This window comes from Pseudoxanthomonas wuyuanensis, from assembly GCF_900215535.1.
Lineage (GTDB): Bacteria > Pseudomonadota > Gammaproteobacteria > Xanthomonadales > Xanthomonadaceae > Pseudoxanthomonas_A > Pseudoxanthomonas_A wuyuanensis.
The window spans coordinates 171,015-227,420 of sequence record NZ_OCND01000008.1 but is presented as its reverse complement, the minus strand read 5'-3'; the positions used below and the strand labels follow the sequence as shown (position 1 = coordinate 227,420).

The 56,406-nt window shown below is 62.5% G+C and carries 55 protein-coding genes (2 of these 55 running past the window's edge); 21 read left to right on the top strand and 34 right to left on the bottom strand.

Annotated features, from left to right (window positions below):
* Positions 1–553 carry the 3' portion of an XAC0095 family protein gene (locus CRO39_RS16240; protein ID WP_176520218.1) on the top strand. 161 nt of this gene lie to the left of the window's left edge, so the window shows 553 of its 714 coding nt (coding positions 162–714); its start codon lies off the left edge, out of view; its stop codon occupies positions 551–553.
* 425 nt (positions 554–978) lie between these two features.
* Here CRO39_RS16240 and CRO39_RS16235 read toward each other — a convergent pair whose 3' ends face one another.
* Together CRO39_RS16235 and CRO39_RS16230 are read right to left on the bottom strand one after the other, a co-directional pair.
* Positions 979–2,055, bottom strand: a complete 1,077-nt coding sequence (locus tag CRO39_RS16235; protein ID WP_202926271.1) for a Fic family protein — start codon at positions 2,053–2,055, stop codon at positions 979–981.
* 424 nt (positions 2,056–2,479) lie between these two features.
* Positions 2,480–3,616: a Gfo/Idh/MocA family protein gene (locus CRO39_RS16230; protein WP_097122987.1), complete on the bottom strand. Its 1,137-nt coding sequence runs from the start codon at positions 3,614–3,616 to the stop codon at positions 2,480–2,482.
* Positions 3,617–3,913: 297 nt separating this feature from the next.
* Here CRO39_RS16230 and CRO39_RS16225 point away from each other — a divergent pair, with 297 nt between their 5' ends.
* On the top strand, positions 3,914–4,306 hold the full coding sequence (locus CRO39_RS16225) for a VOC family protein (RefSeq protein WP_097122986.1): 393 nt from the start codon (positions 3,914–3,916) through the stop codon (positions 4,304–4,306).
* A gap of 309 nt (positions 4,307–4,615) precedes the next feature.
* A complete protein-coding gene (locus CRO39_RS16220; protein WP_202926273.1) occupies positions 4,616–5,365 on the top strand; it encodes an SDR family NAD(P)-dependent oxidoreductase in 750 nt (249 codons plus the stop codon).
* Between the two features lie 78 nt (positions 5,366–5,443).
* Here the strand turns inward: CRO39_RS16220 and CRO39_RS16215 are convergent, their stop codons facing one another.
* On the bottom strand, positions 5,444–6,598 hold the full coding sequence (locus tag CRO39_RS16215) for an MFS transporter (protein WP_097122985.1): 1,155 nt from the start codon (positions 6,596–6,598) through the stop codon (positions 5,444–5,446).
* Positions 6,595–7,794, bottom strand: a complete 1,200-nt coding sequence (locus tag CRO39_RS16210) for a serine hydrolase domain-containing protein (RefSeq protein ID WP_097122984.1) — start codon at positions 7,792–7,794, stop codon at positions 6,595–6,597. The genes CRO39_RS16215 and CRO39_RS16210 overlap by 4 nt, the downstream gene beginning before the upstream one ends.
* 116 nt (positions 7,795–7,910) lie before the next feature.
* On the opposite strand from CRO39_RS16210, the gene CRO39_RS16205 reads away from it, so the two are divergent.
* Together CRO39_RS16205 and CRO39_RS16195 are read left to right on the top strand one after the other, a co-directional pair.
* Entirely contained in the window at positions 7,911–8,813 is a 903-nt protein-coding gene (locus CRO39_RS16205) for a LysR family transcriptional regulator (protein WP_097122983.1), read from the top strand.
* A 766-nt stretch (positions 8,814–9,579) separates the two neighbouring features.
* On the top strand, positions 9,580–10,494 hold the full coding sequence (locus CRO39_RS16195) for a plasmid stabilization protein ParE (protein WP_097122982.1): 915 nt from the start codon (positions 9,580–9,582) through the stop codon (positions 10,492–10,494).
* A 64-nt stretch (positions 10,495–10,558) separates the two neighbouring features.
* Here CRO39_RS16195 and CRO39_RS16190 read toward each other — a convergent pair whose 3' ends face one another.
* Entirely contained in the window at positions 10,559–11,047 is a 489-nt protein-coding gene (locus CRO39_RS16190) for a GFA family protein (protein ID WP_097122981.1), read from the bottom strand.
* 347 nt (positions 11,048–11,394) lie between these two features.
* Between CRO39_RS16190 and CRO39_RS16185 the strand changes: the two genes are divergently transcribed.
* Positions 11,395–11,583 (top strand): hypothetical protein, encoded by a 189-nt coding sequence (locus tag CRO39_RS16185; RefSeq protein WP_097122980.1) that lies wholly within the window; start codon positions 11,395–11,397, stop codon positions 11,581–11,583.
* Positions 11,584–11,751: 168 nt separating this feature from the next.
* Here CRO39_RS16185 and CRO39_RS16180 read toward each other — a convergent pair whose 3' ends face one another.
* The 9 genes from CRO39_RS16180 to CRO39_RS16140 all read right to left on the bottom strand — a co-directional run bounded on the left by CRO39_RS16180 (position 11,752) and on the right by CRO39_RS16140 (position 20,637).
* The gene (locus CRO39_RS16180) at positions 11,752–12,909 is read right to left on the bottom strand and encodes a Gfo/Idh/MocA family protein (protein WP_238394560.1); all 1,158 of its coding nucleotides are present in this window, start codon (positions 12,907–12,909) and stop codon (positions 11,752–11,754) included.
* On the bottom strand, positions 12,906–13,958 hold the full coding sequence (locus CRO39_RS16175; protein ID WP_097122979.1) for a sugar phosphate isomerase/epimerase family protein: 1,053 nt from the start codon (positions 13,956–13,958) through the stop codon (positions 12,906–12,908). Before CRO39_RS16175 ends, CRO39_RS16180 begins: the two co-directional genes overlap by 4 nt.
* A gap of 78 nt (positions 13,959–14,036) precedes the next feature.
* Positions 14,037–14,525: an NUDIX domain-containing protein gene (locus CRO39_RS16170; protein WP_238394561.1), complete on the bottom strand. Its 489-nt coding sequence runs from the start codon at positions 14,523–14,525 to the stop codon at positions 14,037–14,039.
* Positions 14,518–15,702: an MFS transporter gene (locus tag CRO39_RS16165; RefSeq protein ID WP_097122978.1), complete on the bottom strand. Its 1,185-nt coding sequence runs from the start codon at positions 15,700–15,702 to the stop codon at positions 14,518–14,520. Before CRO39_RS16165 ends, CRO39_RS16170 begins: the two co-directional genes overlap by 8 nt.
* A 59-nt stretch (positions 15,703–15,761) precedes the next feature.
* Positions 15,762–16,418 carry a 3-keto-disaccharide hydrolase gene (locus tag CRO39_RS16160; RefSeq protein WP_097122977.1) on the bottom strand — a complete coding sequence of 219 codons (657 nt, stop codon included), beginning with the start codon at positions 16,416–16,418 and terminating at the stop codon, positions 15,762–15,764.
* Between the two features lie 111 nt (positions 16,419–16,529).
* Positions 16,530–17,321 (bottom strand): 3-keto-disaccharide hydrolase, encoded by a 792-nt coding sequence (locus CRO39_RS16155; RefSeq protein ID WP_097123016.1) that lies wholly within the window; start codon positions 17,319–17,321, stop codon positions 16,530–16,532.
* Positions 17,322–17,329: 8 nt separating this feature from the next.
* Entirely contained in the window at positions 17,330–17,953 is a 624-nt protein-coding gene (locus CRO39_RS16150) for a gluconate 2-dehydrogenase subunit 3 family protein (protein WP_097122976.1), read from the bottom strand.
* Positions 17,953–19,755: a GMC family oxidoreductase gene (locus CRO39_RS16145; protein WP_097122975.1), complete on the bottom strand. Its 1,803-nt coding sequence runs from the start codon at positions 19,753–19,755 to the stop codon at positions 17,953–17,955. The genes CRO39_RS16150 and CRO39_RS16145 overlap by 1 nt, the downstream gene beginning before the upstream one ends.
* Before the next feature lie 3 nt (positions 19,756–19,758).
* A complete protein-coding gene (locus tag CRO39_RS16140) occupies positions 19,759–20,637 on the bottom strand; it encodes a sugar phosphate isomerase/epimerase family protein (protein ID WP_162125721.1) in 879 nt (292 codons plus the stop codon).
* Between the two features lie 225 nt (positions 20,638–20,862).
* On the opposite strand from CRO39_RS16140, the gene CRO39_RS16135 reads away from it, so the two are divergent.
* The 4 genes from CRO39_RS16135 to CRO39_RS16120 all read left to right on the top strand — a co-directional run bounded on the left by CRO39_RS16135 (position 20,863) and on the right by CRO39_RS16120 (position 25,182).
* A complete protein-coding gene (locus CRO39_RS16135; RefSeq protein WP_097122973.1) occupies positions 20,863–22,548 on the top strand; it encodes a GMC oxidoreductase in 1,686 nt (561 codons plus the stop codon).
* Positions 22,545–23,189: a gluconate 2-dehydrogenase subunit 3 family protein gene (locus tag CRO39_RS16130; RefSeq protein ID WP_238394563.1), complete on the top strand. Its 645-nt coding sequence runs from the start codon at positions 22,545–22,547 to the stop codon at positions 23,187–23,189. Before CRO39_RS16135 ends, CRO39_RS16130 begins: the two co-directional genes overlap by 4 nt.
* Before the next feature lie 130 nt (positions 23,190–23,319).
* Positions 23,320–24,246, top strand: a complete 927-nt coding sequence (locus CRO39_RS16125; protein ID WP_097122972.1) for a 3-keto-disaccharide hydrolase — start codon at positions 23,320–23,322, stop codon at positions 24,244–24,246.
* 162 nt (positions 24,247–24,408) lie between these two features.
* On the top strand, positions 24,409–25,182 hold the full coding sequence (locus tag CRO39_RS16120; RefSeq protein WP_097122971.1) for a sulfite exporter TauE/SafE family protein: 774 nt from the start codon (positions 24,409–24,411) through the stop codon (positions 25,180–25,182).
* Positions 25,183–25,394: 212 nt separating this feature from the next.
* Here the strand turns inward: CRO39_RS16120 and CRO39_RS16115 are convergent, their stop codons facing one another.
* From CRO39_RS16115 to CRO39_RS16090, 7 genes are all read right to left on the bottom strand, one after another.
* Entirely contained in the window at positions 25,395–26,234 is an 840-nt protein-coding gene (locus CRO39_RS16115) for a hypothetical protein (RefSeq protein ID WP_141400841.1), read from the bottom strand.
* Positions 26,235–26,239: 5 nt separating this feature from the next.
* A complete protein-coding gene (locus tag CRO39_RS16110; RefSeq protein ID WP_097122969.1) occupies positions 26,240–26,449 on the bottom strand; it encodes a helix-turn-helix transcriptional regulator in 210 nt (69 codons plus the stop codon).
* Between the two features lie 292 nt (positions 26,450–26,741).
* Positions 26,742–27,509: a hypothetical protein gene (locus CRO39_RS16105; RefSeq protein WP_097122968.1), complete on the bottom strand. Its 768-nt coding sequence runs from the start codon at positions 27,507–27,509 to the stop codon at positions 26,742–26,744.
* Between the two features lie 46 nt (positions 27,510–27,555).
* Positions 27,556–28,095 (bottom strand): hypothetical protein, encoded by a 540-nt coding sequence (locus tag CRO39_RS16100; protein ID WP_097122967.1) that lies wholly within the window; start codon positions 28,093–28,095, stop codon positions 27,556–27,558.
* Positions 28,096–28,411: 316 nt separating this feature from the next.
* Positions 28,412–28,861, bottom strand: coding sequence for a hypothetical protein (locus CRO39_RS16095; protein ID WP_097122966.1), 450 nt, complete (start codon positions 28,859–28,861; stop codon positions 28,412–28,414).
* Between the two features lie 822 nt (positions 28,862–29,683).
* On the bottom strand, positions 29,684–30,409 hold the full coding sequence (locus tag CRO39_RS20605) for a hypothetical protein (protein WP_141400840.1): 726 nt from the start codon (positions 30,407–30,409) through the stop codon (positions 29,684–29,686).
* Between the two features lie 39 nt (positions 30,410–30,448).
* The gene (locus CRO39_RS16090; protein WP_217991847.1) at positions 30,449–31,141 is read right to left on the bottom strand and encodes a TetR/AcrR family transcriptional regulator; all 693 of its coding nucleotides are present in this window, start codon (positions 31,139–31,141) and stop codon (positions 30,449–30,451) included.
* A gap of 412 nt (positions 31,142–31,553) precedes the next feature.
* On the opposite strand from CRO39_RS16090, the gene CRO39_RS16085 reads away from it, so the two are divergent.
* The gene (locus CRO39_RS16085; RefSeq protein ID WP_162125723.1) at positions 31,554–32,306 is read left to right on the top strand and encodes a MipA/OmpV family protein; all 753 of its coding nucleotides are present in this window, start codon (positions 31,554–31,556) and stop codon (positions 32,304–32,306) included.
* A 185-nt stretch (positions 32,307–32,491) separates the two neighbouring features.
* Here CRO39_RS16085 and CRO39_RS16080 read toward each other — a convergent pair whose 3' ends face one another.
* Entirely contained in the window at positions 32,492–33,079 is a 588-nt protein-coding gene (locus tag CRO39_RS16080) for a Crp/Fnr family transcriptional regulator (protein ID WP_274382254.1), read from the bottom strand.
* A gap of 407 nt (positions 33,080–33,486) precedes the next feature.
* Between CRO39_RS16080 and CRO39_RS16075 the strand changes: the two genes are divergently transcribed.
* The 4 genes from CRO39_RS16075 to CRO39_RS16055 all read left to right on the top strand — a co-directional run bounded on the left by CRO39_RS16075 (position 33,487) and on the right by CRO39_RS16055 (position 37,009).
* A complete protein-coding gene (locus CRO39_RS16075; RefSeq protein ID WP_097122963.1) occupies positions 33,487–34,545 on the top strand; it encodes a hypothetical protein in 1,059 nt (352 codons plus the stop codon).
* A 10-nt stretch (positions 34,546–34,555) separates the two neighbouring features.
* Positions 34,556–35,740: a hypothetical protein gene (locus tag CRO39_RS20600; RefSeq protein WP_141400839.1), complete on the top strand. Its 1,185-nt coding sequence runs from the start codon at positions 34,556–34,558 to the stop codon at positions 35,738–35,740.
* 127 nt (positions 35,741–35,867) lie between these two features.
* On the top strand, positions 35,868–36,377 hold the full coding sequence (locus tag CRO39_RS16060; protein ID WP_141400838.1) for a hypothetical protein: 510 nt from the start codon (positions 35,868–35,870) through the stop codon (positions 36,375–36,377).
* Complete coding sequence (locus CRO39_RS16055) at positions 36,374–37,009, top strand: hypothetical protein (RefSeq protein WP_097122959.1); 636 nt, start codon at positions 36,374–36,376, stop codon at positions 37,007–37,009. Before CRO39_RS16060 ends, CRO39_RS16055 begins: the two co-directional genes overlap by 4 nt.
* A gap of 938 nt (positions 37,010–37,947) precedes the next feature.
* Here CRO39_RS16055 and CRO39_RS16045 read toward each other — a convergent pair.
* On the bottom strand, positions 37,948–38,268 hold the full coding sequence (locus tag CRO39_RS16045; protein ID WP_097123013.1) for a type II toxin-antitoxin system RelE/ParE family toxin: 321 nt from the start codon (positions 38,266–38,268) through the stop codon (positions 37,948–37,950).
* Positions 38,256–38,513, bottom strand: a complete 258-nt coding sequence (locus tag CRO39_RS16040; RefSeq protein ID WP_097122957.1) for a type II toxin-antitoxin system Phd/YefM family antitoxin — start codon at positions 38,511–38,513, stop codon at positions 38,256–38,258. Before CRO39_RS16040 ends, CRO39_RS16045 begins: the two co-directional genes overlap by 13 nt.
* Positions 38,514–38,921: 408 nt before the next feature.
* Between CRO39_RS16040 and CRO39_RS16035 the strand changes: the two genes are divergently transcribed.
* The gene (locus tag CRO39_RS16035; RefSeq protein ID WP_141400837.1) at positions 38,922–39,416 is read left to right on the top strand and encodes a hypothetical protein; all 495 of its coding nucleotides are present in this window, start codon (positions 38,922–38,924) and stop codon (positions 39,414–39,416) included.
* A 22-nt stretch (positions 39,417–39,438) separates the two neighbouring features.
* Complete coding sequence (locus tag CRO39_RS16030; protein ID WP_141400836.1) at positions 39,439–40,017, top strand: hypothetical protein; 579 nt, start codon at positions 39,439–39,441, stop codon at positions 40,015–40,017.
* Positions 40,018–40,229: 212 nt separating this feature from the next.
* On the opposite strand, the gene CRO39_RS16025 is transcribed toward CRO39_RS16030, so the two are convergent.
* The 4 genes from CRO39_RS16025 to CRO39_RS16010 all read right to left on the bottom strand — a co-directional run bounded on the left by CRO39_RS16025 (position 40,230) and on the right by CRO39_RS16010 (position 44,717).
* Positions 40,230–40,496, bottom strand: coding sequence for a hypothetical protein (locus CRO39_RS16025; RefSeq protein ID WP_097122954.1), 267 nt, complete (start codon positions 40,494–40,496; stop codon positions 40,230–40,232).
* 387 nt (positions 40,497–40,883) lie between these two features.
* Positions 40,884–42,803, bottom strand: a complete 1,920-nt coding sequence (locus CRO39_RS16020; protein WP_097122953.1) for a M56 family metallopeptidase — start codon at positions 42,801–42,803, stop codon at positions 40,884–40,886.
* A gap of 1 nt (position 42,804) precedes the next feature.
* Positions 42,805–43,197, bottom strand: coding sequence for a BlaI/MecI/CopY family transcriptional regulator (locus CRO39_RS16015; RefSeq protein ID WP_097122952.1), 393 nt, complete (start codon positions 43,195–43,197; stop codon positions 42,805–42,807).
* Positions 43,198–43,547: 350 nt separating this feature from the next.
* Positions 43,548–44,717: a hypothetical protein gene (locus CRO39_RS16010; protein WP_141400835.1), complete on the bottom strand. Its 1,170-nt coding sequence runs from the start codon at positions 44,715–44,717 to the stop codon at positions 43,548–43,550.
* A gap of 410 nt (positions 44,718–45,127) precedes the next feature.
* On the opposite strand from CRO39_RS16010, the gene CRO39_RS16005 reads away from it, so the two are divergent.
* Complete coding sequence (locus CRO39_RS16005) at positions 45,128–46,111, top strand: HNH endonuclease (RefSeq protein WP_097122950.1); 984 nt, start codon at positions 45,128–45,130, stop codon at positions 46,109–46,111.
* Between the two features lie 77 nt (positions 46,112–46,188).
* Here the strand turns inward: CRO39_RS16005 and CRO39_RS16000 are convergent, their stop codons facing one another.
* Together CRO39_RS16000 and CRO39_RS15995 are read right to left on the bottom strand one after the other, a co-directional pair.
* Positions 46,189–46,473, bottom strand: coding sequence for a helix-turn-helix domain-containing protein (locus CRO39_RS16000; RefSeq protein ID WP_238394564.1), 285 nt, complete (start codon positions 46,471–46,473; stop codon positions 46,189–46,191).
* 158 nt (positions 46,474–46,631) lie between these two features.
* Entirely contained in the window at positions 46,632–46,979 is a 348-nt protein-coding gene (locus CRO39_RS15995) for a helix-turn-helix domain-containing protein (protein WP_097122948.1), read from the bottom strand.
* Between the two features lie 267 nt (positions 46,980–47,246).
* On the opposite strand from CRO39_RS15995, the gene CRO39_RS15990 reads away from it, so the two are divergent.
* Complete coding sequence (locus CRO39_RS15990) at positions 47,247–49,757, top strand: TonB-dependent receptor plug domain-containing protein (RefSeq protein ID WP_097122947.1); 2,511 nt, start codon at positions 47,247–47,249, stop codon at positions 49,755–49,757.
* Positions 49,758–49,767: 10 nt separating this feature from the next.
* The gene (locus CRO39_RS15985) at positions 49,768–51,945 is read left to right on the top strand and encodes an Atxe2 family lasso peptide isopeptidase (RefSeq protein ID WP_141400834.1); all 2,178 of its coding nucleotides are present in this window, start codon (positions 49,768–49,770) and stop codon (positions 51,943–51,945) included.
* Here the strand turns inward: CRO39_RS15985 and CRO39_RS15980 are convergent.
* The 4 genes from CRO39_RS15980 to CRO39_RS15970 all read right to left on the bottom strand — a co-directional run bounded on the left by CRO39_RS15980 (position 51,897) and on the right by CRO39_RS15970 (position 55,413).
* A complete protein-coding gene (locus CRO39_RS15980) occupies positions 51,897–53,663 on the bottom strand; it encodes an asparagine synthase-related protein (RefSeq protein ID WP_097122945.1) in 1,767 nt (588 codons plus the stop codon). The genes CRO39_RS15985 and CRO39_RS15980 overlap by 49 nt on opposite strands.
* Entirely contained in the window at positions 53,663–54,340 is a 678-nt protein-coding gene (locus tag CRO39_RS15975; RefSeq protein ID WP_097122944.1) for a lasso peptide biosynthesis B2 protein, read from the bottom strand. Before CRO39_RS15975 ends, CRO39_RS15980 begins: the two co-directional genes overlap by 1 nt.
* 53 nt (positions 54,341–54,393) lie before the next feature.
* Positions 54,394–54,540: a benenodin family lasso peptide gene (locus tag CRO39_RS20595; RefSeq protein ID WP_141400833.1), complete on the bottom strand. Its 147-nt coding sequence runs from the start codon at positions 54,538–54,540 to the stop codon at positions 54,394–54,396.
* Between the two features lie 246 nt (positions 54,541–54,786).
* A complete protein-coding gene (locus CRO39_RS15970) occupies positions 54,787–55,413 on the bottom strand; it encodes a GntR family transcriptional regulator (protein WP_097122943.1) in 627 nt (208 codons plus the stop codon).
* Between the two features lie 752 nt (positions 55,414–56,165).
* Here CRO39_RS15970 and CRO39_RS15965 point away from each other — a divergent pair.
* Positions 56,166–56,406, top strand: the 5' portion of a protein-coding gene (locus tag CRO39_RS15965; protein ID WP_097122942.1) for an RHS repeat domain-containing protein. Its footprint extends 2,354 nt past the window's final position; the window shows 241 of its 2,595 coding nt (coding positions 1–241); it begins with the start codon at positions 56,166–56,168; the stop codon falls past the right edge of the window.

The following is a 56,406-nucleotide window of genomic DNA, read 5'->3' as shown; positions in this document are numbered from 1 at the left end:
CATGGGTGAACTGGCGGTCTGCTTGCAGTTGCTGTCAGAGCAGGTCGAATTGTTGTTGGAAGAACTGTCGCAGCCCGCAACGCGAAAGGCGGAGGCGGCGAACGCCGATGCGGATGCGGATGCGGAAGCAGAGGAAGACGACGAAGAAGAGGACGAGGACGAAGAGGAGGAAGACGATGCGCCCGAGAAGATGCAGGAGATCTCTGTCGCCGTCGCCGAGCGTTATTCCTTTGGCGTCACCCTGGCTCAGATTGATTCGCTGGACCTTTTGACTCAGACCATCTCGGCGCATGGTGATGTGGTGGCGGGCAGCCACGAAGCCGAGTTCGCCGACCACACGCTGCCGCGGATAGGGCAGGCCATCTATGACGGCGTGGAAGCCGTACGCGCCATCCTGGACGAGGTGGAAGACCAACCGCTCGGGCCGTCACGGCGTCCGCTTGGCCGCGTGGGCGAAACGCGGGCTGTGTACGACGCAGGGTTTGCGGGCCCGGCCGCAAGGCCGGGTGCGCAGTCCGGCTTTGGGGATGGCTTGAACCGGACGCTGCAGTAAGGCGCATGTAGTGTGCCACCGTCGGCCCGGCTTGTCCGGGCCGACGCTCGACTAAAGCCAGCGTAGCCCGGGTAAGGCCACGGCCGCACCCGGGGCGCTCTACACGCAACCCTTCCGTTCCCCGGGTGCGGCCGTTGGCCTAACCCGGGCTACGGCTGCGATGAGGTGAGGTTATTGGCTACTCACGCACGGCTCTTGTAGCTCTGCATGTAACCCTTCCGTTCCCCGGGTGCGGCCGTTGGTCTTACCCGGGCTAACTGGCTACTACATCGCCCACGCTGCGATCGCCGCCCTGGCCTAGGACGGCAAGGACGTAGCCCGGGCCATCAAGCAGTACAAGATCGATGTGGAGAAGGTTAATCCGGTTGGGGTTTGATGCTTCTTGCGGGAGACTTCGCAAAGGGCGGCCTGGTGGCCGCCTTTTTCTATTGCGCTTCGGCCTGCGAGGCCAGCCAATTGCGGAACTGGGAGGGTCTGATCCGGTAGCGGGCGATGTTGCCTTCATGCAACTGGTTCAACTCATTCACCGTCAGTGCCAGGACGTCTTCGATGTCTTCCGGATCGACCAGCGCAGCCACTCGTTTTTGAATGCTCGCGACGTCGTTGCGATGGATGCCACCATTGATGATATCGGTGACCAGCACCTGCACCGTCTCACGATGCTTCAACCGCAGCGGGTCTGGTACTGGCAGTGAATCGCGCAGGATCGTGTAGCGCTGGCACGAGCGTTCGTACGCCCATACGAAGACATCGCGCAACAGCTCCACCCGATTGATTTCATAGACCCCAAGCATGCCCTCCACGTAGAGCGCCTCGGGCACATCGACAAACGAGAGCGGCGCCAGGTTCCGACGGATCAACGGAATGTTCGCGGCCAGGCGCGAGGTACGTTTATTGACGTCCTCGAAGGGCTGCAGATAGGGCAACTTCACCATGGCGAAAAAGGCCTGTTCGAACGGGTCGGTGATAGCGCTGGCCTTGGCGAGCAGCGTGTCGAAGTGCTCGGAGATCAGTTGAGGAATCGCCAGTGGCAGATAGACCGATCCCGAGATGGCCACTTCGTTCTGCCGCAGACGACCACCGGCGCCAGGGTCTGGCAGCAGGTTGTCCGACAACAACGCATGCAGGTTCTGCAGTGTGTAGCGGTTGAAGCCGACCTCCTGCGCCTGCTCCACCAGCATCTCGATGGCGGCCTTGTGGTTGAGGATCATCTGGGCTTCCAACTGGTCCTTGCCTGGCGCCGCCAGGCCGAACTGGATCAGGTTCTGGGTATCCAGCCGGCTGTAGGTGTTGCCTTCCAGTCGGCTTGAGGCCCAGGACAGATCGATCAACAGCCGATCAAGCACCTGCCGTGCATAGGTGCCGGCAGGCCGGCCCTCCGCGGGGGAGTGGCCCAACTGGTGCAGGTGCGCGCGCAGGGCCGGCGCGAGATAGGCTGTTTCGTTGGGCTGGTAATGCTCCAGGAACTGCCGCTGGTAGCCCACAGGCGTGCGCTGCGGCAAGGGTCGACGGTCGGCGCCTGCGGTCCCGGCGGCGCAACGGCGCGGTACCTGCGCGCGCGCGCGTTTCCTTCCGCCTTCAGGCGTCCTTGGCCGACCAAGGCGGCGACATGGCGTTGCAGATTGCGGCGTGGCACCGAGGGAAATGCGGCCTGCAGCGCCTCGATGCCCAGGCCGTCTGGTGCGGCGGCGATCGTGTGGAACAGCGTGTCCAAGTCCAGGGAACGCTTGCGCGCCATGAGCCGCTCCAAATTGCGCCAGTTGGTGGCGCGATTCAAGCATATTCTGGCGCGATAAGCCAGAATGTGGCGCGATTCGGAGCGAATTAGGGCGGAATTGGCGCGATCTGGATAATTTCCGTCGCGATAGCCGAGCGTTATTCCGTCACCCTTCCGTTTCCCAGGTGTGGCCGTTGGCCTTACCTGGGCTACTTGCTTAGACGCAGTTGTCGCCTACCGCCGGTTTCACTGGCGGCATAGATGGCATCGATGATCTTCAGGTCTTTCAGACCTTCTTCGCCGTCGACAGGGACCACGGGTGTGTTCCCGTCCAGCAGGATGCCGGCCATTTCGTCCATTTGAATGGTCTGGTGCATGGCGTGCGGCTGGGTGAGCTCGCCTTTGTGGGTACGGCCCTGGATGGGGCCATAACCTGTGGCGGGCCGCAGCTCGGCGAATCCCCGTTCGCCGGTCATGAAGAAACGGTCCAGATGGTTCATCTGATAAGTGGACAGGCAGGACGCCACCGCGCCGCTGGGAAAGCCGAGCTGGAACTGGATGGTTTCGTCCACGCCTTCCTTGAACTTGACCGGGTCGGTCTTGGTTTGCTGCGCGGTTACCCATACCGGGTCTTCGCCCACCATGTAGCGGGCGCCGTTGATGGCGTAGATGCCGATATCCATCAATGACCCGCCGCCCGCCAGCGCCTTGTCGAGCCGCCACTGGCTGGGATCGCCGATGCGGAAGCCGCTCAGGCCCTGGAAGAACAGGATGTTTCCGAAATCGCCTGCGTTGCGCATGCGGATCACTTCCAGCGTCTTGGGCTCGAAATGCAACCGATAGCCCACCAGCAACTTCACGCCGGCCTCGGCACAGGCGTCGAGCATCTCCTGTCCTTCCTTGGCGTTGACCGCCATCGGCTTTTCGCAGATGACATGCTTGCCCGCCTTGGCGACGCGGATGGCCTGATCGCGATGCTGTGCATTGGGAGTGATGATGTAAACCGCATCGATGTCCGCGTCGTCCTTGATGCGATCGAAATTATCGTAGTTGTACCGGCTCTTTTCCGGCACACCGTATTTCGTTCCCCATTCCTGGAGTTTGGAAGGTGTTCCACTGATGAGCCCGGTCACCTTGGCGCGCTTGCAGGACTGCATGGCTTCCGCCACCCGGGCGGCATAGCTGCCCAGTCCCATGAGTGCAACGCGCAGCGTCGTGCCCGGATGGCTGCCGGTGCTGGCACGGTCCGCTTGGGCGAATGTCCGATAGGGCGACAGCAGCGGCACGGCCGCGGCTGATGCCACCAGCTTCTGCAGGAAGTTTCGACGAAGATGATCCAATGTCATGGCGATTGATGAGGTTTGTGATCACACGGTCGAACAACTGTACAAGCAGATGGGCTTAAAAAAAAATGGCGCAGGTCCGTTTATCGGATCCGCGGGGTAGGCTGACGCCTATCGCACTTCGTTCCGGCATCAATGCAGCCTGGGGTGTGGTGATGGATGGGCATTCCTGATCCCGCGGCCCAATACCTGAATTCAAGCCTCCTCGCAAATCCTGCGCCTGGTCTTAACCGGCATCGTGCAAGGGTCGCGAACGTCGTTGTAAGCGCACTCGCATGATGATCCAGAGGAGATGGCGGCATGGCATCCATCAGATACATTGCAAACGATATCGACCAATCCGTGGACTTCTACCGCGACCGCCTGGGCTTTGAGGTCGAGAAGCACAACCCGGGAAAGTTTGCCGAAATGACGAGTGAGGATCTGCATCTTTTCCTCAACGCACCCGGGGCGGGCAGTGCGGGGAAAGCAGGAGGAAATCCTGAGCCGGGCGGATGGAACAGGTTCATGCTGGTGACGGACGATCTCGACGGAATGATCGACAAACTGCGTGAAGCGGGCGCAAGTTTCCGTGGTGAGGTGGCCGAGGGCGCCGGACGACAAATCCTGCTGCAAGACCCTTCGGGAAATGTCGTCGAGTTGTTCGAATACGCAAAACGTCCCAGTGGAACGGCAGCGGAGAAGCCAGCGTAGGCACCACTGCGTGCCAGATCGTGACGGTCTTGGATGTCAGGCTTCCAGGAAATTGCCAGTACCGCACGCCAGCAGCTTTCCCGCGCCATGCAGCGGATAGGTTGATGTCACGCCCTAGCGCCTTTGGCTGAACATCGCAAACTGTTGGGTTGATGAAGCCAACCCAGCCTGCGAGCTAACGTCTTTTCCCGCTTTTGTCGATTCCCTGCCCCCTGGTCCGTCGCAATGATGGGACTGGTCGCTGGCGCGGACCGCCGGTCCTGCCGTGCATGGACCCAGGTTCGCGCGCCCTACGACAGGAGAATGCACATGATGCTCCGGAACAAGACCGCCGCGATCTACGGCGCCGGCGGCTCGCTGGGCGGTGCCGTCGCCCGTGCCTTTGCACGCGAGGGCGCCAGGTTGATGTTGAGCGGCCGTCACCTCGATTCCGTGGAGAGCGTCGCCGCCGAAGTTCGCGCCGCGGGCGGCGATGCACAGGCCACCCAGGTGGACGCACTGGACCGGGACGCCGTCGATGCCTACGTCGACGGCACCGTCCGCCGCCACGGCGCGCTCGACATCTCGTTCAATGCCATCGGCCTGGAGGACACGCAGGATGTCGCATTGGTCGATATGGACCTCGAGGATTTCCTGCGCCCGGTCCGTATCGCGATGCAATCGCATTTCATCACCGCGACCGCCGCCGGCCGCCGCATGAAGACGCAAGGCAGCGGCGTAATCCTGTCGCTGACGGCGACGCCGGGCGGTATCGGCTACCCCAACGTCGGCGGCTTCGGACCCGCGTGCTGCGCCATTGAAAGCCTGTCCCGCAACCTTGCCAGCGAACTGGGTCCCTACGGGGTACGCGTCGTGAACATCCGCTCCGCCGGTTCGCCGGACTCGCGCGTGTTCCGCGAAGCCGTCGAACAAGGCGGCGAGCGCGCCACCGAGTTCATCGACAAGCTGCGGGACGACACCATGCTCAAGGCGCTGCCGGGCATGGACGACATCGCCAGCGCCGCCGTGTTCCTCGCTCCGGGATGGCCGCCCGGATCACCGGCGTCACCCTGGACGTGACCTGCGGTACCACCAGCGCGCTCAACTACAAGGTCACGCCGATCGCGTTCGTGAACCGGGGCGGGGCAGGCGGCGATTTCAGATAGAAGTGGCGCGCAGCCGGATCTTCAGGATTACAAAAGCCACGGCCAGCACAGTGAACAGCCAGCCGCTCCACAGCGCAGCGGGCATTCCGGCGGAGGTAATGAATGCGCCGCCTAGCGTGGAGCCGAACACCACGCCCAGGTTGGCCGCCGAAATGTACAGGCTGGTGGCGAACTCCGGGGCTTCCGGTGCCGCTGAGGTCAGCCAGACCTGGCTCACAATCAGGCCACTGGTGTGCGCCGCGCCCCAGAGCAGGCAGACCGGCAGCAGCACCGCAAGCGAGGCCGAACCGAAAACCAGCAGCACGCCATAAGCAGCCGCCAGCACCACCGGGTACAGCAGCACCGTGCGCGTGCGGTTGCGTCCCAGCCAGCGGCCCGCCAGCAGATTGCCCAGCACACCGCCCACGCCGAACACCACCAGCAGCACGCTGATCGCCTCGCCATTCAGGCCGGTCTCGCGCGCCAGGTACTCCGCCGCGTAGCTATACACGGAGAACATTGCGCCGAACACGCACACGGTCATGGCTACAGCAAGCCAGACCGCTGGTTTGCGCAGGATGGCGAGTTGGCTGCCGTACGAAGCCGTCTTGGTCTTCGGCGCTGCCGGCAACATCACCCACAATGCGATGGCCGCAGCCAGATTGACCGCCGCACAGAACAGGAACGAGGCCTCGTAAGACACCCGCGCCTGGACCCAGGTGGTCAGCGGCACGCCCAGCACCAGACCCATACTGGTCCCCACGAAGGCCATGGCCGTTGCATGGGCTGCCCGCTCGGGGCGATACAGCGACACGGCCGCTGCGAAGGCCACCGCAAAGAACACCGGATGCAGCAAGGCCGACGGCACGCGCAACGCCATCAACGTGGCGAAGTTGGGCGCCCAGGCCGACAGCAGGCTGCACAGGCTGAAGACCAGCAGCGATCCGGCGAGGACCTTGCGCCGGTCCAAGCGCGACAGCCACAGCACCATAAACGGCCCGCCCGCCGCGACGATCAAGGCGAACAGGCCCACCAGCCACCCGGCCTGCGCCACGCTGATGTCGTAGCGCGCAATGATGGCCGGCAGGATGCCGACCACGCCAAACTCCACGGCGTACAAACCGAATAGACCCAGCGCGATGAAGAAAAGGGTGCGACCGGCGCTCATGCGCCGCGCTTCATCGTGTCAGCACCATAAACCGCATCCCGCAGATCGGCGACAAAGCATCCGGACATGCCCTCATACAAGGTGTTGGTGAAGGCCACCACGCTGAAACCCCGGGCGGAATCGACGAACCACGAGTGACCGTACGCACCACCCCAGCGCCAAGTGCCTGGTGACTCAGGTGAGGCGGCGGCAACCGGGTCTTGCAGCACTGAAAAGCCCAGGCCAAAGCCGAATCCAGGTGCATTGGGCAACGTCATTCCACCGGTCTGGTCACGCCCCATTTCCTCCACCAAGGCGGGCGGCAGCAATGGACTGCCACCCTTGCGCAGCATTTCCAGCAAGCGCAGGAAATCCCCAGCACTGCCGACCATGCCCGCGCCACCGGATGGAAACGCGTTGGCGTCGAAGGCCCGCGCCGGTGCGTAACGTATGCCGACTGCGCCATCGAAGGCGGAAACCACATCCAATGCCCGCATGCGGCGCGGGGCGGGAGTGTCGTTGACGTAGGCCGCAGCCAGTCGGTCTACGTCACGCGCGACGAAGGCGGTGTCGTTCATGCCCAGCGGGCCGGTCACCAGCGCCTGCACGGCCTTGTCCAGCGATTGGTCGCAGACCCGCTCGATTACCGCACCCAGCACGTCGGTGGCCAGCGAATAGCCCCATGACGTTCCCGGCGCATACAACAACGGCACGTTGCCAAGGCGCCGCAGGTTCTCGACCAGCGTGATGCCGGATTGGTCCATGCCATCGGAGACACCGGCTAGCGCGTACGGGCCGCTGTCGTCGGCCTCGAAGAAGCGGTAGCCCAGGCCGGACGTGTGGCTCAGCAGTTGCCGCGGCGTGATGCGTGCCGCGGCGCCACCGGGCAAGCGCGGCTGGAAGTCGGGCAGCCAGCCTTCGATGCCTTCGTCCAGTTCAAGCCGCCCTTGCGCCACCAGCACCATTGCCGCCGCAGAGACAATCGGCTTGCTCACCGAGGCCAGCCGAAACAGCGCGTCCTCGGTCATTGCCCGTGCCGCTTCGCGATCGGCGCTGCCGGCGGCACGGCGATGAATCAGTTCGCCATCTTGCGCGACAAGCACCACCGCGCCGACCAAACGCTGGTCGGCGAGAGCCTGGTCAATGACCGCATCGACACGCGCGGGGAGTTGCACCGGCGAAACGCCAGTACGCAAGGGATAGAGCTGGGCTGACACGGCGGATTTCCTTTATTCCATGGACGGCCATAGACGATAGAAAGCCGTCGAATAAAGAAAAAGTGGGGTAGAGTTCCCTTGTCTGCGGAATAAACTGTCCGTAATAGAGGTATTGAATGGACAGCCTGAGCGGCTTCACCGTGTTCGTCCAAGTCGCCGAAACCCGCAGCTTCGTGGCGGCCGGCCGCCTATTGGGCGTATCGGCTTCGGCGGTGGGCAAAAGCGTGGCGCGGCTGGAAGAAAAGCTCAACGTGCGGCTGTTCCACCGCAGCACGCGCAGCATCACGCTCACCGCGGAAGGCACGCTGTTCCTGGAGCGCAGCCGGCGCATCCTGGCGGAGATAGAGGCGGCGGAGTTGGAACTGTCGCAAGCCACGGCCGCGCCACGCGGGCGGCTGCGGGTGAGCCTGCCGCTGGTCAGCGCTCTGGTACTGCCGGTGCTCGGCGAGTTCATGCGGCAATACCCCCAGATCGAACTGGATCTGGATTTCACCGACCGGATGGTCGATGTGATCGAGGAAGGCTTCGATGCCGTCGTGCGTACCGGTGAGCCGGCCGATTCGCGGCTATCGGCGCGACGGCTGGGGTCGTTCCAGATGTTGCTGGTGGCGTCACCCGAGTATCTGGAACGGCGCGGTATTCCGAAGCGTCCTGCGGACCTGACCGGACACTCTTGTCTGCACTACCGCTATCCAAACACGGGCAAACTGGAAGTGTGGCCGCTGCGCATGGGATCGCAGGAGCCCGAACTGCAACTACCTACTTCGATGATCTGCAACAACATCGAGACGCGGGTGTGCTTTGCGCTGCAGGGACTGGGCATTGCCTGCCTGCCGGACTTTGCCATCCGCCAAGCGCTTGCCGATGGCCACCTGCAAACCGTGCTGGACAAGCACGTTGAGCGTACCGGCACCTTCCGTGTGCTGTGGCCGGCAAGCCGGCATCCCGCCCCCAAGCTCCGGGTATTCGTCGATTTCCTGTGCGAGCGCGTGTTTCCTTCCGCTGATTCGACAGCGTGATTTCCTGGCCCTCAGCCGCACTTCACGGACATCCGCTTTCGACCTGTTCCGTTGAAAACCCGGTTGAATCGGTCCTCTGAAGCGGGACTGGTTTCCCGTCGAACAAGCGGGGTGCCACGTGATGATGGAATGTCAGGAAGCCGGCCAAGCGCCATTGTTCTACGCCTTCTGGAAACAGGGTCAGAGTGCGTTTTCCAGGGGGCCGTTTTCCAGTGGCCAGAGTGCACTTTCCTAGGTCAGGCCGTTAGCTTTAGCTGGTCTTCCCATCTTGGCCGGACCGGCGCGTCGGCCCAATTGATGCTCGATGGCGTCGCGGAATCGGTCATTTCCAAGCGCATGCTGCCGTTGCAGGGTAAGGCGAATGGCTGCGGTTTCGTCCCGGTCATACGCTCATGACGAGGTTGCGATAGGCCATACGACGGGCCTGTTCCGTTCCGTACCCCGGGTACGGCCGTTGGCCTTACCCGGGCTATTTGTTGGAAACCCGCATTGCCGGGCCGGCAACCTGCGGCCGCAGGCAAAGCTGCGCGACCGGAAGGCCAACTGTCACCCGATGACGGTCGAGCAACTGTGCGCCCGGCGACGGGCTCTACCTTCCGCCCGGGAGCGGGTGCGGACAGGGTGAATCGCGCTTGTCCGGTACGCCTGGCGTGTCGGGTTCGCCGACCCGGCATGGTGCCTGCCGCGTTACGATGCGGCACTTCCCACGTCGCATGTTGTCTATTCCCCCCATGAAGGCCCTCACCCCCGACGCCATTCCGGCGGCATGAGCAGCGCTGCGATCTGCGCCGGGCCCTGGACCGATGCCAGGATCGAACGCTTGCAGCCCTGGATCGCCGCGCTTTCCAGCGCGCTGCTGCATCTGCTGATGCTGCTGATCCTGCTGTACGCCTCCACGCCCATCGTGACCACGCCGCAAGGCGCTGCCAGCGGCAGTCGGGTCAGAGTGGATTTCATCGGCCAGCCGCGCCAGTCCGAACAAATCGTACAGACCCCGCAAGACCCGCCACCCTCGCAAGCGTCCGAGCCTGTCCAGCCGCCGGCGGGCTCGCGCGTGCAGTCCACGCTGGTCGAACATGCCGACGACCCGGTGCCGCCCCCAGCATCCACCCCATCGGACACCCGGACCGCACAGCGCAGCCCCAACCCCGTGCAGCGTCCGCGCGAGCCGCAGCCGCGACCGCAACCACCCACACCGGACAGCATGGAGCAAAGCCAGGCGCAGGTGCCTGCCACTCATCCGCCGCCATCGGCACGGCGCCGCCCCGAAACCTGGACCGGGCGGCCGCCGGGCCTCATTGCGGAAGACGCCGCTCCCGAGAACGCCGGGCTGGCCAACAGCCCCGCCATCAGCAACGGCCGCGGGCGCGACATGACGGACGCAGGGCCCAGCATGGAACTGGGCGGCTACTTGGTCTATTACGACGTGCTCAGCGAAGCCAGGCTGCGCGCCTGGGCCGAGCAGGGCATGAAGGAACTCTACATTCCGCTGCCAGGCACGCGGTACTACATGATCTGCCCGCTGGAAATCGCGCTGAAGCGCGAGTCCGGCAAGTGCCGCGCGCTGGAACCGGAATCGCCGCAAATGCAGGCCATCGGCGATGCCCGCAAAGCCGTCACCATGCTGCAGGTCTACAAACAAGGGGAACTGGTGTGGCGCGGCCCGGGACCGTACAGATGAGCCTCGGCGCTGCCCACCCAGCGCCGTTGGCGGGAGAACGCATGCTGCAGGATTGATGGCCCGCCTAGTCCATCCACAGGCCCTTTGCGCGGTGCCAATCCTCCAACGTGGTGTCCGGATACTCGTCGAAACACTGGTCGTCGGGGCCGATCTCGGGCTCAACCCAGGATGGCCTGGACGAGAGCATCATGTGGACCAGCGAAAGGGCCTTGGGTAGCTCGTTGTCGATGGCCGAGGCGAAGGGATGGAAGAGCTCGGGATATTCGGGGCTGAACACCCACAGTGCGCTGGCGCATGCGGGGCAGAAATGCCGCTCGCCCGTGCTGACGCGACACCCGCCGTGGCCGTCGTCAAGCGCTGCGTGATAGACGGCCGGCGTGCCCTTGACCTTCAACGTGCGCTTGTCGGCATGCAGGTTGATGGCGTATCCGCCGCCGCCGGCGGTCTTGCGGCAAATCGAGCAATAGCACCGCATGAACGGTACCGGGGCGTGGCTGTCGGCGGAAAAGCGCACCTTTCCGCAGCGGCACGAGCCGTTGAGCTTCAGAGCCATGGCCGGGTCCTGGGTGGAGGGATGCCTGCGCCGCGCCGCCACCATTGGCGTCGCCGGCCGGCAGCGCCGACCGTAGACAGACCGCAGTTAGCCCTGGCTCAAGGACGCGTGAGGTGCGTCTTAACCTGGCTGCCGCCCAGCCTGCACGCCTAGCGCCTGGGGAACCCCGGGGCGAATCACGACTGCGACCGATTGCTGCGCCTTGTCGCCTGCCGATCGTTGCGCTTGCCGAAGCCGGCAGCGGCTCCCTTGGCGATGCCATCCTTTCGCGACGCGGCCCGTCCTCACGCCGCTGGCACGGCCGCCGCCTACAATCGCCCCGTCCACAGACGACAGGAGGCACGCACATGTCATCGCTGGCGCTCTATCTCATGGGTATTGTGGTGTTGATAGGTGGTTTGGCCTATGGCGCGCATCTGGCCGGTGTTGCCGCGCAATGGATCGCGGTGGGTGCGGTCGTACTGCTGGGTATCGGCATCGTCACCGCTGTGTCCCGGACCCGGAGCAAGGACCCGCCGGTCGAACCGGATCCCTGACCCTGCCGCCCGGGCAAGGCCAAAGGCCGCGCCCGGGGAAACGCGGCGTTCCCCAGTGAAGCACCCCCGGATCAAGTCCGGGGTCACCCGGGCTTGGTCCAGCGGCCACGGCGCAATGTTCCTGCGCTCTTCGCCATCGCCGCGGCTGCCGCCGTTATGCGGCGATGCTTACGCGGCGACGGGCACCCAGGCCGCGCCTTGCCGCGCGCTGGCCACCGCGGCCTCGATGAAGGCCATGCCGGCGACGCCGTCGTCGATGCCGGGGAGATCGAGATCGTCCGGCAGCGGCTTGCCGGCGACTTCCGCGGCGATCGCGCGGAACGCTTCGCGGTACAGGTTGGCGAAGGCTTCCAGATAGCCTTCCGGATGCCCGGCCGGGATCCGCGTGACCCGCTGTGCCGTCTCGCCGACATAGCCATTGCCGCGGCGCAGGATTTCGCGCGGGCGGTCCAGGTATTTGACGATCAGCTCGTTGGGATGTTCCTGCTGCCACTCCAGCGAAGCTTCGCTGCCGTACACACGCAGGCTCAGGTTGTTCTCTTCGCCAATTGCCACTTGCGAGCTGTGCAGCACGCCGCGCGCGCCGCCTTCGAAGCGCAGCAGCAGGTTGCCGTCATCGTCCAGGCGGCGGCCGGGTACGAAGGTGGTGAGGTCGGCGCACAGTTCGGTGATGCGCAGGCCGGTGACGTAGCGCGCCAGGTTTTCCGCGTGCGTGCCGATGTCGCCCATGCACCCGGCCGCGCCGCTGCGCGCCGGGTCGGTGCGCCACGCCGCCTGCTTCTGGCCGTCGCTTTCGATGTCGCGCGCCAGCCAACCCTGCGAATACTCCACCACCACCTTGCGCAGCGTACCGAGCGCGCCACTGCGCACCAGTGCGCGCGCCTGTTTCACCATGGCATTGCCGGTGTAGTTGTGGGTCAGCGCGAACACCTTGCCGCTGCGCGCCACCGTCTCGCGCAACGCGCGCGCCTCGGCCAGCGTCAGCGTGACCGGCTTGTCGCAGACCACGTTGAAGCCGTGCTCCAGGAACAGCGTCGCAGCCGGGTAGTGCTGGTCGTTGGGGGTGACGATCACCACGAAGTCCAGCCGTTCGCTGGGCGGGCGCGCCGCCTCGGCCGCCGCCATCTCGCGATAGCTGCCGTACGCGCGTTCGGCGGCCACGAACAGGTCGGCCGCCGAGTCGCGCGAGCGCTGCGGGTCCGACGAGAAGGCGCCGGCGACCAGTTCGGCCTGCCCGTCCATCTGCGCGGCGATGCGGTGCACCGCGCCGATGAAGGCGCCACGGCCGCCGCCGACCATGCCGAAGCGCAGCTTGCGTCCGCTCACGCCATGCCTCCGCGCCCGCGGCCCTCGAACGCCGCATCGAATGCGACCGCGCTGGGCGGGAAATCCAGCTGGCGCACGAAGGCCGCGGCTTCGGTGGCGCCGTGCACGCGGTCCATGCGCGCGTCCTCCCATTCCACCGACAGCGGGCCGCGATAGCCGATGTCGTTCAACGCGACGATGATGTCCTGGAAGCGGACGTCGCCGCGCCCGACCGAACGGAAGTCCCAGTTGCGGCGTGCGTCGCCGAAGTCGGTATGGCCGCCGAACACGCCCACGCTGCCATCGCCGCGCCCCCACCAGACGTCCTTCATGTGGACGTGGTAGATGCGCTCGCCAAAGGTGCGCAGGAAGCGGATGTAGTCCACGCCCTGGTAGGCGAAATGCGAGGGATCGAAGTTGAAGCCGAAGCGCGGGTGGTGGTCGACCGCCTCCAGCGCGCGCTGCGCGCTGGCGATATCGAACGCGATCTCGGTGGGATGCACTTCCAGCGCGAAGTTCACATCGACCGCATCGAAGGCATCGAGAATTGGCCGCCAGCGCCGCGCGAAGTCGTCGTAGCCTTTCTGCAAATAGGCCTGCGAGGTCGGCGGGAACGCGTAGACCGCGTGCCAGATCGACGAGCCGGTGAAGCCGGTGACCGTCGCCGGGAAATCGATCGCCGCCGCGCCCGGCCGCGCATCGAAGAACGCGCGCGCGGCTTTGGCGGTGTCGATCATCCGCGCGGCGGCGCGCTGGCGCACGCCTTCCGGTTCGCCATCGCCCCAGATCTCCGGCGGCAGGATGGCGCGGTGGCGCTCGTCGATCAGGTCGCAGACCGCCTGCCCGACCAGATGGTTGGCGATCGTATGGCAACCCAGTCCTTGCGCCTGCAGCACGCTCCAGCGCTGATGCACATAGTCCGGCGAAGCCAGCGCGCGTTCGACATCGAAGTGATCGCCCCAGCAGGCCAGCTCCAGGCCGTCGTAGCCCATGGCAACGGCCTGCGCGGCGAGTTGGTCCAGCGAAAGGTCGGCCCATTGGCCGGTGAAGAGCGTGACAGGACGCGGCATGGCAAAGACTCCTGATATTCGTGCATCGATGCTTGAGTGGGCCGACCCGGGAAACGGGTCCGGCTTGGAGCGTGCTCGCTACGCATAGTAGGAGAGCAACGCTTTATCAATGGCTGAAACTTCTACTGGCAGTTCGGATTCTGGCCAGAATCCAATGGCGCCTATTTCGCTATTTCCTGAGAAATTACTGGGCGTGTCAATGTCGGTGCAGTACAGGGCGCCATAGACTGTCCTGGCCGTGGAGCCGCATTCAACTTCAATCTCCAAGGCTGCCCGCCAGCGCAGGTTTGCGACGTGCTGTCCAGACTCTTCTTTCAGCTCTCGCGTTGCGCATTGTCGTGCGGACTCTCCCGCGTCAATGAATCCGCCCGGCAACTCCCAGATGCCTCTTCTTGTGTTGCGCACCAGCAAGTAGCCAGAGCTGTGGCGCCCAATAACGAGCGAAAAAGCAACGGGCAGAACTTCGGCAGCCGTCTCGTCAATCTCCTTGATCGAGAGAAGGCGCGCTCCTCGTTCGTTTTCTATCGGAACCATGGCGGCAAGGTGCGCTGCAACCCGCTCATGCATCGACGCGTTCGATGCGGTAACCGCCGCGGGCGCGGTCGACCCAATGGACGATGCCGAAGATCAGCGCGATAGCGACCGGCAGCACCGCCCACAACGGCAATACGTTGGCTGCGCCATAGGTATTGTTGATCCAGCCCATGACCGGGCCGGCCACCGCGGTCGAGAACGCGCCGGCGGCGCCGACCACCGCCAACGCCAGTGCGCCGCCGCGCGGGAAGCGCTCGGAGGTCAGCCCCAGCATGGTCGGCCACCAGAATGCGGTGCCCACCGCCAGCAGGGCCGCGGCGGCGAACGCCAGCACCGGCGTATCGGCGCGCCCGAACAGCCACAGCCCCAGCGCCGCGATGGGCGCCGTCACCGCGATCAGCGTCACCGGCGAGAGCCGGTGCGCCAGGCCGCCGCCGAACTGCCGCAGCGCGTACATGATGCCGTTGATCCACACCAGCAGCAGCACGCCGGCCTGCAGCGTGCTGTGCATGACCTCGTTGAAGATGTTGCTGACCCATTGCCCCGGGCCCAGTTCGGTGGCCGCGGTCAGCCACATGCAGGCAAACACCACCAGGAACAGCGGGCGCTTGAGTTCGCCGTACATCGCGGCGGTGGAAACGCCGGCCGCCTTGCGTTCGCTGTCGGGAAAACGCTGGGCGAAAAACATCGCCGCGTAAACCGCCGACGGCACCAGCATCAGCAGCATCTTGGCCTGCCAGCCCAGGCCCAACTGGGTGAAGGCGAAGGCGAGCACGCCGCCGACCACGATGCCGCCCGGGAACCAGGCGTGCAGCTTGACCAGCCGCGCGGTCTTGTCTTGCCGGTACAGCGTGGCGATGAGCGGATTGATGCCGGCCTCGACAAAACCATTCGCGATGCCGATGACCACGGTGGCCGCGAACAGCATGGTGAAATCGGTGGCGAACACGGTCAGCAGCACGCCGGCGATATGCCCCACCGCCGCCAGTTTCAGCAGCCGGCCCATGCCCAGCAGATCGCACAGCGTGCCGCCGAACAGGATCGACAGGCCGAAGCCCCAGAACGCGGCACCGCTGATCCAGCCCAACTGGACCTTGTCCAGCCCGAAGGCGAGCTCCAGCTCACCCATGATGTCGCCGCGGATGGCGAAGGACATGGCGGTGGCCAACAGGGCGATGCAACTGGCGACGAACAGGCGCTGCGGGTTCATACGTTATCTCCGCGGAGGGGACCGATGCTTCGGGGCTGCATACGTCATGGAAGCACGCTTCAGGGCAGCGTGCGTACCTTGATGTTGCGGTAGTGCACTTCGCTGTCCGGGTCGTGCGCCTGCAGCGCAAAGGTGCCCGAGGACAGCACCCGGCCACTCATGTCGGCCGGCCGCTGCGGTTGCTGCGGCTGCGTGTAGTCGACGATAGGCTTGTCGTCGACGAAGGTGCGGATGCGGTCGCCTTCAACGTGGATGCGCAGCGTGAACCAGACGTCGTCGCCCACTGGCGCCTGATAGTTGTCCTCGACCGCATACAGGCCGGCGGTGCGCTTGGGATCGCTCTGGCTGTTGTTGACCTGCACTTCATAGCCCTTGGCCGGCCAACCCTCGTCCTGCCAGGCGGTGTGGAAATAGACGCCGGAATTGGCGCCGGGCTTGGTCATGACATCGAGCTGCAATTCGAAGTTGCGGAAATCATGGCCGGCCACCGGGCCGACATAGAACAGGTGCGAACGCGGGCCGCGCACCACGATCGCGCCGTCGCGCACATTGAAGGAACCCGGCGTCTCGCTGGCGCGCCAGCCGTCCAGCGTCTTGCCATCGAACAACGGTTGCCAATCGTGATGTGCCGGTTCTGCCGCCGACTGTTCTGCGGCGTACGCGCCCGTGCAACTGGCCAGGGCCAGCAGGCAGGCGCCAAGCGAACGGATGGTCATGCGATATCTCCTCCAACTAGGGCGTGTCATCGGTGGGTAGTTGTCCGCGCCGAACCGCCGGCATGGTTCGGCACGATGCCGCAGTTAGCGTTAACATCTTGATCATTGCGCTCATGGCGACGCCGGCGGCGCAATGGCACGGATCCAGATGTTGCGGAACGCCACCGCATCGCCGTGATCCTGCAGCCGCAACGGCAGTTGCGCGGCATGCGCATCGTATTTGGGCTGGCCCCGGTAGACGGTTGCGCCCTGCAAGGCTACGTGGTGCTGCACCAGCACGCCGTTGTGCAGCGCGGTCATGCGCGCCGGTGCCAGCACGCGGCCATCGTCCGCAAAACGCGGGGCAAGGAACAGCACGTCGTAGCTTTGCCATTCGCCGGGCGGCCGGCTGGCATTGACCAGCGGCGGGTACTGTTTGTACACCGCAGCCGCCTGGCCGTTGACGTAGGTGCTGTTGCGGTAGGAGTCCAGCACCTGCAATTCGTAGCGCTCCATCAGGAACACGCCGCTGTTGCTGGCGCCTTGCCCTTCGCCCGTTGGCTGCGCCAGCGTGCGGAACTCCAGGTGAAGTTGCACGTCGCCGAATGCCTGGCGCGTGCGGATGTCGCCGCTGCCCGGCGTCACTACCAGCGCACCGTCCACCACGTTCCAGCGGATGGGGCGGCCGTCTTCTGCATCGGCATGCTCCCAGGCATCGGTATCGGTCCCGGCGAACAGCACCGTGGCGTCGCTGGGCACGCCACCGGCCGGCGCATCGACTTTTGGCGGCACCGGCTGCCACACCTCGGTCGCCTCCGGCGGCGGCAGCACCGCGTCATCGCCGGCATGCGGCGTCGAACCTGCCACCGGCGCGGCCAGCACGCCTGCCGCAGCGGCGGCCGCCAGCAAATCGCGACGCGTCATCGGCGCCATCAGCCCACTCCCACCAGCTTGAGCACTTCCGGCGGCGGGCCGTCGAAACTGACCAGCGGCACGTTGCCGATATAGCCCAGGTATCGCCGGCCCTGCGGCGAGGTGCAGAACCCGCCGATGGTCAGGTCGCGATAGCGGGCGAAGAATTCCGCGGCCGGTTTGAACTCGGCGCGCGCCTTGGGCTGGTAGCAGATGTCATCGCAGATCGCACGGCGCTGGCTCTCGCTCAATCCGGCAAAGCTGCGCGAAAAACGCTGCCGGGCCTGCGCATCCAGCCAGTCGAATCCGTCCAGGATCAGCTTGCGATCGGCGACCTGTCGCGGGTATGGCGCGCTGACCCATTCGTTGATGAAGGCGACCACGCCCACCGCGACCGCGCCCGGTCCGTCATCGTCGGCCGGGACGATCAGATCGCACAGCGCGGTGGCGATGCGGCGCTGCCGCTCGTCCAGCGTCAGCGGCCAGACCGAGCCGGGTCCGTAGGCCTTGAGCAGATCCGGGTCGGTGCCGTAGCCCACGCCCGAAGGCAGCCGGGGCGGCGGTTCGGAACTGCAACCGGCCAGGTGCGCCAGCGGCAGCGCGGCCGCACTCAACATCCACTTCAATGAGGTGCGGCGGTCCATCAGAGCTCCTTGCGGCGCATGCGCGCCAGGATGTGGTCGGAGGCGCGCCAGGCCAGCGCCATGATCGTCAGCGTCGGGTTCTTGTCGGCATTGGACGCGAAGACCGCGCCATCGGTGATGTAGAGATTGTCCACGTCCCAGGTCCGGCACCAGCGGTCCGTGACCGAGGTCTTGGGGTCGGCGCCCATGATCGCGCCGCCCAGCTCGTGGATGATCGAGCCGCCGGGCTCGATGGCCTTGGCGCCGTCGCTCTGGACTTCGCCCTGCACACGCCCGCCCATGGCCTGGATGATGTCGGCGAAGGTGCGCTGCATGTGCGCGGCCTGGCGGGTTTCGTGTTCGGACCACTGCCAATGGAAGCGCAGCACCGGGATGCCCCACTTGTCCTTCACTTGCGGATCGATCTCGCAGTACGAATGCTCGTTGGGGATCATCTCGCCGCGGCCGGCGAAACCGACGAAGGAGCCGTAGTAGCGTCGCGCGTCTTCCTTGAACTTCCGGCCGTAGCTGCCGCCGGTGAGCCATTCCAACCCGGCAGCGGTGTACAGGCCGGGCATGCGCCGGCCGCCGCCGAACTCGATGTGGTAGCCGCGCGCGAAACCCAGCTTGCCGGCCAGTTGTTCCTGGTACAGCCACCACGGCGAGTACATGTGGCCGCCGTCGGCGCCGTCCTCGTTGTGCAGCGGCAGGTTCTCCAGCAGCGGCACCTGCCCATTCAGGCTGGCACCGACGGTGTCCATCACATAGCGGCCGACCTTGCCGCTGGAATTGGCCAGGCCGTCGGGGAACGAGGCGGATTTGGAGTTGAGCAGGATTCGAGCCGATTCGCAGGCGCTGGCGGCCAGTACCACCACGCGCGCCGAGGCAGCGAATTCCTTGCCGCTGGTCCTGTCGATGAAGCGCACGCCCTCGGCCTTGCCGTTCGCGCCCAACACCACCTCGCGCACCATCGCGTCGCAGACGATGTCCAGCCGGCCGGTCGCCAGTGCCGGCGGCAGATGCACCGTGGTCGACTGGTAGTTGGCCCCGGTCGAGCAGCCACGGCCGCAGGGCGTGGCCCACCAGCAGGCCGCGCGGCGCAGCATCGACTCGCGCAGGATCCGCTGTGCCTCGGGGTTGCCCGGATGCAACTTGGCCGGCAGCTTGTCGGCATCCAGGCGCCGCGTCAGCACCGCGCGATGGCCGGCAACCACCGGAACCCCCAGGCGCCCGGCGCGCTGCTGCACCAGCAGGTCGCTGACCTTGGGTTTGGGCGGCGGCAGCAATACGCCGGGGGACGAATCGGGGGTGTTCTCCAGGCCGTCGTTGTCGCCGTAGACGCCAATCAGCATCTCGACCTTGTCGTAGTACGGCGCCACGTCGGCGTAGTCGATCGGCCAGTCGAAACCCAGGCCGTCGCGGCTGTAGGGTTTGAAATCGTAGGGCCCGTTGCGCAGCGAGATGCGGCCCCAGTGATTGGTGCGGCCGCCCAGCATGCGCGCGCGCCACCAGTCGAAGCGGCCGGCGTTGTCCTGGCTTGCATTGACGTAGGGCTCGCCGGGCACCTGCCAGCCGCCGTCGACGGTGGCGTCGTAGAAACCGAACGCCTTGTCCGGTGTCGACGCACCGCGCAGCGGCGCCTGGTCCGGGGTCTGGAACATCGGGGTTTCGGTTTCCGGCGTGTAGTTGCGCCCGGCTTCGAGCATCAACACCCGGGCGCCTTCCATGCACAGCGTGTAGGCGGTCTGGCCCCCGGCTGCGCCGGAGCCCACCACGATCACGTCATACGATTGTTTGATGGTTGCTGCGGTCAGGAACGGCATGCGTCAGCGCGTCCCCGCTTGCAGGCGGCTCAGGTAGTCGAAACTCAGCTTCACGCTTTCCAGCGGCGCCCGTTCGAAATTCTCCTGCTCCACGAAGTAGTGGCGGATGCGTTGCGGATCCATGGCGGCGAACAGCGTCGGCCAGTCCACCCGGCCATTGCCGATCTCGGTGGTCTGCGGCTCGACGCGGTCGAGCACCGTTTTTGTGCCCTTGCGTACGTCCTTGATGTGCAGCAACGAGATCCGATCCGCATGCCGGGTGAGCATCCGCAACGGATCGACGCCAGCGGCCACGACCCAGGCGATGTCCAGCTCCATCGTCACCAGTCCGGCATCGGTCAGCCGCAACAGTTCGTCATAGGCCACCACGCCGTCGTAGGAGCGGAACTCCATGTTGTGGTTGTGGTAGCCGCAGGCGATGCCCGCCTTGCGGGTGAGCTCGCCGATGCGGTTGAGCTGTTCGGCGTTCCATTTCCAGTCGTCCAGGGTCATGCCGGCCGCGAGCGCATTGCCGTCCTTGAAGCGCGCATCGGCGGTCGACGGAAACGAAATCACCAGATAGCGCGCGCCGATGGCCTGCGCGTAATCGATGCGTTGCTGCAGGTCGGTCTGCGCATCGGCCATGCCGCAGTGCATGCTGGGCGCGGTCAGGCCGTTGTCCGCAAGCATGGCCCGCACCTGCGCGGTGGTCGCTTTTGGTATGCCCGCGAACTCGACCTCGCGATACCCGATCGCACTGATCGCCTTCAGGGTGGCTGGCAGGTCCCTGGCGACATCGTCGCGCAGCGTCCACAACTGCAGCCCGACCGGCTTGTTCAGCGGCCCAAGCTTGTCCAGGGGCTGGGGCAGCGTTTTTGCTGCAAGGGCATCGAGGGAAGTCATTGCGGCAAGCGCCAGTGAGCTGCGTTGGAGAAATGCACGTCGGGTCAACATCGCGTTTCCCTTGCCCCTTCAAAAAATATATCGGTTGATATCCATCTTGCAATGTTGCGTTGCGACAACTTCATCGCGCCGCACATTGTCTGATGCGCGTCTTGATTTGGCGTTTCGATATTACCCACTTTTCGCGGTAGAGTCGTGACCGGGTTGGCTTGAGGAAGCACAGGTATGGCGGCCGGCAACAATTCGTTTGACGCAATCGTGGTCGGCACCGGCATCAGCGGTGGATGGGCCGCCAAAGAGCTGACCGAGAAGGGCCTGAAAACCCTGGTGCTCGATCGCGGGCGGATGGTGAAGCATGGCGAGTACCCCACCGCATCCGAGCACCTCTGGGAGCTGCCGTACGCCGGCCGCCCCACCCAGGCCGATCTCCAGCAACAGGGCGTCGCGCAGCGCAGCGGCGCGCTCTCGCAGGCGACCAAGCACTGGTTCGTCAACGACGTCGAACATCCCTACATCGAGAAGCAACCTTTCGCCTGGATACGCGGCTACCACGTCGGCGGCCGTTCCATCATGTGGGGCAGGCAGTCCTACCGCTGGAGCCCGATGGACTTCGAGGCCAATGCGAAGGAAGGTATCGGCGTGGACTGGCCCATCCGTTACCAGGACCTGGCGCCGTGGTACGACCATGTGGAGAGTTTCATCGGCGTGAGCGGCCAGGCCGAAGGCTATGAGCAACTGCCGGACGGCAAGTTCCAGCCGCCCATGGCGATGAACTGCGTCGAGCTGCACCTGAAGCAGGCGCTTGCCGACAAGATGGGGCGCGCGATGACCATCGGCAGGACCGCCAATCTCACCGCGCCGCTTCCGCACAGCCCCCAGCGCGGCACCTGCCAGTACCGCAACCTGTGCGTGCGCGGTTGCCCGTTCGGAGCCTACTTCAGCAGCAACTCCAGCACGCTGCCTGCGGCCGAGAAAACCGGCAACATGACGCTGCGGCCCAATTCGATCGTCCATGAGCTCATCTTCGACGCGAACAAGGACCGGGCCAGCGGCGTGCGCGTGCTGGATGCGGAAACGGGCGAGCAGATGGAGTTCCACGCCAGGGTGATCTTCCTGTGCGCGTCCACGTTCGGCTCCACGCAGATCCTGATGAATTCGGTCTCCAGCCGGTTTCCGGACGGTTTCGGCAACGACAGCGGCGAGCTTGGCTGTAACGTCATGGATCATCACCTGGGCGTTGGCGCCTCGGCGCTGGTCGAAGGCTTCGAGGATCAGTACTACAGCGGCCAGCGGCCCAACGGCATCTACATTCCGCGCTTCGTCAACATCGGCAAGGACAAGCGCCCCTACCTGCGCGGTTTCGGTTACCAGGGCGGCGCCGGGCGCACCGGATGGACCCGGCTGCTCGGAGATTCCGCGCTGGGCGCGGACCTGAAAACCAAAGCCGCCGATCCCGGGCCGTGGCGGGTGGGGTTGACCGGTTTCGGCGAAACCCTTCCGTATCACGACAATCGCGTCATGCTGGATCCCACGCGCAAGGACAAGCATGGGCTTCCGGTGCTGGCGTTCGACGCGGTGATGCGCGAGAACGAACTGAAGATGCGCCAGGACATCGCGGTCGAGGCGGCAAAGATGCTGGAAGCGGCGGGATTCAAGGATGTCCATACCTACCATGGCGGCGACCACCTTGGCCTGGGCATCCATGAGATGGGCACCGCGCGCATGGGCCGGGATCCGGAAACCTCGGTGCTCAACGCCTGGAACCAGATGCACGCCTGCAAGAACGTGTATGTCACCGACGGGTCCTGCATGACCTCCTCGGCGTGCCAGAACCCGTCGCTCACCTACATGGCGTTGACCGCGCGTGCGGCCAATCACGCCGTCCAGGAACTGAAGCGGATGAACCTATGAAGACCGACCTCAACCGCCGCGAGGCGATACGCCGGGTTGCCCTGCTGATGGGCGGCGCGGTTTCGGCGCCGGCCATTCTGGGCGTGCTTGCTGGCTGCTCGGCAGAGCCCGGCGGGGATGCCGCAGGTGCGGCTGCCGAATGGAAACCGATCTTCCTCACCGCGGCGCAGGCCGCACTGGTGGCGGAAGTGGCCGAGATCATGATCCCGCGCACTGATACGCCGGGTGCCAGGGATGTGGGTGTTGCGGCCTTCATCGACAAGATGCTGAAGGACGCCTACCCGAAGGAGGATCAGGAGCGCTTCTTCGCCGGACTCGCCGACTTCGAAGCCCAGGCCCAGCGCGAACACGGGCGCGCCTTCCTTGAACTGGAGCCGGCGCAGCGTGCGGCGCTGGTGAAACAGGCGCATGACCCGGCCATCGAGGTGGAGCGGGCCTCGACCCTGCCCATCGCCAAGCGGAACCGTCCTTTCATCCTGACGATGAAAGAGCTCACCTTGCTCGGCTACTTCACTTCCGAACCCGGCGCCACGCAGGTATTGCAGTACCGCCCGGTTCCCGGCGCCTTTCACGCATGCGTGCCGCTGGCGCAGGCGGGCAAGGGCAGGACCTGGGCCACGCAGACCAGCTACCGGTTCTGATCCACCCACCTGAAGCCTCTCTCCCCGCCGGTAGAAGCAGGATTTCAAGCCGTCATCCCCGCGAAAGCGGGAATGACGATCTGAAGGATGCGCATCACACCGCCGCCTCGAACGACAACAGGACCGACGCATGACCCGGAATTGCACACGCATCGCACGCTCCAGCCGCCTTGTCTGCCTTCTCTCCGCACTGCTGGCGGGCGCTGCCGCAGCGGAAACGCCTGTCAAGGATTCGGCCGACAACGAGGAATGGATTGCGCTGTTCAACGGCCGCGATCTCGACGGCTGGACGCCGAAGATCGCCGGCCACGCGCTGGGCGACAACTTCGCCAACACATTCCGGGTAGAAGATGGGCTGCTCAAGGTGCGCTACGACCAGTACGAATCCTTCGGCAAAAAGTTCGGACACCTCTTCTACAAGGAGCCGTTTTCCTACTATCGCCTGGTGATCGAGTACCGCTTCGTCGGCGAGCAGGCACCGCAGGGTCCCGGGGTATGGGCCATGCGCAACAGCGGCGCAATGCTGCATTCGCCCCACCCGCGCACGATGGGGCGCGACCAGGACTTCCCGATTTCCATCGAGGCGCAGTTCCTGGGCGGCCTGGGCGACGGCAAGGCACGCTCGACCATGAACCTGTGCACGCCGGGAACGGAGGTGGTCTACCAGGGCTCGATTTACCCCGAGCATTGCCTCAGCTCCACCTCGAAGACCCTCGACGGCGACCAATGGGTGCGCGCCGAGATGCGGGTGCTGGGCAGCGGCCAGATCACCCATTTCGTCAATGGCGAGCAAGTGCTCGAGTACGCATTGCCGCAGTTCGGCGGCGGCGGCGTGTCGGATTTCGATCCCGCCGCCAAACCCGACGGGCAACTGATCGAAGGCGGCTACATCTCGCTGCAGAGCGAATCGCACCCGCTCGACATCCGCAAGGTGGAACTGCTCAACCTGGCCGGCTGCATGGACCGCAGCGCAAGCAACTACAAGCGCTACCACGTCAAATCCGTGCCAGAAAGCTGCGTGTATGCGGAAGGCGCGAAGCCGGGGAAACAGCGGTAGACCGGGTGCGCCCGGGCACGCGGCACCCCGTGTGAAGCGCCCCTGCAGCGCGACCTGCCCGGGGATTGATGGCACGCCCCGGGGTGCCGAAGGGGCGCCGGGCATCTGCGCCCGTTGGCTGCCGGGTGCGACAATCGTCCGCGCCCACGATCCGGATTGCCCGTGACCCTGATCATCATCTGCCTGGTTGCGTTTCTTGCGTCCGGCCTGACGTTCTTCAGCGGCTTCGGGCTGGGGACCTTGCTGCTGCCGGCATTCGCCTTGTTCTTCCCGGTCGAGCACGCGGTGGCGCTGACTGGCGTCGTGCACTTCCTCAATGGCTTGTTCAAGCTAGGGCTGGTAGGGCGAAAGGCCGACAAGGGAGTGCTGATCCGGTTCGGAGTGCCGGCATTCGCCGCTTCGTTCGCCGGCGCGCTGGTCCTGACCCAACTGGCCGATGTGCCGCCGATCGCGTCGTACCCGATTCTTGGCAAGCTGGCGGTGGTGACTCCGGTCAAGCTGGCCATCGGTGGATTGCTGCTGGTGTTCGCAGGCCTTGAGGTCTCCGCGCGCTTCGGCAAGGTCGCGCTTCCTCCCAGATATCTTCCCGTTGGGGGCGTGCTGAGCGGTTTCTTCGGCGGCCTGGCCGGCATGCAGGGCGCGCTGCGCTCCGCATTCCTGGTGCGCGCGGGCCTGACCAAGGAGGCCTTCATCGGAACCAGCGTTGCCATTGCCGCGCTCATCGACCTCTCGCGGATTGGCGTGTACTCGGCAGAGCTGAGAAGCCAGGCCCATGAACTGGACTACGGGCTGTTGGCCGGGGCCGTACTGTCCGCGTTCGCCGGCGCATTCCTGGGAAACCGCTATCTCACCAAGCTCACGATGCGACATGTGCAACGCATCGTGGCCGCCCTTTTGGGCGTGGTGGGCCTGGGCTTGATCCTCGGAGTCCTCTGACCGGCCGCATTGCCGCAGCCGTCGCGGGCTCAAGGCGGTTGCGGCGGGTTTTTTCAACGGAACAGGCCAGAAGCCGACGCTGGCGCCACCCTGCTTGTCCCCGCGTCGGGAACCTCTACGTCGCCGGCATCGCGTCTGACCCAATCCACATGCCGCAAGCTCTCAACGGCGAAGCCGGTCAGCACCTGGCGGGTGTTCCGCCCAACGCTTGCTCAGCGCGCCAGCAGTCGCCTGCGCCCCACCGCAACGAAACTCGCCACGAACATCAGCACGGTGAACAGGGTCAGCCAGTCGAGCGGTGCAGGCGCCGCCGCGAAGCCGAGCTGGGCCAGCATCGCCCAACCGCCGCCGAGCGCCAGGACCAGGTAGAAGGCAAGATTGCCGGCCTCGTGCGACAGGGTGCGGTCCAGCTCGTCATTCAGTCGCCACACCGCAATTCCCAGCGCGACAAGGACGGCGATCAGGACCAGTGCGCCCGCCAGGGCTGCCACCGGGGACAGCACGCCTCCGGGCCCGGCAAGGCCAAGCAGGATCAGCAACAGGCCGCAAGCGGCCATCCAGACGAAGCTGAAAATGATCAACCGGCCACGTTCGCGCAGGTCGTTGCCAGCCATCGGGTCGTCGATGAGATCGGCGCCCGTGTGAGCACTCGCCGTGACCAGGATGCCAAGGATGGCGAAGAAGAGAAGAACCGCTCCCGTCACGGCGGCAACCCACTCCGAAGCGCCCAGGGTGCCCGCGCCGGCCACGGTGCCAAGGCCCCACATGACCAGCAGGCAGACGACGACGGCCGCCCCGTCCCGGATCAAGAAATTGCGCAGGGTCCGCAGGCTGACGGGCCGCTTCCGGCTGCTGAAGCCCACACACGCCATCGAGAACAGCAAGCCCAGGCCTACCAGCGCGGCGACCTCCTTCGAGCGGAACATCGCACTCACGCTGTCGTCGGACACGAGCGAGAAGACGCCCCACACGGCGAGCACATAGAAGAGCGCTCCCGCGGCGCTCCAGACCGCAAAGTTGCGCCATTGGGATGTGGACCTGTCAGTTGCCATGGCCGTCATTCCTCCACCGGGTTCCAGTGATCGATGAACAGCTCGGGCACGGGGACGCCGAACAGGCGCGCCATGCGCAGAGCCAACGGCAGGCTGGGATCGTACTTGTCGGTTTCGACCGCGTTGATGGTCTGCCGCGAGACGCCGAGCCGCCGGGCAAGCTCGCCCTGGCTCCAGCCCTTGGCTTCTCGCAGCGTCTTCAAACGATTTTCCAAGTCGGTTCTCCTGCCTGTAAAGAGATCTTTACAGGCAAGTTTCGCGCGTGTCAAGAGTTCTTTACAGCGATTCTCTGGTCCCGTGCCGTCTAGGGAAGGGTCGGGGTAGGCGCGGGGAGACCGTGCCGAAGGGCCCAAGGCTGGTTGTTGGCTTCACCAACGCAACCCCTTTGGGACGGCTGGCCGCGTGGGCACCCCGGCAAGGACGAAGAGCCCGCCGTACCGTAGGGCATGGATTCAAACGGATATTTACTCTGGCCCCATTGTTGCGCCGAGAGGCCAAGCGGTGGCTTCAGCACGGGATGGCTGTCGTTGTAGATCCCGCCGCTTGCAGGACGAAGTTCACTATTCGCGTTGCGACGCGGGCCCGATTGAATACTACATCTGCCAGCAGAAGCGCCACGCCTGCCAGGTAGACAGCATAAGTGAGCCCGACGTACTGACCGAACACGATGGTATGCAGCCAGTCCTGATTGAACAGATACAGGCCACCCGTCAGGGCAACTGCCCCTACCAAGACGACGGCAGGCAGCAACAGCTGCAAAGCGGCCCGGCGACGGACGAGCGTGACAAGCCCGAGCATGACGAATGCGACTGCGTTTGAAGCGGAAAAGATACGGAATTCCCGCATGAGGCTGGTTCCAACGGACGCGTAGGTGGACTCGATGAGGACCGCAAGCCTTGCCCGCACCTGGGTCAACGAAGCCAGACGCTCGCTCTCCGATCTTTCGGCGTACCCCGCTAGCCGCCTACGGCATTCACAGTCCGCATCGAGCATGTCTGCGACGACGTTTGCGACCTTGCGCGGCAGTTCTTCGCGGATTGCCCGTTGTGTGCGCTCAATGTCCGTATTGGTGCGTTTGAGCGCGCGTTGGGCAAGGCCGGTGACGCGGGAACTGGAGAGGTTGTCGATCTTCTCGCCAATCCTGCGCTCCACCTCGATTCGCATGACTTCCCGGGCGGCGCGCTCAATGAGCAGTGGGTTCAAGAACGATAGCGAAAACGCCCCGCCGAAGAGAAGAATGCCCGGCGCACTCAGGAGAAGAACGATGCGTCGCATGGGGTGCTCCTTCGCCACTCAACCAGGCTGCAAAGATACTGCCCGCTCACTGGATAGTTTGCGCTGCGAGTGCAGCCCAGTCGCGCTCGGGCTGGAATCCGATGCCTTCGATGAAAGCGGCAAGGCCGGAATATAAGGACCAGGGCGGGGTGGTGCGTGTGGCGCTCCACTTCACTTGACCGCACTGAAAGCAAATGTCCATGGTGCTCTCCAGATTGCCGCCGGCATAGAACATGACGGTATGGTGCGACTCGAAGATACACGCAGGAAACGCATCTTGGGTTTTCGGATCAAGCTGTTCGACGGTAGAGAGGAACAAGGCCTTCTGTTGCGAGCTCAGTTCACGGGTGCCGTACACGATTTCTTCGGGAACCAACGATTTGCCGGAGGTGACGTCATACGCGTCAAACTGGGATGAGTGCTCCGTAACGACAATGCGATCGGCGCGTTGAATCGCGTCGCTCAGTTCCGCAATGTACTCGCGGCCGTCGCGGTCATCGGCTTGGACTTTTGTCGCCGTTCCCGCACGCGGCTGGCACCCCGCCGCGGCGATAGCCATGAGTAGGACTGCGGCAATCTTTTTCATAGTTATAACGCCTGAGATATACGATCTATCAGCAACGGGGCCTGATGCCCAAGTTAAGCCGACCCGCAGCAAAGCGGCGACCGAGTGCGAATATAGCCGAAGGCCTACACTTTGGTGCCGCCCTGATGTGGGGCGGCTTGGACGAACTGTTGCGCCACCTCTACATATCCGATGACGGGATCCAATGGGCCAATAGGCGCGTGATCTACACGATCAAGTAGACATTGATCGCCGTGAACAGAGCGACGAACACGAACTTGGAAGCAGGCTGGGTCATGAGAGCTTCGGTTTGAATGAACGGTTGGACATCGGCGACCTAAACCCGAACGTTCCTGTGGGTCTTAAAGTCTGCCGAAGCACTGGAATAGGATCTGATCTCAGGACGGTCAAGCTTTGCACAAAGAAGTTCAGCTGCCTTTGCCTTGTCTGGCCCGGACCAGGCCGAAACTGGCGAAACAATGAATCGCTTGTCACGCCCCCGCAACACCAAGGTGCCTTGAGAGCCCAACTCGACCTCTCTTACATCTTGCCATCTGATCTCGAACTGACCGAAAAGACTGTTCTGCGCGATGCGACCCTCCGTAAGCTCGTAGGGACCGGCCGCCGCGAGAAGGTATATGCCGACTAGAACGAAGAAGCCAAAGATTGAAATCGGTCCATACTGCTGCGCCAAAAACGCGCCAACCGAACAGCCGGCAAAAAAGATGCTGCAGACGGCGCCGAGGATGCGATAACTCAGCAGGCTAACTACATATCGACCCTTCACCCACTTCCTCCCGATGGTTTAACGCCTGAACCAAGCTGTGCCGCGAAGCGGGTCGTGCTTGAATGCTGTCAAGGGGCGTCACTCTCAGCTGCCTGGGAGTCGAGTGCGCGCCGACGGAAACCGGTGCGTCGTGCTTTTAGCCCCCACAGCGAGTTCTCGCCACTGTGCACTCGTCAAGCGACCAGTCGCTTCGACGCCAGCAATACTCATTGTGAGAAATCTTTCGAATATCCCAGGTCACTGGAAGACCACTGTCATCAAAACGATCTTCTCCCACGAGTGTGACTCTGACTCGATCCTCCGTAGCTGACAAGATGCGATACTCCCATTTTGTTTTGAAGCTTTTGCCGTCAGAGTTGGTGCTGTCATTCGGGTAGGTAATATAGAGTTTGGATCTGAGCGGCGCGAAACGAACATTCATGGGCAGTACTGAGCAACTCTCAACGCCAGGCACCTCCCAGGTGCCATTTAGCCAAGCGATATTTTGTCTCTGATTCTCAGGAAGGCTTGCGCACGCGACCAGCGTGGAGAAAGAGAAGAGAAAGAGCAGCCGAAAAATTGTCATGTTGGCCCTAAACGTTTGAGTTGAGCAGCACGCAACGGCAGGGCGCCTTGCCGTTGCGTGTTCGCTCGAGCAAAGGGTCCGGCAGCACTGCAATAATTGGCCTCAGCACAGCTGCGCCTCCAGTAGCCATGCCTGAGAGCCAGCAAGGCTACGGAAACGTGCTTTGGCAATGGCTTCGCCCCGAGGTGGTATGGCCTCGGTCAACCCGCGCATGGCCCCAGGGCCAGATGGCGCGAGACCTGCCCTCGATGGCGGCTTCATCGAGGGGCGCACATCTTGAATGGGCTGCTGCCTCGGAAATCGGAGGCCACGGTCGTATGCCAGGATTGCAGGCAGTCTTCATCAATCTTCATCTCTTCAAATGCCCGGTCGCCGCTGCCACCGCTCCGCCGGACCCGCTGACCCATGACATCCACCCATGACTGAACGCGTCGCGCTGCCGAGGGATCAATCTTTTCAACGCAGGGGACAACCTGGCGTTGCACTTGCTCCATCAGGGCATTGCACTCGGGGCCATCTGAAAAGGTGGCAGGCGCAACCGCCCTGGCAGGGTGGGCAATCACTTCTGATTGCTCCGCAGGCTGATTAAGCCTCAACTCCCACACCCGCGCGGAATTCCCTTTCGTTCCACTTGAGACAGCAGCAAACTGGGCCTCAAAAGTGATCCGGTGAACCTGGTTTCCGCCATCGGCTTTGCAGTCGGCCACATAGATCACTTGGGCATCGGAGTGGCTGGCAGGTATTCTGTAGCTGTCGTCTGGCCATTTGACGTTTTGAACCGCCACCAGTTCACAATTTCTGGCCCGTGCGGCGTTGCGTATCTCTTGCTCGCTTGGCGGGTGATCCATTGGCTCGGGCGCTGCATTGTCCTGAACTCCAGATGCGGATCTTGACGCTTCTGATGTCGGCGAACGCGAGTCGCAAGCGCCGAGCAAGAGAACCAGAACACCGAAAGCCAGGGTTGCAGCGAAGCGAGGTGACATGGTTGTCCTTTTAGGGGGGCAATTCCAACAGCCAGCAGACTACGGCTCCAGAAGCTGGTGCAGTAGTTTGCGATGCGTATCTTTCATCCGCTCCACCTCTTCGGTGGCAGCGTCTCCAAACACCAACTTTGCGACACCCGCGTACACGAACGGGGTCATGGCGAACTGGAAATGTTCGGTGAGCGGACTACGCTTCATCCGGCCCGCCGCCACCTGCTCATCGATGATGGCCTGCCGTTCCGCCCGGGCGCTAACGTTGCCCTCGTGCCATTTCGCAAGGACGTCGGGAATGCGATGCCCTTCCGAGATCATCAGCCGCAAGATGGCCAAGGCTTCGGGCGTGAAGGATGCGTAGGTCGCATCGACCAGATTGTCGATGAATCCTGGAACGTCTTCCGCGTCCTCTATCTGGCGCCAGTTTCCTTGCGTCTTTCCCAGCGAGGACAGCGACCTGAGCAAGGTCTCGAAGATCTCGTCCTTACTGGAGAAATGAACGTAGACATTGGCTTTTGAAATGCCTACGCGCTGCGCGATCCGGGAAATGCTTGTGGCGGCAAAGCCCTGCGCGCTGAACTCAACCAGCGCCGCCTCCAGGATCTGCTTGCGGCGAATCTCCGGGGAGAGTCGCGTTCTTCTCTTCTTGTCGTTCGCCGTTTCAGGCTTCTTTTTTTCTTTTTTCGTCGTCATGACGTTGCCTTTATCGTTCGGGCCGTTCCGGTCTTGCCAGGCCAAGCCCGACAAGTCTGCAACGCGGCAAGCGACCTCACCAATCAGTGTAGCGGGTGCCGTCCGGGGCGGTCGTAGCGAACCGCTGCAGCGGCCGGATCCGGCTTCTGTCGTGTTTCTGCCAAGGACGCCAAAGGCCCTGCAGGCCGCAGAGCGAAAGCCTGAACGCCCAATTACCGCTCCCATTCCATCTAATGACCAATCGGTCATTATGGCGGTAGGATTTTACTGTCCGGTCGGTCATTAAGACGGTTCCACCCAATCCGCACCGGTGATCGAGCGGGAGTGGTCGCCTTGCCGCTAGGACAACCCCCACCAGCTTGCTGGCCCGTCAGTGGCCGGCCCTACCGAGGATTCAAAGATGCGTCATGAGGGATCTCACCATTTGTCGCCAAGTACACCGTCGCCGAGCACAGTTTTGGGATGGGCCGGAGTCCTTTCCATCGGACTGGCCGCTGCCCTGCCAGTCCGGGCCCAGGAGGTGGAGGCCCCGGAGACAGCTTCGCGATGGGGTATTGGACTGGGCGCCGCGGTAATCGATCGGCCCTATCGCGACTACGACGATGAAACGAAGGGAATCCCGATTCTCTACTTCGAGAACCGCTGGACGGAGATCAATGGGGGACGGTTCGATTTCAAGATCAACAGAAGCGAAGTACTGAACTTCCGCGTCAGGGCACGCTACACCCTGGATGGCTACGACCCCGACGAATCCGAATACCTGCAAGGCATGGAGGAACGCGACGACAGCGTATGGGCTGGCGGCGCCGTCGTCTGGAACAGCCCGTTTGCCGAACTCTCTGCCGAGTACCTGGTGGACGCCATGGACAAGAGCGCGGGCTCGCGCGGACGCATCCTGGCCGAGCGCCGCTTTGGCATGGGCCGCTTCGGCCTGACGCCACGCATAGCGGCCGAATGGGTCGACGACAAGTACGTCGCCTACTACTACGGCGTCCGCCCGGGGGAAGCCACGCTGGCCCGCCCGGCCTATGAAGGCGACGCCACGGTCAATGTCGAGGCAGGTCTCCGGCTCGACTACAGCCCCGCACAACGGCATACGTTCTTTCTGGATGTTGCCGCGACGGAATTCGGGGATGAGATCAAGCAAAGCCCGCTGGTCGACCAGTCCCGGCAGACCAGAATCTCCGCCGGCTATCTGTTCCGCTTCTGACACCGTACCGGTGATGCGCGCGTAGCTGTCCCATCCAATGGGCCAGCACGCGTGCGATTGCCTTCAGAAACCGGCTCAGACTCTGACCCCGTTTTCCCGCGTTTTCCGCAAGCCGTTGGACGCTCCAGCGGCTTCTCGCCAGCTCCCGGCATCGACCGGCTCGGATTCCTGGAGTTCCTCCGTTTTTACCAACGCGCTGGGAGGTTCTTGACGAAAACCAGCCGCCGCTTGTCGTCGCGTTTGATGAACCCGCCTTTCATCAATTCACCGATGACGTGGTTGACCATCTCGCGGGTGGCGCCTATGCGGTCGGCGATTTCCTGCTGCGTCATGCTGGCGGGCACGACGCGACTTTCACCCTCGGTAATGGCTACCTGATTAAGCAGGGCAGTAGTGCGTTCATACACGTCGTTGAGCACCAGGCTCTTTATCATGCCCGTGGTATGGCGCAGGCGCGCGACAAGACTTTGAATAAGGCACTTGGCAAAATCGGGATAAGCGGCAATCAGCGTCCAAATATGCGCTGCCTCGATAACCAGGCACTCGGACGCTGCCATCGTCTTCACCGAGGCCGACCGGGTGCCGCCATCGAGGAACATTTCGCCAAACAGCTCGCGTGGCTGCAGGATGTTGTAGACCACCTCGCGCCCATTCGAGTCGCGGGTGAACACCTTGAGCTGCCCCGATACCAGGATGAAAAGCGCATCGGAACTGGCGCCCTCGGCAATCACCATCTCGTTCCGGGCAAATGCTTGGGTAGTGCCCCTGGGCATCAACTCCGCCAGGAGGTCACTGGGAATCAGGACTGGCCTTGTATCCTGCATTTACTCCTGCCACGGGGAGAAACTTCACGGAGCCGAAGACCCGAGGGTAGCCAACTTCGGCCCCGCGCCCGGCATCTGCCAGCAGACTGCCAGACTAGCCGCTGGATGTGAACTATTTACGTTGTGCGGTGAATGGCGAAGGTGTTTGATCAGAAACCGGGGAGCCGTACACGGCTGCGGGGCAAAAATGGGGCAGAACGGGGACCGGTTCACCTGCCGCTCGGCAGGTCGTCTTGAGGGGAGGGCGCCTGATTCCGAAGCTTCTTGTGGGTAGCCAGGACCGCTGAGTAACCGCAACGAGACGCCATCTGGCAGACCCAGCCGGCATGCGTGGCTGACGACCAAGGAACGCCGCAATGGGCAAGCATACTGTTTTCTTCGTGCACGGAATGGGGAAGCACGACAAGACCTGGCACGACGCAGGCCTAAATGTTCTCAAGAGTTCCTACTCCGAATACGCGGCCTTCGCCAATCGGTCCCTGATGAACGACATCGAGGCCGTGCCAATTGTATACGACGATAAGATTGAGACGTGGCGTACACGCATGGCGGAAGACTTTTCGGGCTTCCGAAATGCATTTATGGGCGAACTGGATCCTGCGGAGGCCAAGGGCGAATCGCTAACGAAACAACTGGACCAAGTCGAGTCCTGGATCGGAGCCAGCGACAAGCCCGGTTTCGCCTGGTCCCACGCCGCCGATGTGCTGATCTACCGCTGGATGTCTACGCTGCGAATGGCCATAGACGTCAGCGTGGCCACGCAGATTACCGGCTACTTGGCAAAGCATGGGACCACGAAATGGTCGATCGTGGCGCATTCCCTTGGCACGTCGGTGACGCACAACGTCATCCACATGCTCTACACCAGCGGGACAGCCAACCAGCCTCCTCTGAACCCGGTGGAGACACGCCCACAAGTACTGATGATGGTGGCGAATGTATCGCGCGTGCTGCAGCGCCCGGGTGCAAAAGTCTATGAAACCCGGGTCAAACCCGGCCGTAGTTCAACTGGAGCGCTGTGTGGCTATTACCTCAATGCGAGGCACAAGTACGACCCGTTTGTCTATCCGAAACCTTTCAGTCCGGATCTCTGGCCGGAACCGGGCACCTACGCTTTCAATGGCTATCAGCACCTTCAGCCAGCCCACCTGCATTTTGACAAGGACGAGCTGATGCGGGTCCACGACCTTGACCACTATCTAAGGAATCCGCGCGTGCATGTGCCCTTGTTTCGCGCCCTGTTTGGGGACGAACTGATTCCAGACGAGGAGTTCATGAAGGCCAAGACCGCGTTCGATTCCTCGATTGTTTCTAGCAACCTGGACGCGACGAGATCCAAACTGGAGGCGATGCTCCCGGCATCCTCAGCAAACTGGCAGGCCTTGTTGACCATCATCAAACGCATCGGGATGTGAGGGGCCGCCCATGACCAGAACGTTGGTATTCGTACTGCTGATTACGTGCTCGGGACTGGGCTTGGCGCAGGACTGCGCCCTTCCAAAACCAAAGGGAAATCTGGCCACGTACTCCCAACTGCTGAGCATCCAGCGATTAGACGGGTGCTTTGGTGGAGAGAATGACGATAGCGAGATCGCAGGAAGCATCCGGAAATCCAAAGACGCTGTAGGAAAACTGGAGGAAGAGGTCCTGACCGCAGAGGATTACGCGGCTCTGCGTAACCAGGCTGCACAAGCGCTGATGGAACTCGCGAAATCCCTGAAACGTGAAGAGGATTCTGCGACAGATGAGTGGAAGCAGCGTATCCGTCTGGTCGCTGCCAGGTTGGAAAGCGCGGCCTCCCAGACGGCCCTGCCCGACAACCAGATCTTCAATGCTGAAGAATGGAAGCCTGATAGCGGCCTGGCGGTCCTGGACGGAGAACTGCGCGTCGGCGAACCCGTGGACGAGGATTGCAAAGCAGGCTATACCGACGCCTGCAAGAGCGCGCAACGCAGTGCTGGCGCAATTCTCCGTCATTCCCTTCTGGCTAATGACATGCTCGGTGAAGTCGTCCGAGTTGCGAGAATAGTACCGAAGTACAGAGACCTGAAAGTTCTGGATGACAAGTGGACTTATTACTTCGAGCACGGGCATTCGCAGTACCCATGGGAATTGTTCGTCAACCAGGCCATTTTCAGCCGGTCCAATGATTGCTCCAAAAGCGATGACGATGCCGGGCGCTCCAGTATCGGAAGCAATGCGAACTGCTTCGCTTCGCCGCCCAACGGACAGATCATTCTGTTTCACCTGGATGCTGCGCCGGAGTATGCCGGGTCCCGCAATGATGAGGGTTCTGAGTTTAATGCCGTCGCCTTGGTCGAAGTCATTGGCTACAAGTGGCTGAAGTATGCGGGCGATGGAAGTTCCGGGCGTACCTATGGTGGGTCGCTCATCGCGACAGTGTCGCCGGAGAGCAGCGGCAAGCGTGTGGGATGGGGGGCCATGGTCCACCTTACCGAGAAGTTTTCTGTCGGAATAGCGCGTCGCGACCTGGGACGGGATGGCGATGAGACCACTTGGCTGGTCAGTGCAGACCTGGGCAAGTTGCTCGACATGACTTCGCTGCAGGAGCGGCTGGATTTTCGGAAGCTGGCAAGAACCAATCCATAGGAACTACATCCGACTGGCGTCACATCTACCAACAGGTGGAGGAACTATGTGCAGAGATTCATCCTTCCTTACCCGTAAGAACGAGAACGTTGGCATCGGCCGTCACCTCGCGCGACGACTCGCGTGGTTGACGCTTGCGATGTGCTGGAGTGCGACCGCGCAACAGTACACGCCGCCCGTCCCCTCTTCGATGGACGCAAGCGAGGCGATGGAGCAGCAGGTCGTCGTCGCCCTGTCCGAGGAGGCGATGTTCCGCGGTACCGGGGTAGACGCGGCCACTCGCGCGGAGATAGTGGACAACTTGCGCGGAGCGAACGCCCGCGCCCTGACGATTGCGCAGTTCGACCCAGGTTTGGTCGAGCACCAGGTCCCCGGCGGCAGCGTGGTGCTTCCTCTGGACATGTCTGCACTCGCGCAACACATCATGGAGGTCCCGGGCGGCGGCCTCGCGGACACCTGCGCGCTCCCCGGCGTCAGTGTGGCGGAACTCGCGGCGATTGGGCGCCTATTGCGGCAACGTTTGGTGCAGTCAAGCGGAGATGCAGTCGGATTCGAGGCCAATACACCCAAGGACTGCCCGCTCAAACAGCTGCGCTACTACAGCAAATCTGCGCTCCTGATCGCGCCTTCGCCATGAACGCGCACGCCTACCCGCTCCCGCTGGCACCGTGGCGGCTCCTGCTGGTTCTGGTTCTTGTGGCCGCACCCGCCCTTGCCTCGCCGCCCTCCGTGCCGGCACACGATTCGCCCTTTGCACAGATCGCGAACGAGATCGAGCGCGAGACGCCTGCTGGATCAATACCGCCGCAGCTCCTGCTACAGGATCGCGAGGACCACGCAGCGTACCTGCGCTGGCAGCGAGAGTTCTCCCGCCAGAGTTGGGAGTGGCATCTCCGTTCGACAAAACTGCTGATGTACGTAGTTCTGGTCATTGTCTTCTTTGGACTGTTCATCACCTATTTGCAGTTCACCCATGATCGCCGCATGACGAAACGGCTAAGAAAAGCTGTCGGCGGCGCAGGTGCCGAGTTGGATGAGCTCCCAGCGGACAATGATCCGCCCGATAAGGCGGCCGACTCCTCCACCTTAAAGCTGGGACCGGCGGGACTGGAAATCACCTCGCAGGTCATAGGCCTTCTGGTACTTGGCTTCTCACTCGCGTTCTTCTACTTCTACGTGAAGGACGTCTACCCTATGCAGGAACTGGAACTGAAGCAGCAGGCGAAAACCGTGCCCGCGCCGTCTGCGGATACGTCGGAGTATAGGTAGTTTGCCAGTCGTGCTCCGCTTGCAGCGATTTTTGTGCGGAAAGCTTGCCTTGGCCTGATTTTCAAGGTGCGGATTCCACACCAGGGCCTCGACTGGAGTGATATGCAGTTTTATGGAATGGCTTCTGAACTATCGAACATGTGGATTGGCAGGACATGCCATCGCGCCACCAGAAACCGACAAAACAAAGCTGAGGTTGAAAATGAACTGCCGGGTATGCGGAAAGCCGCTCAACACAAGCCAGTGGTCGGAAGCGGGGGGCATGAAATCGTGCCCGCGCTGTTCCAAAGCGCATGGAGACAAGCACGTGTTCTACACGTTCCCGGACAGTTTTGGCGAAACGCCGGCGCGGGCGAGTGCGGCCCATCCTGACGGCCCGCAGAGCTACTGCGTCTCCTGCCGTGCGGGTCATGATCCTGACTTCAACGGGGCCACATACTGCGGCGAAGCCGCTCCTTAGAAACCAATGTTCGGCGCGTAAGAACGTAGGCTCGTTGGAAGAGAAAAAGCGTTCTTTGACCCCGGTTCTCTCGCTTGCCTTACAGCGTGCCGCCCCTTTCTGTCTTCTCCCTGCCTTCATTGCAGATCGACTGGAGCGGCACCGCCGCCGACATGCCGCAGGTGGCCAACCTGACCGCAATCTGGGACCCGAACGGCCCCGCCGGATCCAGGTGGGACTGCTGCAGCCAGCACACTTGGTGCGCGATCACTGGCTCATGCCTGCCCAACGGATTCCGTGCCCGTCGCAGGTTCCACTATGAGGCGCGCCCTACTTCGGCCCAAGCGTTCCCGAGATTGTCCTCCACAGGTTTGTCCTGCAGGCGAAACTGATGATAATCAGCAAAGAGTTCAAAGTCGTGGCGCGGCATGAGTGCGGTCAACGCCTTGGTTGAAGCCGCGCCGCGAAGCGGATTCGGCTCGAATGAACGAATGAACTGCTAGACCTTTGCTCGCTTGGCGCGAGATGCGAGCCGTCCTTTGCGGAGAAGACGCTCCGAGCGCATAACGTGCAGGATGAAAACCTTGTGCCCGTCGTAGCGGTAGAAGACGCGGCAGGGCGGCTCAACGATCTGGCGGTACCGGGAGCGTCCAAGCTCCTGCGGACGACTGCCGCTATCAGGGTGATCAGCCAGTTGCTCGACATGGCCAAAGATGCGTTTGACGAGGTCCGAGGCTGCCACCGGACTTTCCAGTGCGATGTAATCGGCAATGGCATCCAGATCGCTCAGTGCCGGCTCCGACCAGATTATTTCAACCATCGGGCGAGACGCTTCTTGGCCTGGGCGTGCGTGGCAACCCGACCCTCAGCAAGCGCTTGCTCTCCCCGAGCAATGCCCTCAAGGACGGCCATGCGCTGTTGCATAAGCTGATAGGTCTCAACGTCCACCAGGTAGGCGCTGGGCAGACCATGCTGAGTGATGAGAATCGGCTCCTTGTCCCGCTCGATGTCCGAGAGGAGCTCGGTGGCCTGACGCTTGAGGGTAGTGACGAGTTCGGTGCGCATGAAGTGACACTACAGTATCACTTTTGGCTGCGCAAGTGGGGGGTGCAAAGGTCTAACGCCGAGTAAGCCAAGCCGCGAAGCGGCTTCGACTGCTTAAGGGCCACTGTCCAGCACCCAGACATGCTCCGAGACTGATACCGACGTTATTCGACCGCTTGATTCTTTCTGGTCTTATGCCGCAGGGATCCGGCCAACAAGCTTTGCTTTGAAGCCCGGCACCCGATCTTTGCCGGCCCTCCGAATCCGGCCTGTGATTGACTGCGATTAGCTGTCCCATCTCGCCTGGCAGGCGCAACGTAAATAATTCACACCCCTCTTTGGGCCCTGTTCTTATTGGGGCCTCAACCGGCCACAGTGGACAGTCCGGGGTGGGCCGCGCCAATATGGGTGCCAGCCGGGGAGGTGACCATGACGATTCCAAAGGACCGCTTGGATCTGGAGGCGTTCGGCGCTTTTGCGCAGGATTGGCCGGCATGGCGGGAGGAGGCGGAGGATGTGCCTTCGGACATGCCGGATGCCGAACTGCTGGTATCGCTGACACGGCATCGGCCGACCTGGGAACTGTTGTTGACCTCGGTGGCCTATCTTCTTGCCGACCCTCGGAAGGAAGCCGAGAGCGACGCGTCGATGGACGAAGCCGAGATGCGCGGACGGATCACCGAACTGGCGGATGCGTTGGGTTCCCCCGCTGGAGAGCGTTCCGTACCTGGGTTTGCGGCCATCGCATCGCGGGTGGCAACGCTGCCGTATGCCGAGCTGCTGGCAGGCGCCCCGCGCTTGTTCTCCCTGTTGGAAGGGACTTCGGTGGCCGCTGTGCGGGGATTGATGCGGCACATCTATTGCAAGCAGCGCTATCCGAAAGGCGGGGCGCAATACCGTCAATGCCTGCTAAGCGGTAACTGACCTCGCCATGTGGGGCCGGCGCATGTTCTTCAGCGAAAACGGAAACGTCAAGGCGTGGCCGACCTGCCTTCTGGCGGCGGTTGCGGCTGCGTTCGCATCAATGGAATCGCCGTTCGGGTTCATCAGCTACCAGCCCGACCAGATACTCCGTTTGATGGTGCCCGTATCGGGGGTATTCGTCGCCCTGGCGCTGCCAGCGGCGCAGCTTGCCCAGTCGGTCAAGGAGCGGCTGTTTGGCGAGGCGATAGACCTGCTCAGCAGTCAGCAAGGCGATGTCGAAGGCGTACGCAAGACGCTTCGGACGGTGACGGTCCAGTACAGGCAAGCGCTGGAGACGATGCGCTTGATGATCTACCTGAGTCTTGCATCGTTCCTGACTGGCTTGGCGGGGCTGTTCGAGGTCGCGTCCCGCATACCGGCGGTCGGCCCGCTGGACAGCGCCAGCTTCATCGCCTGCCTGTCCGTATCGTTGCTGGTCGCGGCGGTGCTGTGGTTGGTGCCCATCATCCAATCCAGTTCGGATCTGAGCATGGCGGACGAGACCATCGGACTTTTGCAGGACCCGCCAGTGCCGGAGCCGCCGCCCGCACCGGGCGGGTAGGTGGCTGGTGAATGGTTAAACAGGACAGGTCATTTCCATCAGGCAGGTCAGCACGACGCCGTTGCAGGCTCCCAAGCCGCCGCATCAGCGCTCAAGAAACCCGGGAGTGACTATGCCAAGGCATCAGAGAAGACGACCCGCAGATCATCAGAACGTCAGCAAACCGCCCTGACCGTGTTGTCTCCACGGGGGTGAACAAGCTCCGTATCCTTCTAGTCGCTGCTGTACCGATTGCGCCAGTCCATTGGCGATGCCGCATCGATCATTCGTTCGGCTTCGCGCCGCGCCGCTTCGTTGGCAACACGCAGTCGCTCGTTCCGGTCCCATTGTTGGTAAGCGCGTTTCCGCTGTTTGCTGTCGATAGTTTTCTGCTCACGACCGGTCCGCTGCGATTTCGTAGCGCGAGTGCCTTCGGCCTCGCTGGATACGTTGGCGGCGTTGTCATCCAGCAGGTTTACCTGGTCGCTTCTACTGTGCATTGCCATATTTCTACTGACCGGATGCGATGGAGTGGGTGGTTCGGGCGGTGCGGGCGGAATGGCGGGAAGAGGCGCAGGCGGAACCTGAGGCCGTGGAGGTATGGGCGGTGCGGGAGGCGTGGGAGGTGCCGGCGCGAATGCAGGAGTCCGCCCCTCCGCTTGAGCCGCCTGGGCGGTGGCGTGATTGGGCATTACGCCGAATAGTGCAACCGTGACCGTCAGCACCCGCACACTGGCGCGCAGAGGCGAAGTGTTTCGCTGCAACATGAGCGGCCTCCGTTGGAGAAAACGGGAGTGGGAAATAGCCAATGGGGAACAGGGAACGGTTGCCCACCCGCCCAGCAGCGCACCAACTTTCAGCGAAGAAGATCGATTACTTCGAAATCCCTATGGCAGGAATTGGAACCCAAACGTCGGGGAAACGTCTTTCTTCGTAACCCGTTGCGCCAACCCATTCGCGATGGCCGCCTCTATCAAGCGATCGGCTTCGCGTTGGGCCGCTTCACCGGCGAGGTGTTGCTTCTCGCCCAGAGCCTGCTGCTGGCGGCCGAGTTCCTGTTGCTTGTCCCCAAGGGCTTGTTGTTCACGCCCAAGCTGTTCCTGCTGGTCCCCCAACGCCGCCAAACGCCGCTCCACGGCAGACACCTCGGCCTTGGCGGCATCGGAGCCGGTGTTCACGCTGCGCATGACGGCGGCGGCCAACTGGACGGAGAGTTCGCCCTGCAATGCGCCGAGTTGACCTTGCTGCGTACCCAGTTCGCCCTGTTCCGCGCCCAATTCACCCTGCTTTGCGCCAAGCCGGCCTTGTTCTTCCCCCAGTTTCGCCACCGGCGCATAAGCCGCTTGCAGGCGGCGCAGGGTGGCCATGTCGCGCACCACGTAGGTGTTGCCATCCTTCCGCACCCATAATAACGCCTCGCCGTTGCGCTGCTGCGACTTCGCGGCGCGAAGATCATCGCTGTTGCCAACGGTGTGGGTGGTATCGCCGTCGATCAGCACGTGCGCGTAGTCGCCATCGCTATGCATCCAGCTACCTTTGCTGACCAGAGGCGGCGCGGGTGCGGATGGGGCGGCGGGTACCGCCGCCGCCGCGATAGAAGGAGCCGGTGGCGCCGCGGGAGGTGCATGTGCCGCCGGGGGGGCAGGAACGATGCCGGGAGCGGCCATCGCCTGCGAAGCGGTCATCACGATGGGAATTTCCATCGGCACCGGCACGGGTACCGGCACCGGAAACGCGGCAGGTGCGGAATCGGCAGCGGGCGCAACGGGTTGGGCCGCCTGGGCGGTGAGCCGGTAGGGCACCACTCCGAATATCGCCACGGCGATCGTCAGTGCCAATGCGCTGGTGCGCAGAGGCGAAGCGCTTCGCTGCAACATCAGCAGCCTCCGCTTGAGCATGAGGAAGGTGGGAGAGGCGCTGGCCAGCCCGCCGCTGGGGCGGGTTGCAACGCCCAGCCGCAGCAGCAGGCGTCCATAGTCGCCCGCGCAATGGGGATTGCCGGCAAGCACGGCGGCATCGCAGGCGGCTTCGCGGGCAAAGGCATATTCGCGCGCGGCCAGATGCGCCAGCGGATGGAAGAAGAACAGGTGCTGCGCCAGTGCCGGCAGCAGGCCCCACCACAAATCGCCGCGCTGCAGATGCGTCAGCTCGTGGGTGAGCGCCATGTCCAGTTCGTCGGCATCCAGCGACGGCAGCCGATGGGCCGGCAGCATCAGCACCGGCGACCACGGACCGATCAGCTGCGGGGACCCGATGGCGTGCGACAGGCGCAGCCTGGGTGCCGTACGCAGGCCGTGCGCCTCGGCGGCTAGATTCAATGCCTGTATCAGCGCCGCATCGCGGCATGGCACCGACTCCCGCAGCAGGCGCCGTGTTGCCAGGTAGCCCAGCAGGGTGCGCGTAATCATCAGGCCAAGGCCCAACAGCCATAGCACCGACAACGCCAACGGCCACGACCAGGCAGAGGCCAGCGGAACCAGCGCGGACGGCAGGGACGATGCTTGCGGGAAAGAAGGCGGCACCGCCGCGGCGTTCGTCGCAATCGTTGCCGCCAGCGGCTGCGATGGAACAAACAACGTTTGCGTTTCCGGCGCGGCCGAAAGCAGCGGCAACGCCAGCGGACTGGCCCACAGCACACCCACGACCAGCTGCAGCGCCACCAGCCACCACAGCCAGCAACGCGCCGTTGCCGGTAGACGCGGCAGCAAACGGCACAATGCCCAGACCACCGCCACAAGCAGGGTCGACTGCACGCTGGCGGCAAACAGGCGCGGCAGCAGGATTTCGCCGACGTATTCGAGCGCCATGTCAGCTCTCCTTGCGCTTGGATTGCAGCGTGGCGACCAACGCTTCCAATTCCGCCAGTTCGTCTTCGCTGACCTCGGTACGCTCGGACATCCAGGCCACAAAGGGCGACACCGAACCCTGCAAGGTCTTCTCGACAAAACTGCCGACCGCGCTGCGCATCACATCGTCGGCACGCGCAGCCGGGGCATAGCGGTAGACCCCATTCACCTGGCGGCGCCGCAGATAGGCCTTGGCGCGCAAGCGCTCCATCATGGTCAGCACCGTGGAGCGGGCCAGGCCGCGCGATTGGGCGAAAGCCGCGGCCACCTCACCCACCGACGCCTCGCCGTGCTCGGACACGTACTGGAGCAGCGCCAGCTCCTGATCGCCAATGGATTTTCGCGACTTGGCCATACCCACCTCATGACTACACCTGTAGGCAACATGCCTCATGGCTACAACTGTAGTCAACCCTGCCGGAAGTCATTCCGCCAGCCTGCCGACGAACGGTAGGGATCGGGCCGCCCGCCCGGCCATGGAACCCGCTGCGGTAATGCCGAAAGAGCGCCCGTACGCACCAATGGCTGGCATTCCGTAGGAGCGGCATCCCGCCGCGAGCCCCAAAGACGATGATCCCGCCGCACTGCAGGGCAGGGATTCAAACGGATATTTCCCCTGGCTCCTATGTTGCTGCGCCAGGTTCGCTTTTAACCGTTGGCCAACCTGAACCCGTTCTTCTTCTGAGTGTTCTTCTTGAGCAACGGTTATGAGAATGGCGGAGGTATCAGCACCCCGATACGCTGGTGGCCAATTTTCGGATCTCCGGAGAAACGGAGCGTCATTCCTTGGGGAGGTTGACGTCCATGAAGACCCTGCTCTGCTAATGCCATGATGCTTATGGCACGTGCGCGCTGTTGGACGACGGACGTTTTCAACCAAGGGCGGAAGCGGGTATTCAATGCCTGCATATCGTGGTGTGTCTCGCGCCAATAATCGCCTTGGTCGCGATAGTCCTGGGTGACACAAAATAAGCCGGTTTTCCCGGTGCCCATGTCTGTGTGATGTACCGCGTCAGTCAATGCGGCAAGCTTCGCGTCGGCGGTAAGTATCCAAGTGTCCAAGCGTTCGCCCTGGAGACCCTTGTAATCGCTCAATAGTGCGGAATTGAGCAAGAACAAGTCGAAGGCTCCATTGAGAGCAGCCTTGTCTAGCTGGGAAGCTGTCGTAGGCCACCTCTGCGAAAGCTTCTGGCGCTTAGTGAAGTTGAGGAGGATTCTGCTCCATGTCGGGTATAACGAGCCTTCCTCGACTGGCTCAGGTGCGAACGCGAACCTGGCAATAGTGATCTCCCTGATCGAAATAACGTCGATCAGACGTCGGTAAAGACGCAGGAAGTGGCGGAATCTTGCCAGTGGTGAGGCGCTGGGAAGATCACGAGCGACCACCAGCATCAGCAGCAGCGCGCAGTACGGTGGCGCCAGGACGCACTGGAGTTCGGCTTCAAGCTCGCGAAATCCTCGCGTCAGGATGCCAACTATCATTTGGCTCACGTCATGCTCCGGATGCGCATCGACCCAGTGCAACCCGAACCTACTGCTGAACGAATCCAAGGAGGCCACACCAGGTCCCGCGCTGTCGTTCCGCATTTCGTTGAGCCCGAAGAACGGACTTATGTGATATCTCAGTCCGTTCTCGGAACAGGAACGCAGGAAGCTCGTTAGTGGTTGCAAACGATCCCTGGCTCTAGTTGCCTTCTGAGAATCCTGGGAGTCTGCGGCATCAATCATGTCGATAACCACATTGCTGTCGGGCACCAACTGCGTTGATACATTCTTCTCCTGGTTAGCGCGCAGGCGCTCTAATGTGAGCTCTGGTACTACCCCTGGCGGTCTGGATGCCTTGATGCATGCGATCTTTCCGAATGTTGCTGGCATGAAGTTCCCTCTGCGCTCTTGCCCGGCATGTTGGCGGTTCTTGGTAAGAATGGTGGAGCCAGGCCGATCCATCTGGTTCGGGTGAATTACGCAAAGAGAAGGAGGTCTCTAGTCGTGAGATAGGAATTGAATCTAGCCTGCGGTGGAATTTGTACCTGAGCAGATTCGCATGCGCGGGGCTTCGGGTCAGTAGGTATATTCCTGACAGTGAATGACTTCCATCATAGTGGGGTTCCAATGGAAATCAGGGGGCTAGGCTCACTTTCCGGTTGCAGCTGGCAGCTTTCGAGGGTGGTGAGCGGTACGGAAGCCTGAACTCCAGGGTCAGATCCACCTCTTCGTCCGCGCTTTGAGCGTCAAACCTGAACTCGACCTAGCTACAATCCAATCATCCTCGGACCAGCTACGTCATGCGATATTGGTGGGTCAACCAGAAGCAGACGTACCGACACGAAGTGCCGGGCGGCTACATGTGGTCGCCGAAGCGCAAGGCCAATGGTCATAGCAATGCCTTCTACGACTTCATGCGTGAAGTCGCGCCAAGCGATGTGGTCTTTTCGTACGCAGACGGCCTCGTCAAGGCTATTGGGATCGCTGCTTCCCACGCCTATGAAGCGCCCAAGCCGCTGGCATTTGGCCTGTCAGGCGCGTACTGGGACAAGATCGGGTGGCGGGTGGATGTCCGGTTCGTAGAACTGCGGGGGCCGGTAAAGCCTGCTGACCACATGGCGCTATTGGCGCCAGAGCTTCCAAAGCGATATGCACCCCTGCAATCCAACGGTCATGGCTTGCAGAGCGTCTACCTTACCTCGGTATCTGACAGATTCGCTGTTACGCTGGTGGACATCATTGGGCGAGAAGCTCGAAATATCGTGCAAGCCAGCCGTGTCGCCGACGCGGTGCAGCCGTCCATCGCCGTGGGGTTGCTCGAATGGGAAGAGCACGAGCTACAGGTGGTAACACAAGATTCCACAGTTCCGGAGACAACCAGGAAGGCAATTGTGATGGCGCGTCGGGGGCAGGGATTGTTCAAACAGAACGTCCGGAAGCTGGAACATGCCTGTCGCGTTACCCGTGTGGACCGAATCGAACACCTGCGCGCGAGCCACTGTAAGCCATGGCGCGACTCGACCAACGACGAAAGGTTGGATGGCGAGAACGGATTGTTGCTCACCCCTAGCATCGATCATCTGTTCGACCGTGGATTCATAAGTTTCCAGAACGACGGCAGAGTACTGGTTTCCCCCGTTGCCCATGGTGAATCACTACGCCGTATGGGCATTGACCCGGATGTCGCAATCAATGTCGGCTCCTTCTCTGAGGGCCAGCGTAAATTTCTGGACTTCCATCGGGAAAGCGTATTTCTGGAAACGAAGTTCAAGCTGGAGCGCTAGCTTCAGAGTTCACTTACGTCCGTAGCTGCGGCTGCTTGATGGTCTATTCCCCGGAACTGGGCGCGCGAGGTGCAGCGTCAGCGTTTGTGTTTGCCCTGGCGCTTGAAGTCTTTGATCAGCTGCGCGAGTTCGTCGTCCTCTGCATAGAAGTAAGCCTCCGGCTGGCCGAGGACCTTGGCCAGCCGCTGCAGCGTCAGCAGGTCGGGTTGGTGTACGCCTGTTTCGTAGCGATTGACGCGTGTGCTGGCAACGAATTCATCCAACCCCGCCTGGATTCCCAACGTTCGTTGAGAGATGCCAAGAGCTTCCCGCGCCTCACGCAGTCGGCGGCTATAGACGGGAAGCGACTTTTTATCGACCACGCTTGCATGTATCCCGGACTTCCATATGGGGAAGCTTCCGGATGCGCGTGTCATTGCGATACTACGTTAAACGTAGTCTCTGATTGCCCGGTCAAGCGATTTGGCGTCGCACTACGCGTGGCTCATAAACGACAACGGAGCGCTCCGTTGGTTGGTATCTACGAGCCTCGCTTCCCCTTCCCCTTTCCCTTTCCCTTTCCCTTCTTCTTAATCTCGATAGGCCTCAGCCCGGGCTCGTCTCTGCGCCCGAAGTTGGAGATCAGTTGCGCTAGCTCGTCATTTTCGGCGTAGAAGTAGGCCAGCGGTTTCTGCAGGGCTCGTGCCAGCAATCTCTGCAGACCCAGCTTGGGTTGGTGGATGCCGTTTTCGTAACGGCTGAGACGGCCGCTGGCGCCGGATGGATCCAGGCCGACTGCGACCCCCAAGTCTTCCAACGAGATGCCAATGCTCTCCCGCGCCTCGCGTAGACGACGTCCATAGATAGCAACCTGTTCCTTGTCAGCCATATCGCATACCCGGAAATCCGACTATGCGGAAGCATCCGGGCGGGAACTTGACTCGGATACTACGTTAAACGTAGTATTTCGGTTAGCTACGTTTAACGTAGTTTTGATCCCTTTTTCCGTCGGTTCCGAACAGGGGCAATTGAGCCGGAAGTGACGCGGGGAAAAAGGGCAAACCGCTACATCTAACGCTAGCGGCGCGGCGTGTTGCTGGGGTGCGTCCAAGCAACTGCTGCTGCCGTCCCTCAGACGAAGAACGAAGGACGCGGAATGAAGAGAAGCAGTTCACGGAAAGCTCTTTCCATCGCCTTGCTTGCTGTCACCACCGGCACGACCGGTCTGGCCCCGGCCCAGGAGGCCACAGCCGTGGTCGCGCAATCCCAGGCAGGCACTGAGCCCATCGACACCAAAATCGAGGTGCCCGTGGCATCGCTGCTGCCGCTGTACGGCACCGCGGCGCAGGTGACGGAGGAGGTGGACGCCAACGTCGACCCGCCAGCGACCCACGCGGATTCAAGCAGTGCCGACAGGCCGCTGCCGGCGGCAGGACCGGAACCAGCAGCAACCAACCTGGAGTCGATCATCGTTACCGGCACACGCATCCGTGGCGGGACAACGCCATCGCCGGTCATCACGATTGGCAGCGAACGGATCCGGGAGGAAGGCTTCGCGGACCTGGGTGAGGTCATCCGGAACATTCCGCAAAACTTCAGTGGCGGGCAGAATCCCGGCGTGGTGACGGCAACCGGTTCCGGCAACACCTACAACCAGAACGCCACCGGCGGATCCAGCCTGAATCTGCGGGGCATCGGTGCGGATGCCACGCTGACGCTATTGAATGGCCGGCGTCTGCCCAACAGCGGCTTCGGCCAGGCGGTGGACATCAGCGCCATTCCGGTCGCCGCGGTGGAGCGCATTGATATCGTCGCCGACGGTGCGTCGGCCATCTACGGCTCCGACGCGGTTGCGGGCGTTGGCAATGTGGTGCTCAAACGCGACTTCGACGGGGTGACCCTCAGCACCCGCCATGGCGGAGCCACGGACGGCGGGCTGACAACCCGGGAGTACGCCGCGGTTGCCGGTACGGCCTGGGCAAGTGGCGGGCTGATAGCCACCTACAAGGACAGCACGGTCGACCCGATTCACGCCGGCCAACGCCGTTACACGGCGCACATGGACGAGCCGTTCGTTCTCTATCCAGGAAGTGACCTCGGCAGCGGCCTGCTCAGCGCGCATCAAGCATTGGGCGACCGCGCCGAATTTCAGCTGGATGCCTTCCGGACAGAACGGAGCCAGGCCTGGTACCAAAACTACGGAGCGTTCTACTACGAGAACTTCTCGGAAACCACCACCACGTCCGTGGCGCCAGGCATGGAGTTTTCACTTCCCGGCGGCTGGGTAGTGACGGTCGGGGCGGCATGGGGAAAAGACAGGAACGTCAACAGGACGCAGATGGTGGTGGCGGGGACCAATGCATCCACCCTTGCGCTTCACTCCTGCTATTGCAATGAAAGCGAATCGTTTGAGGCGGGAGCGGAAGGCCCATTGTTCACGCTACCGGGTGGCGAGGCGCGACTGGCAGTGGGCGCCGGAAACCGTAGGAGTGATTACGAAAACATCTCCTATCTGCGCGGCACCCGCGAAGGCGGCCGGCAAAGCAGCCGCCATGCGTATGGCGAATTGAATCTGCCGCTGGTCGGCCCGGACATGGGTGTTGCCGGCGTCCGCAGGCTGGTGCTGTCTGCCGCGTTGCGCGGAGAGGACTACGACAGCTTTGGCAGTGTCACCACTCCCAAGCTCGGAGTGATCTATAGCCCCGGTCCCGACCTCACCTTGAAGGCGTCCTGGGGCGAATCCTTCAAGGCGCCGATGCTGAGCCAACTGTATGCAAACCGGATTGCGGGCCTTTGGACGGCCAGCGCGGTAGGCGGGGCGGGGTATCCTTCTGACGCCACGGTACTGATGGCCTTCGGCGGCAACCCTGAGCTGGAGCCGGAGCGCGCGAACACCTTGACGACCTCATTGGCCTTCCATCCGGCTGCGCTGCCGGCGCTTGAAGCAGAGCTGACGTGGTTCCGCATCAACTATGACCAACGGGTGATACAGCCATTACCGGTGTACAGCCAGAGCCTGAGCAATCCCGCGCTGGCCGATTTTATCCTGTACTCCCCGGATGCAGAGGAACTGGCAGCGGTCCTGGCCACCTACTCCCATGCGTTCTACAACTACGCCGGCGCCGATTACGACCCGGACAAGGTGGTGGCCATTGCATACGGCCAATACGCCAATGCGATGCGGCAGCGCATCGAGGGTGTCGATTTGAGCGGTAGCTACCGGATGGACCTAGGTACGGGACGGCTGACGCTTCGCGGCTCGGCAAGCTGGCTGGACAGCTCGCAGAGAAACACCGCGAATCAACCGCCCTTCGACCTGTCGGGCACGCTGTTCTATCCCGCAAAGGTCAGCGCCCGGCTTGGTGCCGTCTGGGACAACGGCAGCCTCACGGCATCGATGTTCGCCAACCATATTGATGGCGTAGCCGACCGCACGACGGGTAAGCGGACGTCTTCATTCACAACGGTCGACGCGACAATCCGCTACGTGGTTGATGGACGCCATGGTCCGTGGTCGGGGCTGGAGATTTCGCTCATTGGCCAGAACCTGCTCAACAGGGAGCCTCCCCTGTATGCGCCTGTTGCGATGACCGATGTCCCTTACGACTCGACGAACTACTCGGCCATCGGCCGGTTTCTGAGCGTCGCAGTGTCCAAGCATTGGTGAGGCTTCCGACGTGACTGGTGATGCAGGTTTGGTCTGCATGGATGTGCGCGTGCCGGCGGCCTCCGGTAGTCGCACCGGGTATCCGGGCGTTGTAGCGGTTGCGCTGCTATGCGCGTCGCTGCTTTCCTTCGCCGCGGAGGCCCAGCCAGTGCGCATTTCCCCGAAGAGGTTGCTGGAAGTGGCCGACATAGTCGGGCCGGTCGTCTCGCCGGACGGACGGCACGTTGCTTTCCGGGTGGAGCAGGCATCGATCGAACACAACCGCTATGACACGTTCTGGTACATCCAGGACGTGGATGGGAGCGCGCCACCGCGGAGAATCGCAGATGGCGGAACTCCGCTTCGGGACTATTCGACGGGGCTTTCCATCCCTGCCATCCCGATATGGGCGCACGATGGTCACGCTATCTTCTACCGCGCGCTCTTCGATGGAAAAGCCGAGGTATGGCGTGCCGCTGCGGACGGATCCGGTGCCGCACCGATGACGTCAGACCCGGCGGACATCCGGGACTTCGAACTGGGCAGGGGTGGCGCCGTCCTGAGATACAGCGTGGGTGCTACCCGCGAGGAGATCATCGCTGCGGAGCAGGCCGAATACGACAGCGGAGTGCACATCGACGATACGGTCTTCGTCGGCGCCGGGCTGTTCCGTTCTAGCCAGCTGCAGGGAAGGGCAGCGACCCAGCGCTTCATGGGGCCGTGGTTCGAACCGGGACCATTGCTGGGCAAGAGGGGAAGCCGCTGGAAGGAACTGGACCTGGAAACGCTGGAGGTGCGGGATGTCGGTTCGTCGGAGGCGCCCGGGCAGGCGCCGTCAACGTTGGGGTTGCCGGAGCATCTGACGCCTTGGAAATGGGCGCAGAATCCCGACGACGAACGCATTGCGCTGCTGACGAGGGTAGGCGACGCGGCGGGGCGATTTTCCAAGCCGGATGTCGAACTCGCAATCGCGCCGAGCGCGCGGGCTGGCCAGGTGGTGACGTGCCAGGATCCGCTGTGCGCGGGCAGAAACATCACGGCGCTCCAGTGGCGTCCGGGGCACGACGAGGTGTTGTTTACCGTCACCGACAGGCGTGAAGGGAGAGCGCAGTCGATCTACCGGTGGGACGTCAAACGGGGCGTTGTCGATTTCGTCGTCCGGTCTCGTGGATTGCTGGGAGGGGACAGCACTCAACAGCGGTTCCAGGATGTCCCATGCGGCGTTTCGGCCGACGCGCTGGTGTGCGTCACTGCGGAGGCCGATCGCCCGCCGCGGCTCGAGGCCATCGATATCGAAACCGGCCGGAGAACGCCGCTGTTCGAGCCGAATGCCGTGCTGGCATCAGATATTGCGGCAACGGTGCCAGCAGAACTGTTCCGATGGCAGGATGAGCACGGGGAAGAGTTCTCCGGCTGGCTGTTCGCGGCGCCCGGCGCGGAGCGTGCCCCGCTGTTCGTGACGTACTACAGCTGCGAGGGATTCTTGCGCGGTGGTGTCGGGGACGAGTGGCCACTGATGACACTTGCCGGACATGGAATATCGGCGCTGTGTATCAATGCGAATCCTGGCTATCTGGATGTCGTCAGGTATTACGACCAGGGCCTTTCGGCGGTCAAGGGCGCGGTGGACGCGCTAGCCGCACATGGCCGGATAGATCCTTCCAGGGTTGGCATGGGTGGCTTGAGCTACGGAAGCGAGGTAACGATGTGGACGCTCATGCGCTCCGGCCTGCTGTCCGCGGCCTCGATTACGTCGCCATCGCTTACGCCGAACTGGTACCTGTTCAACAGCCTGAGAGAGGGATTTCGCACCGGCGTGAAGAGCAATTGGCAACTCGGCCCGCTTGATGAAACGCCTGAACGCTGGCGGATGATGTCTCCGGTTTTCAACCTGGACAGCATCCGGGCGCCCATCCTTTTCCAGATGCCGGAACAGGAATACCTGCTGGCAGTGGAGTACGCGCTTCCGCTTGTCCGGATGAAGCGGGCGGACATGTACGTGTTCCCTGACGAGCCGCACATCAAGTTCAAGCCAAAGCACAAGCTGGCTGCGTACGAGCGGAACGTCGACTGGTTCCGCTTCTGGCTGCAGGGATACGAGGGCCCGGATGCGGCGAAAGCACCGCTGTACGCGCGCTGGAACCTGATGAAGCGTGGCCACTACACGGCTGACGCGGGCAGCCGGCGGGGGGCTGATGGACCTCCCTGATGACGCACCCAGTTCTCGACCATGCAAAGATCGAACAGTCGCGTGTTCAGCGAACGCTCCGGGTGATGGGCGGATGCCGCTTCTCGTCTGAGTTCATCCAGATCGAGCAGGCCGCGCGATGCGAGCATGCCATCCATCAGGAAGCTCAGCATGGCGTCCCGGTGTCTGTCGTGGATGGCCGCGTAGTACCTGGTGTACGTGCCCTTGCTTCTGCGGTTCAATACTCCACTGGGCAGTGCATCCGAGAACGCGGATCGCGCAATGGACCTGTTCCTGCCCCCGGCGATCCACATCCAGGTGGGTACCCTTAGGCACGCCTCCATGACTGGCTGCGAGAGAAGCGGGTAACGCATTGGCCAGCGAGCGCTGCGCGCCACCCCATCACGGAACGACTGTGTTCCAGCCAGGTCGGATATCCGCTCCTGGTCTCCCGGCAGTGCATTCTCCGGCGTGTCGAACCACGGATGCGCATCGAAGGGAATGCTGCGTCTCGTCGGGTCAACGCCCTCGTGGACCGGTTTCCAATGCGGCTTGGGACCGCGAATGAGCTTCCTGAGCGCCAATCTGCCGGCTTGTGTCAGGGAGCATTGATGGAGGGTGGACAGATCCCGGATAGCGGTGATACCGGCGGACATTCCCCGTTCCTTGAATGCATCCGCTGCAGGTGTGGCGCCCCGTAGGTAGCAGAAGATGGAGTCGCCTCCAGCGCCGGAGAAGAGGCTAGCCACGTCGAGCGTGCCTGCAAGCGCGGCGACCGCGGAGTCGACGGGGTGATGGAGGATTCCCATTCCTGGCACAGTCGAATCCTGCGGCGGTGGGAATTCAAATCGGGCATTTTCCAGATCGATATCCGCGGACAGCAGTTCGAACTGGTGGTGATCCGCCACCTGCCTCGCGTACTGCCGCTCATCCGTTCCGGGTACCGGCGCCACCATGGTGCAGCAGATCGTCCTGGCATCGGCTTCGCGCAGGCAGGCTGCAACGATTGAGGAATCGAGCCCACCTGAGAGTTCAAGGAGGATAGACCGATCTATCTCGGCCCATGCTTTGACGGCCAGCGAAACGGCGCTGCGCACGATGGATGTCGCTTCGCGAGTGCTGGTGAGGCGTCGGTTCGGCGCAACGAATGTCCAAGGGGACCATATGATTGTCGTGGATGCTTGTCCTCCCCTGATGTCCAGGGAGCAACCTTGAAGCAATTCCCTGATTCCACGTAATGCTGTCCGCTCGGATCTGAGATAGGGGTAGACCAGCGCATGCATGACGAAGTCCCAATCCACTTCCCGGCTGCAAAGGCCAAGATCGCATGCAATGGACACGCTGGAGGTGACAAACCGGCCGCCCGAATGAAGGCCGTAGAAGCACGGCAGACCGCCGGAGGGGTCGCGCAGGAACCTGGCGCCAGAGCCGTCGGCTTGCTGCGGCTCTACAACCACGTATTCGCCCCAAAAGCTATCCAGGAGATGCGTCTGGAGCGACTTGTCCGTCCGGTCAAAGATCAACTCTCCGGTGACGGGCTGCCCACTCAGGGTAAACAGATGGCCTATCAGCAGTCCTCGGCCGGGAACGAGGATCGTGGGCGTTCCACTTGCGACGAAAACGTGCAGGCGATCTTGCGTCAGACAACACTTCATGCCGAGCGCTTCCAGCGCGCCGGCATTGACAAGCGGAATCTCCTGGTTCCCGTCGGATACGAGCGCGATGAACTTGTACCCCATCACCACACCAGGATCTGCGTATGGGCTGCGGTTTCTGTGACAGTTTCGTTCAAGGCGATATCGCGGAACTGGACCCAGCAATGAGCCGAGAAGGGCGAGAGCATCACGCCGAATACAAGCTTCGCTGGAAGACGGCGGTTCGCCAGGTATGTCGCCAGCGCAAGCGAGTCGAGTAGGCACGTCGATTTGATTGGAACCAGCCTCCGCGCACGAAGAAACTGCTTTGTTGCAGTTGTGATGCTTGATTCAATGGACTTGAAGATGGCTGCTTCGGCGAGAATCGCCTTCCTCTTGCGATGGGTAGCCAGGTCTCTCAGTGCATCTTCGAGGCCCATTGTCTTGAGGTGGATTCTGATCTTGATGACGGTCAGAAGAACCTCCAAGAACACACGGATGGACAGCATTTCGTCCGCCGTCTGCTCCTCCATCGCACTGCGCGTGGCCGGTTCGTCACCCCATGAGCTTCTGCTTTGAAGTGATTCTTCTGCGTTCTGTTCATTGCTGCCAAGCAGCTCGGAGAGCGAAGTTGCAAGCGGTATCTGACCGTTGATATGTGCAGTAAATGCACATTCAAGTGCTGCAGGTAGCATGAAATAGCGATCGTTCCGTATGTCCAGGAATACAGGATGTTCGTCAACAAAACAGAATGACAGGCCATCGCGCAACTGGTACTGCATGCATGCCTCCCTGGGAAAGAGTGAGGGCGCGCCACATCGACGCGCCCCGTTGATCACTCCTCGGAGATGCCGTTGGCCATCTGCTGGCCGGGACCAGCCAATTCGATCCCGACACCGGGACCCTTGGTCTCGACACTGGCGACGCCCAGCACGATGACTTCTTCCGGCGCGTTGGTACGTGCGTTTTCGTTGGTGTTCATGTCTGTCTCCTTCGTTGGCGTCATGGCGGTCCCATGACGCGCGCAGCGTAGGAGGCAGATATTTTGATTTTCAAATGATTATTGCGTTGTAACCAGATAATTATTTTCGGGTGTGACGTGCGTCCCGGCGGTGCTTGGTCGGGAAGCGGCTGGATTATTAAAGTAAATGAATTTAGTGCGGGTGAGCCAAGCCGGGCGATTGCTCTCACCGGTCGCCGGCCAGTGCCGGTAGCGACTTCGCAGGGTTCAGTGCACGCTCTTTTCTTCACTCAGCCGGGCCACGATGCACGGGACCCGTTGCTTGCGGCGTTCGTGATAGCCGCGCAACGCGGATTTCAGCGCTGGGATGTCGGGTTTGTGCCAATAGTGGATCAGTTCTGCAAGTTCGTCGTAGGCGTGTTCAAACAGCCCGCGCTTGGCGCGCCGTATCGGCGCCAGCCGGTCGTTGGCCTGCCTGACGGCAAGGTGCAGGGAGCGGTGCGCGGTTGCCTGGGCGATGGCGTCGAACAGCTGCCAGGTCAGCTTGACCAGGTCATCGTCAGCGGAGGAAAGCTCCGGCTTTACAGGCTTGCGCACCACGGGTGCGATGCCGATGTCGCAGGCCATCAGCAGCAGGCGCTCCATCCAGTCGTAGAGATCGCGCAAGGCGATTTCATTGGGCAACGGCACATGCAGGCCGGCGCGGGCATGATCGGCAACCTGGCCTTCGCCCACCAGGCGGTACAGCGCGAAGCGGACCGGCGTGGCGCTGGTCTTGAACTCCGCGGCCAGCGTGGCCGGATCGATCCGCTGCCCAGGCACATAGCGCCCCGACTGCAGCGAACGCCTGATCTGTGCGTACAGGAATGCGCTCTTGGAGTGGACCCCACTCATAGCGGAACTCCTTGTCTGCGTATGCCCTCCCGAAGCCGGATAGTACAGAAAATTGGGGAGGTGGCGGGGGTGTACTGCCCGACATACTGGAACAAATATTGCATCTGCTACCTGCGCTCCGTCGGTAAATGCATGAAGTGCGATAGACCGGTAGGCCTACCAACCAACGCTTCTGACCGGAGATGCCGCGACGCCTGAGTGATCAGGCCAACTTACGTGTGCTGAAAGCTCACGTTTGACTTCGCGGTTGTCGGACCTTGGCGGGTCGCCGTACCGCATCGGTGCTGATCAGTTGCTTATGACACAACACTACCCGCAGCTTGAACTACACGACCGCAATAGGTACATGCGTTTACCAACGCTTCCATCTTCCTTTTGCTTCCCGATAGAGATATGTTTGGCGGCATATGGTTCGCAGCGGGATGATGCTGCGGAGAATGGGGAGCAAGGGTTCGGTCCGTGTTGGTCGGAGAGGAAGTGTGATGATCTGATCGAAGATCATCAGTGATAGGGGATTGCGGTAGTAGACATGGTAGGGCTGGCAGCCTTCGTTGCCGTTTTGGGGACATCATCAGGTGAGAATGAACTTGTGGGAGCCCGCCTTCGGTGGCGTGGTCTGCTGTGTGTCGACGGCATTTGACCAAATGCGTGTTTGGCCGCCCCTTGGCCATTGCCAAGAGCTGTGCCCGCATCGTGGTGCGGACCTGAAGGCTGTGATTTAGATCGTTGATTCATGCGCCAAGGAGTTGGGGATGAAGTTGCAAGCAAGCGTATTCGGAGTATTAGTCGGTGCTCTGCTATCGCCATCGTTGGTCCAGGCACAGACTTATAGCAAGACTGAAACGATTGAGTACCACGACGATCTATCGTTGTGGGTGCTAGGTCAGGTCAAGCGCACCACCACCAACGGCAGCGAAACGTCCCGGACCGACTATGGTTGGAAGGCGCTGCCGTGGAAGACCTATAGTTTTGGCAAGCTGCAGGAGACCCTTT

What these genes read in the sequence shown, in the direction of transcription:
- CRO39_RS16185 (WP_097122980.1), top strand. Translation starts at nt 11,395, where the DNA reads ATGTCATCGCTGGCGCTCTATCTCATGGGTATTGTGGTGTTGATAGGT.
- CRO39_RS16035 (WP_141400837.1), top strand. Translation starts at nt 38,922, where the DNA reads ATGACGATTCCAAAGGACCGCTTGGATCTGGAGGCGTTCGGCGCTTTT.
- CRO39_RS16055 (WP_097122959.1), top strand. Translation starts at nt 36,374, where the DNA reads ATGAACGCGCACGCCTACCCGCTCCCGCTGGCACCGTGGCGGCTCCTG.
- CRO39_RS16175 (WP_097122979.1), bottom strand. Translation starts at nt 13,958, where the DNA reads ATGCCGCGTCCTGTCACGCTCTTCACCGGCCAATGGGCCGACCTTTCG.
- CRO39_RS16135 (WP_097122973.1), top strand. Translation starts at nt 20,863, where the DNA reads ATGGCGGCCGGCAACAATTCGTTTGACGCAATCGTGGTCGGCACCGGC.
- CRO39_RS20595 (WP_141400833.1), bottom strand. Translation starts at nt 54,540, where the DNA reads ATGAACACCAACGAAAACGCACGTACCAACGCGCCGGAAGAAGTCATC.
- CRO39_RS16045 (WP_097123013.1), bottom strand. Translation starts at nt 38,268, where the DNA reads ATGGTTGAAATAATCTGGTCGGAGCCGGCACTGAGCGATCTGGATGCC.
- CRO39_RS16215 (WP_097122985.1), bottom strand. Translation starts at nt 6,598, where the DNA reads ATGAGCGCCGGTCGCACCCTTTTCTTCATCGCGCTGGGTCTATTCGGT.
- CRO39_RS16100 (WP_097122967.1), bottom strand. Translation starts at nt 28,095, where the DNA reads ATGAAAAAGATTGCCGCAGTCCTACTCATGGCTATCGCCGCGGCGGGG.
- CRO39_RS16195 (WP_097122982.1), top strand. Translation starts at nt 9,580, where the DNA reads ATGAGCAGCGCTGCGATCTGCGCCGGGCCCTGGACCGATGCCAGGATC.
- CRO39_RS16140 (WP_162125721.1), bottom strand. Translation starts at nt 20,637, where the DNA reads ATGACTTCCCTCGATGCCCTTGCAGCAAAAACGCTGCCCCAGCCCCTG.
- CRO39_RS16160 (WP_097122977.1), bottom strand. Translation starts at nt 16,418, where the DNA reads ATGACCATCCGTTCGCTTGGCGCCTGCCTGCTGGCCCTGGCCAGTTGC.
- CRO39_RS15990 (WP_097122947.1), top strand. Translation starts at nt 47,247, where the DNA reads ATGAAGAGAAGCAGTTCACGGAAAGCTCTTTCCATCGCCTTGCTTGCT.
- CRO39_RS16020 (WP_097122953.1), bottom strand. Translation starts at nt 42,803, where the DNA reads ATGGCGCTCGAATACGTCGGCGAAATCCTGCTGCCGCGCCTGTTTGCC.
- CRO39_RS16025 (WP_097122954.1), bottom strand. Translation starts at nt 40,496, where the DNA reads ATGCACAGTAGAAGCGACCAGGTAAACCTGCTGGATGACAACGCCGCC.
- CRO39_RS16190 (WP_097122981.1), bottom strand. Translation starts at nt 11,047, where the DNA reads ATGGCTCTGAAGCTCAACGGCTCGTGCCGCTGCGGAAAGGTGCGCTTT.
- CRO39_RS16010 (WP_141400835.1), bottom strand. Translation starts at nt 44,717, where the DNA reads ATGCCAGCAACATTCGGAAAGATCGCATGCATCAAGGCATCCAGACCG.
- CRO39_RS16170 (WP_238394561.1), bottom strand. Translation starts at nt 14,525, where the DNA reads ATGCATGAGCGGGTTGCAGCGCACCTTGCCGCCATGGTTCCGATAGAA.
- CRO39_RS16165 (WP_097122978.1), bottom strand. Translation starts at nt 15,702, where the DNA reads ATGAACCCGCAGCGCCTGTTCGTCGCCAGTTGCATCGCCCTGTTGGCC.
- CRO39_RS16040 (WP_097122957.1), bottom strand. Translation starts at nt 38,513, where the DNA reads ATGCGCACCGAACTCGTCACTACCCTCAAGCGTCAGGCCACCGAGCTC.
- CRO39_RS16075 (WP_097122963.1), top strand. Translation starts at nt 33,487, where the DNA reads ATGGGCAAGCATACTGTTTTCTTCGTGCACGGAATGGGGAAGCACGAC.
- CRO39_RS20605 (WP_141400840.1), bottom strand. Translation starts at nt 30,409, where the DNA reads ATGTCACCTCGCTTCGCTGCAACCCTGGCTTTCGGTGTTCTGGTTCTC.
- CRO39_RS16125 (WP_097122972.1), top strand. Translation starts at nt 23,320, where the DNA reads ATGACCCGGAATTGCACACGCATCGCACGCTCCAGCCGCCTTGTCTGC.
- CRO39_RS16145 (WP_097122975.1), bottom strand. Translation starts at nt 19,755, where the DNA reads ATGCCGTTCCTGACCGCAGCAACCATCAAACAATCGTATGACGTGATC.
- CRO39_RS16005 (WP_097122950.1), top strand. Translation starts at nt 45,128, where the DNA reads ATGCGATATTGGTGGGTCAACCAGAAGCAGACGTACCGACACGAAGTG.
- CRO39_RS16030 (WP_141400836.1), top strand. Translation starts at nt 39,439, where the DNA reads ATGTTCTTCAGCGAAAACGGAAACGTCAAGGCGTGGCCGACCTGCCTT.
- CRO39_RS16220 (WP_202926273.1), top strand. Translation starts at nt 4,616, where the DNA reads ATGATGCTCCGGAACAAGACCGCCGCGATCTACGGCGCCGGCGGCTCG.
- CRO39_RS16080 (WP_274382254.1), bottom strand. Translation starts at nt 33,079, where the DNA reads ATGCCCAGGGGCACTACCCAAGCATTTGCCCGGAACGAGATGGTGATT.
- CRO39_RS15970 (WP_097122943.1), bottom strand. Translation starts at nt 55,413, where the DNA reads ATGAGTGGGGTCCACTCCAAGAGCGCATTCCTGTACGCACAGATCAGG.
- CRO39_RS16155 (WP_097123016.1), bottom strand. Translation starts at nt 17,321, where the DNA reads ATGACGCGTCGCGATTTGCTGGCGGCCGCCGCTGCGGCAGGCGTGCTG.
- CRO39_RS16150 (WP_097122976.1), bottom strand. Translation starts at nt 17,953, where the DNA reads ATGGACCGCCGCACCTCATTGAAGTGGATGTTGAGTGCGGCCGCGCTG.
- CRO39_RS15975 (WP_097122944.1), bottom strand. Translation starts at nt 54,340, where the DNA reads ATGCAGTACCAGTTGCGCGATGGCCTGTCATTCTGTTTTGTTGACGAA.
- CRO39_RS20600 (WP_141400839.1), top strand. Translation starts at nt 34,556, where the DNA reads ATGACCAGAACGTTGGTATTCGTACTGCTGATTACGTGCTCGGGACTG.
- CRO39_RS15995 (WP_097122948.1), bottom strand. Translation starts at nt 46,979, where the DNA reads ATGGCTGACAAGGAACAGGTTGCTATCTATGGACGTCGTCTACGCGAG.
- CRO39_RS16015 (WP_097122952.1), bottom strand. Translation starts at nt 43,197, where the DNA reads ATGGCCAAGTCGCGAAAATCCATTGGCGATCAGGAGCTGGCGCTGCTC.
- CRO39_RS15980 (WP_097122945.1), bottom strand. Translation starts at nt 53,663, where the DNA reads ATGGGGTACAAGTTCATCGCGCTCGTATCCGACGGGAACCAGGAGATT.
- CRO39_RS16205 (WP_097122983.1), top strand. Translation starts at nt 7,911, where the DNA reads ATGGACAGCCTGAGCGGCTTCACCGTGTTCGTCCAAGTCGCCGAAACC.
- CRO39_RS16105 (WP_097122968.1), bottom strand. Translation starts at nt 27,509, where the DNA reads ATGCGACGCATCGTTCTTCTCCTGAGTGCGCCGGGCATTCTTCTCTTC.
- CRO39_RS16115 (WP_141400841.1), bottom strand. Translation starts at nt 26,234, where the DNA reads ATGGCAACTGACAGGTCCACATCCCAATGGCGCAACTTTGCGGTCTGG.
- CRO39_RS16130 (WP_238394563.1), top strand. Translation starts at nt 22,545, where the DNA reads ATGAAGACCGACCTCAACCGCCGCGAGGCGATACGCCGGGTTGCCCTG.
- CRO39_RS16225 (WP_097122986.1), top strand. Translation starts at nt 3,914, where the DNA reads ATGGCATCCATCAGATACATTGCAAACGATATCGACCAATCCGTGGAC.
- CRO39_RS16230 (WP_097122987.1), bottom strand. Translation starts at nt 3,616, where the DNA reads ATGACATTGGATCATCTTCGTCGAAACTTCCTGCAGAAGCTGGTGGCA.